At 55.1% G+C, this 57,671-nt stretch carries 54 protein-coding genes (1 of these 54 running past the window's edge); 28 read left to right on the top strand and 26 right to left on the bottom strand.

The features are described from left to right. The 13 genes from fliF to fliR all read left to right on the top strand — a co-directional run. On the top strand, window positions 1-291 hold the 3' end of the coding sequence (gene fliF / locus EDF78_RS21515) for a flagellar basal-body MS-ring/collar protein FliF (RefSeq protein ID WP_133823873.1). 1,428 nt of this gene lie to the left of the window's left edge; only the last 291 of its 1,719 coding nucleotides appear in the window; the start codon falls outside the window, past its left edge; its stop codon occupies window positions 289-291. After that, the gene (gene fliG / locus EDF78_RS21510; RefSeq protein WP_015697557.1) at window positions 288-1,280 is read left to right on the top strand and encodes a flagellar motor switch protein FliG; all 993 of its coding nucleotides are present in this window, start codon (window positions 288-290) and stop codon (window positions 1,278-1,280) included. Before fliF ends, fliG begins: the two co-directional genes overlap by 4 nt. Continuing rightward, entirely contained in the window at window positions 1,273-2,034 is a 762-nt protein-coding gene (fliH, locus tag EDF78_RS21505; RefSeq protein WP_133823872.1) for a flagellar assembly protein FliH, read from the top strand. Before fliG ends, fliH begins: the two co-directional genes overlap by 8 nt. Then, a complete protein-coding gene (fliI, locus tag EDF78_RS21500) occupies window positions 2,034-3,398 on the top strand; it encodes a flagellar protein export ATPase FliI (protein WP_095922237.1) in 1,365 nt (454 codons plus the stop codon). Before fliH ends, fliI begins: the two co-directional genes overlap by 1 nt. An 18-nt stretch (window positions 3,399-3,416) precedes the next feature. Continuing rightward, complete coding sequence (fliJ, locus tag EDF78_RS21495) at window positions 3,417-3,863, top strand: flagellar export protein FliJ (RefSeq protein WP_095922238.1); 447 nt, start codon at window positions 3,417-3,419, stop codon at window positions 3,861-3,863. Further along, complete coding sequence (locus EDF78_RS21490; protein ID WP_133823871.1) at window positions 3,860-5,263, top strand: flagellar hook-length control protein FliK; 1,404 nt, start codon at window positions 3,860-3,862, stop codon at window positions 5,261-5,263. Before fliJ ends, EDF78_RS21490 begins: the two co-directional genes overlap by 4 nt. Window positions 5,264-5,483: 220 nt before the next feature. After that, complete coding sequence (gene fliL / locus EDF78_RS21485; protein WP_095922240.1) at window positions 5,484-5,984, top strand: flagellar basal body-associated protein FliL; 501 nt, start codon at window positions 5,484-5,486, stop codon at window positions 5,982-5,984. Window positions 5,985-5,991: 7 nt separating this feature from the next. Beyond that, window positions 5,992-7,008, top strand: a complete 1,017-nt coding sequence (gene fliM, locus EDF78_RS21480) for a flagellar motor switch protein FliM (RefSeq protein WP_095922241.1) — start codon at window positions 5,992-5,994, stop codon at window positions 7,006-7,008. Beyond that, a complete protein-coding gene (gene fliN / locus EDF78_RS21475) occupies window positions 7,001-7,417 on the top strand; it encodes a flagellar motor switch protein FliN (protein ID WP_095922242.1) in 417 nt (138 codons plus the stop codon). Before fliM ends, fliN begins: the two co-directional genes overlap by 8 nt. A gap of 80 nt (window positions 7,418-7,497) precedes the next feature. Continuing rightward, window positions 7,498-7,854 carry a flagellar biosynthetic protein FliO gene (gene fliO / locus EDF78_RS21470; RefSeq protein ID WP_229921103.1) on the top strand — a complete coding sequence of 119 codons (357 nt, stop codon included), beginning with the start codon at window positions 7,498-7,500 and terminating at the stop codon, window positions 7,852-7,854. Then, window positions 7,851-8,615 carry a flagellar type III secretion system pore protein FliP gene (gene fliP, locus EDF78_RS21465; RefSeq protein WP_095922244.1) on the top strand — a complete coding sequence of 255 codons (765 nt, stop codon included), beginning with the start codon at window positions 7,851-7,853 and terminating at the stop codon, window positions 8,613-8,615. The genes fliO and fliP overlap by 4 nt, the downstream gene beginning before the upstream one ends. Before the next feature lie 166 nt (window positions 8,616-8,781). Next, window positions 8,782-9,051 (top strand): flagellar biosynthesis protein FliQ, encoded by a 270-nt coding sequence (fliQ, locus tag EDF78_RS21460; RefSeq protein ID WP_095925151.1) that lies wholly within the window; start codon window positions 8,782-8,784, stop codon window positions 9,049-9,051. A gap of 3 nt (window positions 9,052-9,054) precedes the next feature. Beyond that, window positions 9,055-9,837, top strand: a complete 783-nt coding sequence (gene fliR / locus EDF78_RS21455) for a flagellar biosynthetic protein FliR (protein ID WP_119825013.1) — start codon at window positions 9,055-9,057, stop codon at window positions 9,835-9,837. 9 nt (window positions 9,838-9,846) lie between these two features. Here the strand turns inward: fliR and rlmC are convergent, their stop codons facing one another. The 9 genes from rlmC to nfsA all read right to left on the bottom strand — a co-directional run bounded on the left by rlmC (window position 9,847) and on the right by nfsA (window position 18,595). Further along, the gene (gene rlmC, locus EDF78_RS21450; protein ID WP_133823870.1) at window positions 9,847-10,977 is read right to left on the bottom strand and encodes a 23S rRNA (uracil(747)-C(5))-methyltransferase RlmC; all 1,131 of its coding nucleotides are present in this window, start codon (window positions 10,975-10,977) and stop codon (window positions 9,847-9,849) included. 84 nt (window positions 10,978-11,061) lie between these two features. Next, window positions 11,062-11,508: a YbjO family protein gene (locus tag EDF78_RS21445; protein WP_095922247.1), complete on the bottom strand. Its 447-nt coding sequence runs from the start codon at window positions 11,506-11,508 to the stop codon at window positions 11,062-11,064. 65 nt (window positions 11,509-11,573) lie between these two features. Then, window positions 11,574-12,419, bottom strand: a complete 846-nt coding sequence (gene potI, locus EDF78_RS21440) for a putrescine ABC transporter permease PotI (RefSeq protein WP_095922248.1) — start codon at window positions 12,417-12,419, stop codon at window positions 11,574-11,576. Then, on the bottom strand, window positions 12,416-13,369 hold the full coding sequence (gene potH / locus EDF78_RS21435) for a putrescine ABC transporter permease PotH (RefSeq protein ID WP_095922249.1): 954 nt from the start codon (window positions 13,367-13,369) through the stop codon (window positions 12,416-12,418). The genes potI and potH overlap by 4 nt, the downstream gene beginning before the upstream one ends. A 12-nt stretch (window positions 13,370-13,381) precedes the next feature. After that, on the bottom strand, window positions 13,382-14,515 hold the full coding sequence (gene potG, locus EDF78_RS21430; RefSeq protein WP_095922250.1) for a putrescine ABC transporter ATP-binding subunit PotG: 1,134 nt from the start codon (window positions 14,513-14,515) through the stop codon (window positions 13,382-13,384). A gap of 268 nt (window positions 14,516-14,783) precedes the next feature. Continuing rightward, the gene (gene potF / locus EDF78_RS21425) at window positions 14,784-15,893 is read right to left on the bottom strand and encodes a spermidine/putrescine ABC transporter substrate-binding protein PotF (protein ID WP_133823869.1); all 1,110 of its coding nucleotides are present in this window, start codon (window positions 15,891-15,893) and stop codon (window positions 14,784-14,786) included. 428 nt (window positions 15,894-16,321) lie between these two features. Further along, window positions 16,322-16,804, bottom strand: a complete 483-nt coding sequence (locus EDF78_RS21420) for a YbjN domain-containing protein (RefSeq protein WP_095922252.1) — start codon at window positions 16,802-16,804, stop codon at window positions 16,322-16,324. 147 nt (window positions 16,805-16,951) lie between these two features. After that, window positions 16,952-17,854, bottom strand: a complete 903-nt coding sequence (gene rimK / locus EDF78_RS21415; protein ID WP_131694311.1) for a 30S ribosomal protein S6--L-glutamate ligase — start codon at window positions 17,852-17,854, stop codon at window positions 16,952-16,954. An 18-nt stretch (window positions 17,855-17,872) separates the two neighbouring features. After that, entirely contained in the window at window positions 17,873-18,595 is a 723-nt protein-coding gene (nfsA, locus tag EDF78_RS21410) for an oxygen-insensitive NADPH nitroreductase (protein ID WP_133823868.1), read from the bottom strand. Between the two features lie 285 nt (window positions 18,596-18,880). Here nfsA and EDF78_RS21405 point away from each other — a divergent pair, with 285 nt between their 5' ends. Continuing rightward, window positions 18,881-19,147 (top strand): GrxA family glutaredoxin, encoded by a 267-nt coding sequence (locus EDF78_RS21405; protein WP_013575818.1) that lies wholly within the window; start codon window positions 18,881-18,883, stop codon window positions 19,145-19,147. An 80-nt stretch (window positions 19,148-19,227) separates the two neighbouring features. Here the strand turns inward: EDF78_RS21405 and ybjM are convergent, their stop codons facing one another. Beyond that, entirely contained in the window at window positions 19,228-19,599 is a 372-nt protein-coding gene (gene ybjM / locus EDF78_RS21400; RefSeq protein WP_133823867.1) for an inner membrane protein YbjM, read from the bottom strand. A gap of 325 nt (window positions 19,600-19,924) precedes the next feature. On the opposite strand from ybjM, the gene EDF78_RS21395 reads away from it, so the two are divergent. Beyond that, window positions 19,925-21,607, top strand: a complete 1,683-nt coding sequence (locus tag EDF78_RS21395; RefSeq protein WP_095922256.1) for an aspartate:alanine antiporter — start codon at window positions 19,925-19,927, stop codon at window positions 21,605-21,607. A 215-nt stretch (window positions 21,608-21,822) separates the two neighbouring features. Here EDF78_RS21395 and EDF78_RS21390 read toward each other — a convergent pair whose 3' ends face one another. The 3 genes from EDF78_RS21390 to EDF78_RS21380 form a co-directional block, all read right to left on the bottom strand. Then, a complete protein-coding gene (locus EDF78_RS21390) occupies window positions 21,823-22,188 on the bottom strand; it encodes a bleomycin resistance protein (protein ID WP_133823895.1) in 366 nt (121 codons plus the stop codon). A gap of 173 nt (window positions 22,189-22,361) precedes the next feature. Then, complete coding sequence (gene ompC, locus EDF78_RS21385; protein ID WP_133823866.1) at window positions 22,362-23,471, bottom strand: porin OmpC; 1,110 nt, start codon at window positions 23,469-23,471, stop codon at window positions 22,362-22,364. Between the two features lie 520 nt (window positions 23,472-23,991). Then, entirely contained in the window at window positions 23,992-24,279 is a 288-nt protein-coding gene (locus tag EDF78_RS21380) for a hypothetical protein (RefSeq protein WP_095922262.1), read from the bottom strand. A gap of 493 nt (window positions 24,280-24,772) precedes the next feature. On the opposite strand from EDF78_RS21380, the gene ybjG reads away from it, so the two are divergent. Next, entirely contained in the window at window positions 24,773-25,378 is a 606-nt protein-coding gene (gene ybjG / locus EDF78_RS21370) for an undecaprenyl-diphosphate phosphatase (protein ID WP_095922263.1), read from the top strand. A 76-nt stretch (window positions 25,379-25,454) separates the two neighbouring features. Here ybjG and EDF78_RS21365 read toward each other — a convergent pair whose 3' ends face one another. Further along, complete coding sequence (locus EDF78_RS21365) at window positions 25,455-26,666, bottom strand: serine hydrolase (RefSeq protein ID WP_133823865.1); 1,212 nt, start codon at window positions 26,664-26,666, stop codon at window positions 25,455-25,457. Window positions 26,667-26,976: 310 nt separating this feature from the next. On the opposite strand from EDF78_RS21365, the gene EDF78_RS21360 reads away from it, so the two are divergent. Further along, entirely contained in the window at window positions 26,977-27,318 is a 342-nt protein-coding gene (locus tag EDF78_RS21360; protein ID WP_095922265.1) for a GlpM family protein, read from the top strand. Between the two features lie 92 nt (window positions 27,319-27,410). Then, window positions 27,411-28,124 carry an HAD-IB family hydrolase gene (locus EDF78_RS21355; RefSeq protein ID WP_133823864.1) on the top strand — a complete coding sequence of 238 codons (714 nt, stop codon included), beginning with the start codon at window positions 27,411-27,413 and terminating at the stop codon, window positions 28,122-28,124. Here EDF78_RS21355 and EDF78_RS21350 read toward each other — a convergent pair. Beyond that, on the bottom strand, window positions 28,104-29,051 hold the full coding sequence (locus tag EDF78_RS21350; protein ID WP_095922267.1) for a LysR family transcriptional regulator: 948 nt from the start codon (window positions 29,049-29,051) through the stop codon (window positions 28,104-28,106). The genes EDF78_RS21355 and EDF78_RS21350 overlap by 21 nt on opposite strands. Window positions 29,052-29,207: 156 nt before the next feature. Between EDF78_RS21350 and EDF78_RS21345 the strand changes: the two genes are divergently transcribed. Both EDF78_RS21345 and EDF78_RS21340 read left to right on the top strand, forming a co-directional pair. Further along, window positions 29,208-30,629: a M20 family metallopeptidase gene (locus EDF78_RS21345; protein ID WP_133823863.1), complete on the top strand. Its 1,422-nt coding sequence runs from the start codon at window positions 29,208-29,210 to the stop codon at window positions 30,627-30,629. Further along, a complete protein-coding gene (locus tag EDF78_RS21340; protein WP_133823862.1) occupies window positions 30,626-31,909 on the top strand; it encodes an MFS transporter in 1,284 nt (427 codons plus the stop codon). The genes EDF78_RS21345 and EDF78_RS21340 overlap by 4 nt, the downstream gene beginning before the upstream one ends. A 43-nt stretch (window positions 31,910-31,952) precedes the next feature. Here EDF78_RS21340 and EDF78_RS21335 read toward each other — a convergent pair whose 3' ends face one another. Beyond that, complete coding sequence (locus tag EDF78_RS21335; RefSeq protein ID WP_133823861.1) at window positions 31,953-33,104, bottom strand: PQQ-dependent sugar dehydrogenase; 1,152 nt, start codon at window positions 33,102-33,104, stop codon at window positions 31,953-31,955. A gap of 301 nt (window positions 33,105-33,405) precedes the next feature. Here EDF78_RS21335 and EDF78_RS21330 point away from each other — a divergent pair, with 301 nt between their 5' ends. From EDF78_RS21330 to EDF78_RS21315, 4 genes are all read left to right on the top strand, one after another. Next, window positions 33,406-34,479: a sugar ABC transporter substrate-binding protein gene (locus tag EDF78_RS21330; protein WP_095922271.1), complete on the top strand. Its 1,074-nt coding sequence runs from the start codon at window positions 33,406-33,408 to the stop codon at window positions 34,477-34,479. A 193-nt stretch (window positions 34,480-34,672) separates the two neighbouring features. After that, complete coding sequence (locus tag EDF78_RS21325) at window positions 34,673-36,040, top strand: glycoside-pentoside-hexuronide family transporter (protein WP_095922272.1); 1,368 nt, start codon at window positions 34,673-34,675, stop codon at window positions 36,038-36,040. A gap of 31 nt (window positions 36,041-36,071) precedes the next feature. Then, window positions 36,072-38,396 (top strand): alpha-xylosidase, encoded by a 2,325-nt coding sequence (yicI, locus tag EDF78_RS21320; protein ID WP_133823860.1) that lies wholly within the window; start codon window positions 36,072-36,074, stop codon window positions 38,394-38,396. A 252-nt stretch (window positions 38,397-38,648) separates the two neighbouring features. Beyond that, window positions 38,649-40,073 (top strand): DUF1996 domain-containing protein, encoded by a 1,425-nt coding sequence (locus EDF78_RS21315; protein ID WP_095922274.1) that lies wholly within the window; start codon window positions 38,649-38,651, stop codon window positions 40,071-40,073. A gap of 55 nt (window positions 40,074-40,128) precedes the next feature. On the opposite strand, the gene xylR is transcribed toward EDF78_RS21315, so the two are convergent. The 4 genes from xylR to xylF all read right to left on the bottom strand — a co-directional run bounded on the left by xylR (window position 40,129) and on the right by xylF (window position 45,287). After that, a complete protein-coding gene (xylR, locus tag EDF78_RS21310; protein ID WP_095922275.1) occupies window positions 40,129-41,316 on the bottom strand; it encodes a D-xylose utilization transcriptional activator XylR in 1,188 nt (395 codons plus the stop codon). Between the two features lie 180 nt (window positions 41,317-41,496). Then, window positions 41,497-42,624, bottom strand: a complete 1,128-nt coding sequence (gene xylH / locus EDF78_RS21305) for a xylose ABC transporter permease XylH (protein WP_229921105.1) — start codon at window positions 42,622-42,624, stop codon at window positions 41,497-41,499. A 64-nt stretch (window positions 42,625-42,688) separates the two neighbouring features. Further along, complete coding sequence (locus EDF78_RS21300) at window positions 42,689-44,230, bottom strand: xylose ABC transporter ATP-binding protein (protein WP_119825181.1); 1,542 nt, start codon at window positions 44,228-44,230, stop codon at window positions 42,689-42,691. A 64-nt stretch (window positions 44,231-44,294) separates the two neighbouring features. Continuing rightward, a complete protein-coding gene (gene xylF, locus EDF78_RS21295) occupies window positions 44,295-45,287 on the bottom strand; it encodes a D-xylose ABC transporter substrate-binding protein (RefSeq protein ID WP_095922278.1) in 993 nt (330 codons plus the stop codon). A 383-nt stretch (window positions 45,288-45,670) separates the two neighbouring features. On the opposite strand from xylF, the gene xylA reads away from it, so the two are divergent. Continuing rightward, entirely contained in the window at window positions 45,671-46,990 is a 1,320-nt protein-coding gene (gene xylA / locus EDF78_RS21290; RefSeq protein ID WP_095922279.1) for a xylose isomerase, read from the top strand. A 92-nt stretch (window positions 46,991-47,082) separates the two neighbouring features. Beyond that, on the top strand, window positions 47,083-48,534 hold the full coding sequence (xylB, locus tag EDF78_RS21285; RefSeq protein WP_133823859.1) for a xylulokinase: 1,452 nt from the start codon (window positions 47,083-47,085) through the stop codon (window positions 48,532-48,534). A 187-nt stretch (window positions 48,535-48,721) separates the two neighbouring features. Here xylB and lsrG read toward each other — a convergent pair whose 3' ends face one another. From lsrG to lsrA, 6 genes are read right to left on the bottom strand one after another with little or no spacing between them, the layout of a single operon-like run. Next, a complete protein-coding gene (gene lsrG / locus EDF78_RS21280; RefSeq protein ID WP_095922281.1) occupies window positions 48,722-49,012 on the bottom strand; it encodes a (4S)-4-hydroxy-5-phosphonooxypentane-2,3-dione isomerase in 291 nt (96 codons plus the stop codon). A gap of 3 nt (window positions 49,013-49,015) precedes the next feature. Next, window positions 49,016-49,891, bottom strand: coding sequence for a 3-hydroxy-5-phosphonooxypentane-2,4-dione thiolase (gene lsrF, locus EDF78_RS21275; protein ID WP_119825185.1), 876 nt, complete (start codon window positions 49,889-49,891; stop codon window positions 49,016-49,018). Window positions 49,892-49,910: 19 nt separating this feature from the next. Then, entirely contained in the window at window positions 49,911-50,927 is a 1,017-nt protein-coding gene (gene lsrB / locus EDF78_RS21270) for an autoinducer 2 ABC transporter substrate-binding protein LsrB (protein WP_133823858.1), read from the bottom strand. Window positions 50,928-50,940: 13 nt separating this feature from the next. Continuing rightward, window positions 50,941-51,966: an autoinducer 2 ABC transporter permease LsrD gene (lsrD, locus tag EDF78_RS21265; RefSeq protein WP_133823857.1), complete on the bottom strand. Its 1,026-nt coding sequence runs from the start codon at window positions 51,964-51,966 to the stop codon at window positions 50,941-50,943. Then, window positions 51,966-53,042 carry an autoinducer 2 ABC transporter permease LsrC gene (gene lsrC / locus EDF78_RS21260; protein ID WP_119825189.1) on the bottom strand — a complete coding sequence of 359 codons (1,077 nt, stop codon included), beginning with the start codon at window positions 53,040-53,042 and terminating at the stop codon, window positions 51,966-51,968. The genes lsrD and lsrC overlap by 1 nt, the downstream gene beginning before the upstream one ends. Then, window positions 53,036-54,598, bottom strand: coding sequence for an autoinducer 2 ABC transporter ATP-binding protein LsrA (gene lsrA, locus EDF78_RS21255; protein ID WP_095922286.1), 1,563 nt, complete (start codon window positions 54,596-54,598; stop codon window positions 53,036-53,038). The genes lsrC and lsrA overlap by 7 nt, the downstream gene beginning before the upstream one ends. A 231-nt stretch (window positions 54,599-54,829) precedes the next feature. Here lsrA and lsrR point away from each other — a divergent pair, with 231 nt between their 5' ends. After that, the gene (gene lsrR, locus EDF78_RS21250) at window positions 54,830-55,804 is read left to right on the top strand and encodes a transcriptional regulator LsrR (protein ID WP_095922287.1); all 975 of its coding nucleotides are present in this window, start codon (window positions 54,830-54,832) and stop codon (window positions 55,802-55,804) included. Window positions 55,805-55,874: 70 nt separating this feature from the next. Continuing rightward, entirely contained in the window at window positions 55,875-57,467 is a 1,593-nt protein-coding gene (lsrK, locus tag EDF78_RS21245; RefSeq protein WP_162928648.1) for an autoinducer-2 kinase, read from the top strand. Window positions 57,468-57,671 lie beyond the last annotated feature (204 nt).

Genomic DNA, 57,671 nt, shown 5'->3' with positions numbered 1-57,671 from the left:
CTGGTGCTGATTGTGGCCTGGCTGCTGTGGCGCAAGATGGTTCGTCCGATGCTGCGCAAACAGCAGGCGGAGAAAGATGCCGCCGCCGCTGCCGCCCTCGCTGCGTCCATGCCACAGCCTGAAGGCAGCAAGCCGGTCAAACTCAGCAATGACGAGCTGGAAAAACGTAAACGTTCACAACAGCGCGTCAGTGTTGAAGTTCAGACCCAACGTGTTCAGGAGCTGGCCGATAAGGATCCACGTATCGTCGCCCTGGTTATCCGCCAATGGATGAGTACCGAACAACCATGACTATGACCGGAACCGAAAAAAGCGCCATTTTGATGATCACGCTGGGTGAAGACCGCGCGGTGGAGGTGTTCAAGCACCTCTCCCCGCGCGAGGTACAGCAAATCAGTGGCGCGATGGCGAATATCCATCAGATTTCCAACAAGCAACTGGCCGAGGTGCTGAACGAGTTCGAAGACGAATCCGAGCAGTACGCCGCACTGAGCGTCAATACCAGCGAGTATCTGCGTGCGGTCCTGACCAAAGCCCTCGGCGAGGAGCGTGCGTCAAGCCTGCTGGAAGACATTCTGGAATCCCGCGAAACCACCAGCGGGATGGAAACGCTCAACTTTATGGAACCGCAGATGGCGGCCGATCTTATCCGCGACGAGCATCCGCAGATTATCGCCACCATCCTGGTGCACCTCAAACGCGGTCAGGCGGCAGATATTCTGGCGCTGTTCGACGAGCGTCTGCGCAACGATGTGATGCTGCGTATCGCCACCTTCGGCGGTGTCCAGCCAGCGGCGCTGGCGGAACTGACCGAAGTGCTGAACAACCTGCTCGACGGTCAGAACCTCAAGCGCGCGAAGATGGGCGGTGTTCGTACTGCGGCGGAAATCATCAACCTGATGAAAACCCAGCAGGAAGAAGCGGTTATCGAAGCGGTGCGTGGTTACGACGGCGAACTGGCCCAGAAAATTATCGACGAGATGTTCCTGTTCGAAAACCTGGTGGACGTGGACGACCGCAGTATCCAGCGCCTGTTGCAGGAAATCGAAGGCGAATCGTTACTGGTGGCATTGAAAGGGGCGGAACAACCGCTGCGCGACAAGTTCCTGCGCAACATGTCCCAGCGTGCGGCCGATATCCTGCGCGACGACCTGGCAAACCGCGGGCCGATGCGTATGTCTCTGGTCGAGAACGAACAGAAAGCAATCCTGCAGACGGTTCGCCGTCTGGCAGAGTCTGGCGAAATGATGGTTGGCGGCGGCGAGGATTCTTATGTCTGATTCTGAACACCCGGCACCGGAAAAGAAAACCGCTGAAGAACGCAATGCGGAGCGCATTAACGCCCTGCCGTGGCAACCCTGGAGACCGGGCGATCTGACGGTGCCGGTGTTCACCACGCCCGACGAACCTTTGCTGGCCGAAGGTGAGGAAGAGCAGGACGACGGGCAGCCCAAACTTCAGGTCGATCAGAATGAATTACTGAACCTGCAACGCCGTGCGGAACAGCAGGGTTTCCAGCAGGGTCAGGAAGCCGGTCAGAAACAAGGTTATGCCGCCGGTTTTCAGCAGGGGCTGGAAGCCGGTCAGCAACAGGGTTTGCAGGAAGGCCACCATCAGCAGGCTGTACTGACCGAACACTGGCAGAACATGGTGACCGATTTCCAGCAAACGCTGGACGCGCTGGACAGCGTGATCGCCTCACGTCTGATGCAGATGGCGCTGACGGCGGCCAAACAGATTATTGGTCAGGCGCCGATTTGTGACGGTTCAGCCCTGCTCAACCAGATCCAACAGCTGATCCAGCAGGAGCCGATGTTCAAAGGCAAACCGCAACTGCGCGTTAACCCGGCGGATTTCGAGCGTGTAGAACAACAACTCGGTGCCAGCCTGAGCATGAACGGCTGGCGTCTGCTGGCTGACAGCCAGATCCACAGCGGCGGTTGTAAAGTCAGCGCCGAAGACGGCGACATGGATGCGTCGCTGGCAACTCGCTGGCATGAGCTGTGCCGTCTCGCGGCACCGGGAGATCTCTGATGACCGCCCGCCTGAGCCGCCTGCTGAAAACGCTGGATGATGCGGAAAAGCGGATGTTGCGCACGCCGTCCGTCCGCCGTTACGGCCGTCTGACCCGTGCGACAGGTCTGGTGCTGGAAGCCACCGGTTTGCAGCTGCCGCTGGGCGCGACCTGTCTCATCGAGCGCCATGACGGGCCGGTAGTGCAGGAAGTCGAAAGTGAAGTGGTCGGTTTCAACGGCCAGAGCCTGTTCCTGATGCCACTGGAAGAAGTGGAAGGGATTTTGCCGGGCGCGCGGGTGTATGCCCGTATCGCCGCCGATGGCCAGACCGCCGGTAAACAATTGCCGCTCGGCCCGCAGTTGCTCGGTCGTGTGCTCGACGGCAGCGCCAAACCGCTCGATGGTTTACCGCCGCCGGATACCGGTTACCGCGCCGCGCTGATTACGCCACCGTTTAACCCGCTGCAACGGACCCCGATCACCGATGTGCTGGATGTCGGCGTGCGCGCCATTAACGCCCTGCTCACCGTCGGTCGCGGCCAGCGTATGGGCCTGTTCGCCGGTTCCGGCGTGGGTAAATCCGTCCTGCTCGGCATGATGGCGCGTTACACCAAAGCCGACGTGATCGTGGTCGGGCTGATTGGCGAACGTGGCCGTGAAGTGAAGGATTTTATCGAGAACATTTTAGGTGACGAAGGTCGCGCCCGTTCCGTGGTCATCGCGGCACCGGCTGACGTGTCGCCCCTTTTGCGTATGCAGGGTGCGGCTTACGCCACGCGTATCGCCGAAGATTTCCGCGATCGCGGTCAGCACGTGTTGCTGATCATGGATTCCCTGACCCGTTACGCCATGGCACAGCGTGAAATCGCCCTGGCGATCGGTGAGCCACCGGCCACCAAAGGCTACCCGCCTTCCGTCTTTGCCAAACTGCCTGCGCTGGTTGAACGCGCGGGTAACGGCATCAGCGGCGGCGGCTCGATCACCGCGTTTTATACCGTGCTGACCGAAGGCGATGACCAGCAGGATCCGATTGCTGACTCCGCCCGTGCCATCCTTGACGGTCACGTGGTGTTGTCCCGCCGGTTAGCCGAATCAGGGCATTATCCGGCCATCGATATTGAAGCGTCGATCAGCCGTGCCATGACCTCGCTTATCGACGACGCCCAGTACGGGCGCGTACGTCAATTTAAACAACTGTTGTCCAGCTACCAGCGCAACCGTGATCTGGTGAGCGTCGGCGCTTACGCCGCAGGCAGTGACCCGATGCTGGATCGCGCCATTAAGCTGTATCCGCAGATGGAGAACTTCCTGCAGCAGGACATCATGGAACGCAGCACTTACGAAGACGCCTGTCTGGAACTGAACATGTTGCTCCCGGGCTAATAACTGAAGGAAAGTCGAATGGAAAGCTCGTCACCATTGATCACCCTTTGTTCTCTGGCGCAAAAAGCGCTGGATCAGGCCACCAGTCATCTGGGCCAGATCAGGCAGTCGCACCATCAGGCGCAGGAACAGCTGACCATGCTGCTCAATTATCAGCGCGAGTACCGGGAGAAACTCAATTCCACCATGACTGACGGAATTGCAGCCAATACCTGGCAGAACTATCAGCAGTTTATCGGCACGCTGGAAGTGGCCATTGACCAGCACCGTAAACAGTTACAACAGTGGGATCAGCGGCTGAATGCGGCCGTCAACCAGTGGCAGGACAAGCAGCAGCGGCTGAATGCGTATCAGACGCTGCAAACCCGTGCCAGCGAGCAGCAACGTTCTCTGGAAAACAAGCTTGATCAAAAACAGAACGATGAGTTCGCCCAGCGCAGCGCACACAGGAAGAAACAACCATGAATCTGAACATTTTGCCTGCTGCCGTGACCACGGCAAAAACCACCGCCAGCGCGGCGACGGGCACGACGTCTTCTGCCACGTCAGCCACCGACCTGTCGACAATCGGTGAATCAACGACGGCATCGGCCACCACTCCCGCGACCTCAGATTTCGCCAGCCAGTTAGAAGCCCAGCTCGGCGCAAAACTGGATCCGAAACTGACCAGCACATTAGCCAAACTCGGCCAGCAGATCACCGCCAAAGGCGAAACCGTGGATAAAGCCACGCTGACGCAGGCGGTGGAAGTCGGTGAAAAAGACGGCAGTCTGATGCTCGATGACTCAGACCTGAGCAAAATGATCGCCGCCATTCAGATCCTACCCAACGGCAGCCTGAAAGGCGCTGACGCGGCGGCGGTAAAAAATACCGCGCTGAGTGATAAAGACAAAGACAGCAAAACTGACGATACCAGTGCCCTGCCGATCCAGGCGTTGTTCGCGCAACTGGCCGCTCAGCAGCAACCGGCACAGCAGATCCAGACTGCCTCTGCCGTGGCGACACAAACGGCATCTGACGGCGCGACCGGCAGTGATAAGAAAAGCACACTGCTGGCCGGACTGACGGCCTCCTCGTTGCTGACCGGTGATGATAAAACGGCAGCGGTGACGGATACCGATCCGAAAGCCGCTGCTGCGGCCTCCGGCAATGCCGCCGCGAATTCCGCGCAGCACGCCGCCAGTAAAGCCGCCGCCACCGACACCCCTGATTTCAGCAGTGCGCTGGCATCAATGAGTGCGGCGACAGGGAATGCCGCCGCGTTGCAGCAAACCGACAGCCGCACGCTGGATAACAGCACACAGGCACTCAGTCAGCTGAATACCGCAGCGGTCGCCGTGTCTTCTGCGCCGGTGTCTACCACACCGACCACCACCAGCGCCGTGACGGCGCCATCGACGCCGTTACTGAATGCGCAGCTGGGCACGCCGGAATGGCAGCAACAGCTCGGTCAGCAGGTATTAATGTTCAACCGTCAGGGACAACAGACCGCTCAGCTGCGTCTGCACCCTGAAGATCTGGGTTCCATCCAGATCAGCATGAAAATCGAAAACAACCAGGCGCAGCTGCACTTTGTGTCCGGTCACAGCGGCGTGCGTTCCGCGATTGAAGCCGCCATGCCGGAGCTTAAAACCGCACTGGCCGATAACGGCATTAGTCTGGGTCAGAGCAGCGTCGGCAGCGACAGTTCGCAGTGGCAACAGGCGCAGCAGCAAAGCGGACAGTCCGGCTCACAGCAAGGCAGCGCAGCAAGCTGGGCAGCCTTTAATTCCGGTAACAACGTCTCCGCCAGTGACGCCCTGCCGGTACCGGCCTCTCTCGCTTCACGGGTCAGCGGCAACAACAGCGTGGATATTTTCGCCTGACCACGGGTGAACAAATGTGCATCAACGCTGGCTAAATTGTTTCAGAAAATTGCAGACGGTCAGTTCTCCCTTAATTCAAACGGCAGAGCTGACCTTATTTACCCCGCCTATTCTGACTATTGAACAACGGGATAAGCGGGATAATCATTCTCAGAATTGACTCAGCAGAAGGGTGCTCCTCACGCCACTCTGCGCATACTTACAGGAAATCGCCTCATCCATGTCTGACTCTGCTCTCTCGGCGTCGCGTAAGAAAAAGCGGCCGTTAATGATGATTCTGCTGTTACTCATTGCCATCGGAGCCTGTGGTGCGGCCGGTTACGCCTGGTGGATGTTGCACAAGCAACAATCCGGAAATGGAACACAAACAGCAGAAGTGAAAAAGAATGAACCGCCTGCCGCGCCGATTTTCCTGGCGCTGGATACCTTCACCGTTAACCTGCAAACGCCGGATAACGATCCGGACCGCGTGCTGTATATCGGCCTGACCCTGCGCCTGCCGGATGAAACAAACCGGGCTACGCTGACAGAATACCTGCCAGAAGTTCGCAGCCGTCTGCTGTTGCTGCTGTCCCGTCAGAAAACGACGGACCTCGCCAGCGAAGCCGGTAAACAACAACTGGTGCAGGACATCAAACAGGTTCTGGACGCGCCACTGGTCAAAGGTCAGCCCCCACAGGTGATCAACGACGTGCTTTTCACTGCTTTCATACTGCGATAAACAAATTATGGGCGACAGCATACTTTCACAGGCCGAGATCGACGCGCTGCTCAATGGCGACAGTGACAGTGCAAGCGACACTGACGCTGCTGCAAAGACCGCCGCGTCTGATGACGGTGTAAAACCTTTTGACCCCACGACGCAACGTCGCGTTGTTCGTGAGCGGTTGCAGGCGCTGGAAATCATTAACGAGCGTTTCGCCCGTCATTTCCGCATGGGGCTGTTCAACCTGTTGCGCCGCAGCCCGGACATCACCGTAGGGCCGATTAAAATCCAGCCTTACCATGAGTTTGCCCGTAACCTGCCGGTGCCAACCAACCTGAACCTGATCCACCTGAAGCCTTTGCGCGGTACGGCGCTGTTTGTGTTCGCACCGAGCCTGGTCTTTATCGCCGTGGATAACCTGTTCGGCGGCGACGGCCGTTTCCCGACCAAAGTCGAAGGACGCGAATTTACCCATACCGAACAGCGGGTGATTAAACGCATGCTCACGCTGGCACTCGATGCCTACGAAGATGCCTGGAGCGGCGTTTACAAGCTGAGCGTGGAATATGTGCGTGCGGAATTACAGATCAAGTTCACCAACATCACCTCTTCGCCGAACGATATCGTGGTCACCACGCCGTTCCACGTGGAAATCGGTGCGCTGAGCGGTGACTTCAACATCTGTATTCCGTTCAGCATGATTGAACCGTTACGCGAGTTACTGACCAATCCGCCGGTCGAGAACTCCCGTCATGAAGAAAGTCAGTGGCGCGAAAACCTGGTCAGTCAGGTTCAGCAGTCAGAACTGGAACTGGTGGCGAATTTTGTCGAAATCCCGCTGCGTTTGTCTCAGATCCTGAAACTGCAACCGGGCGATGTCCTGCCGATTGAAAAGCCGGATCGTCTGATTGCCCACGTCGATGGCGTTCCGGTACTGACCAGTCAGTACGGCACCCTAAACGAACAATACGCCCTGCGCGTTGAACATTTGATCAACCCAATTTTAAATTCTCTAGATGAGGAACAGCCCCATGAGTGACACTAATAAACCGTCTGACGCCGGATCGGATAACGTTGACGATTTATGGGCTGATGCGTTTAACGAACAACAATCTGCGGGCGGCGCCAAGACGTCCACCGACGGTGTGTTCGCCGCGCTGGGTGCCCAGGACGGAACCGGCAGTTTGCAGGATATCGACATGATCCTCGATATTCCGGTGAAACTGACCGTGGAATTAGGCCGCACGAAAATGACCATCAAAGAACTGCTGCGTCTTTCGCAGGGTTCCGTGGTGGCGCTGGACGGTCTGGCCGGTGAGCCGCTGGATATCCTGATCAACGGTTACCTGATTGCTCAGGGTGAAGTGGTGGTGGTCGCCGATAAATACGGCGTGCGTATCACTGACATCATCACGCCGTCCGAACGTATGCGTCGTCTGAGCCGCTGATGAGCCAGAATGCCGCGACGGATTCTCCGTACATTTCCGGCCCGGCAAACCATGCCACCACGCAGGCTGCGCCTCAGGCCATGCCTGCCGGTTCCGTGCTGACGCAAGTCAGTACCGTGCTGGGCGGCATTCTGCTGCTGATCCTGTTTATCGGCTGGATCGTGAAGCGCGCCGGTTTCGCACCGCAATCGAAACATAACAAACTGCTGAAAGTGTCCGCCAGTGTTCAGGTCGGTCGCAGCGAAAAAGTGGTGATTGTCGAAGTCGAAAATACCTGGCTGGTGCTGGGCGTGACGGCACACAACATCACCCCGCTGCACACCCTGAGCGCACCTCCGGCTGAACAACCGCCTGAATCAGGCCATCCGAATCACGCGCCCGCTGATTTCCGTCAGCTGATGCAGAAAATGTTGAAACGTCCGGGAAAGCAGGCATGACTCAGTCCGTCGTGAAGAAAGTAATCAACTCCGCCCTTACCGTTTGCCTGCCGCTGCTGCTGTTCATCAGCCCTTCGGCGTTCGCACAACTGCCGGGGATCATCAGCCAGCAGATGTCTAACGGGGCACAAAACTGGTCACTGCCGATCCAGACGCTGGTGTTTATCACCACGCTGACGCTGTTACCGGCGATGCTGCTGATGTGTACCAGTTTTACCCGCATCATTATCGTACTGGGTTTGCTGCGAAACGCGCTGGGAACGCCTTCCGCGCCGCCAAACCAGGTGCTGCTCGGCCTGGGGCTGTTTCTGACCTTCTTCGTGATGGCTCCGGTTTTCGACAAGATTTACAGCGATGCCTACCAGCCGTTTTCTGAAAACAAAATTACCATGCAGGAAGCGATGGACAAAGGCGCGCAGCCGTTACGCCAGTTTATGCTGCGCCAGACCCGTGAAAGCGACCTTGCACTGTATGCGCGACTGGCCAACATCCCGCCACTGGCCGGGCCGGAAGCCGTACCGATGCGTATTTTGCTGCCCGCTTACGTCACCAGCGAGCTGAAAACCGCATTCCAGATTGGCTTCACCGTATTCATCCCGTTCATGATTATCGACCTGGTGGTCGCCAGCGTCCTGATGGCACTGGGGATGATGATGGTGCCACCGGCGACCATCTCACTGCCGTTCAAGCTGATGCTGTTCGTGCTGGTCGATGGCTGGCAACTGCTGCTCGGATCACTGGCGCAGAGTTTTTACAGTTAATTCAAAACGCAAAACTTAATGGGCGTTTTTGCTCCTCCCCCTGCGAAGGGGGAGGCCGGGAGGGGGTTTTACAGGCAACTTAAAATTCTGAGCTGCTATTCATACCCCACCCCAACCCTCCCCTTCGCAGCGGAGGGAGTTGACCGTCTTCTTTTACGAGAATCTTATGACTCCTGAATCGGTAATGGCACTGGGTAACGAGGCGATGAAAGTGGCATTAGCCGTTGCTGCGCCTTTATTGCTGGCCGCGCTGGTGACCGGGCTTATCGTCAGCCTGTTGCAGGCGGCGACACAGATCAACGAACAAACGCTGTCCTTCATCCCGAAAATTCTGGCCGTTGTCGCCACTATCGTGATTGCAGGCCCGTGGATGCTGAATCTGCTGCTCGATTACATCCGCACGTTGTTCTCCAACCTGCCCTACATCATCGGGTAATCTATGGTTTCCTTCGACAGCACCCAGTTAGCCGGCTGGCTGAGCATGTATTTCTGGCCCCTGCTGCGAATTCTGGCGCTGATCAGCACCGCCCCTATCACCAGCGAGAAATCGGTGCCTAACCGGGTCAAACTCGGGCTTGGCATGATGATTACTTTTCTGATCGCACCGTCCCTGCCGCCGGTGGAAACGCCGATTTTCTCCACGCCCGCGCTGTGGCTGGCGATGCAGCAAATCATGATCGGTACCGCGTTAGGCATCACCATGCAACTGGCGTTTGCCGCCATCCGTATGGCCGGTGAGATCATGGGATTGCAGATGGGGATTTCCTTCGCGACGTTCTATGACCCGAGCAACCGTCTCAACACCCCGCTGCTGGCGCAGTTTTTAAACCTGCTGGCGGTGTTGCTGTTCCTGAGTTTTAACGCCCATTTGTGGCTGATTTCCCTGCTGGCAGACAGTTTCCATACCCTGCCCATCAGTCTGAATCCGGTGAACGCGGAAGGATTTATGGCGGTCGCCAAAGCCGGCAGCATTGTGTTCAGCGGCGGCATGATGCTGGCGTTACCGATTGTGACGTTGCTGCTGACCCTCAACATGGCGCTGGGCTTGTTAAACCGCATGACGCCTCAGCTTTCCGTTTTCGTGATCGGTTTCCCGCTGACGCTCAGCATCGGCATTCTGGCCATCAGTCTGATGATGCCGATGCTCGCGCCATTCAGCGAGCATCTGTTCAGTGAAATTCTGGATAAGATTGTGCTGATCGTGAATCAGCTGGCGGGCTGACGGACAGGCTTAACACCGGACCAGCAGTGCCATCACTTCGTAATGCGCGGTATGCGGGAACATGTCGAAAAGCTGGACACGCAGGATGTGATAATCCGGCAGTAACGCCAGATCCTGCGCCATGGTTTTAGCGTTACAGCTTGAATAAAGAATGGTGTCGGGCGCCATGTGGCTCAGGTACTCACACAACGCTTTGCCGATGCCGCGACGTGGCGGATTCACCAGCACCAGATCCGGCACCTCGCCTTTGCCGGTGGCAAAACCGGTGGAATCCAGCGCCTGAAACTCTACGTTTTGCAGCCCCAGACGCGCCGCCGATTCCTTCGCGCAGGCAATGGCTTCGGCGCTGATTTCGATACCGGTCAGTTTCATCTGCGGCGTTGTGCAGTGCAGACCAAAACCGCCGACGCCGCAGAACAAATCCCACATACTGTGAATATCACCCCGCGCCCTCACCCAGTCCCGCGCCGTAGCGTAGAGTTTTTCAGCCACCACAGGATTGGTCTGGAAGAAACTCTGCGGGCGGATAAACAGCGGCACATGGTTAAAGTCTTCTTCCAGCCGCTGAACCTCTGTCAGAGGGATTTCGGTGTCGCCTTCGAGGATCGCCATATGCACCGGCTGGATATTGGCGGAAATCACGGTCAACTGCGGCAACTGCTGTTGCAGCCATGGCAGCGCGGCACGCAGTTGCGCCAGTTTGGTGTCTGAGCGCAGCACAAAGCGCAGCATCATGCCGCCGTCTTTCTGGCTTTCTGTCAGCAGAAGGAATTTCAGTTCGCCGCGTTTACGCGCCACGTGATAAGGCGTCAGACCGGCGCGGGCGATGAAGGTTTTGAGCACGGAAAACACCGCAGGGAAGCTGGCCGGATACAGCGGGCAATCACACAAATCTACCGGCGTACCGTCACGATGCAACATGCCCAGCAACGGACGCTCCACGCTGCCGCTGACCACCATTTTGGCTTTATTGCGAAACGCACTTTCCGGGCCGGTGACCGGTTCACACCACTCACCCACAGGCAAATCGGACAGCAGATCACTGAGATCTTGCTGCTTGTCGGCTAACTGTTGTGAATAAGGTTTGTCGAGCCACTGGCAGGAACGGCAGGTTCCTGCGGTGTAAAGTGCGCAATGCATGAAAATGTTCCGGTCATCGAATGCTGGGAAAAACTGGCGCGCAGTTTATCACTGCGCGGCGGGAAAGGCTCATGTACGTCGTGGCTATTTGTTACGGGAGAAGTATCTGCGGCTGCTGGCGGGCAGATATAACAACAGCAACACCACGATATCAGGGATTTTTTGCATCAGCAGCGAAGAGAGAAACTCGCCCTGTGTTTCAACGTTAAAGCGAAAGATACGCGGCCCGAACCAGTCGAATGACGCCAGCATCATGTAGCCGACCACAATCACCTGACAGCCGATAAATGCCCGACGTCCCCAGCGGCGGGCGCGCATCATCGCATACGCGGCACGGCATTCGATCAGAACAATCAGCAGGCTCGCCAGCATGATGAAGCAGTTCAGCCAGGATTCTGCACTGACCTCGATAAAACTCATCAGCCCTGAAAAGCCCATCGCATCGAACAATAAAATGAATTCCAGACAGCGTGTGGCGACAATCGCCGACGCGCCGATCATGACGGGAACAGGGATAAATGCCAGTTTCATAAATCCGTTTGGGCTCTCCATTTACCTTCAGGGCGGAAAAATCCGCCCTGACATTATCTTTAAATTTAAGCGCGTTGTGCGCGCTGAATTTCCTTTCTTCTCTGCTTTTCCGCCCGCGCCATAAACCACCAGGCAATCATACCAATGATGCCCACTACCAGCAGGATCAGTGTCGCCAGTGCGTTGATTTCAGGGTTGACGCCCATACGCACGCTGGCAAACACCAGCATCGGTAAGGTCGTCGAGCCGGGTCCGGCGACGAAACTGGCAATAACCAGATCGTCGAGCGACAAGGTAAACGCCAGCAGCCAGCCGGAAATCAGCGCCGGTAAAATCATCGGCAACGTGATAATGAAGAACACTTTCAGCGGCGCGGCACCTAAATCCATCGCGGCTTCTTCAATCGAGCGGTCCAGTTCACGCAGGCGCGCCGACACCACCACGGCAACGTACGCACTACAAAACGTCACGTGCGCCAGCCAGATGGTGAACATGCCGCGTTCCGCAGGCCAGCCGAAGGTGTGCCCCATCGCCACAAACAACAACAACAACGCCAGACCGGTAATGACATCGGGCATGACCAGCGGCGCGGTCAGCATGAACGCAAACCCGGTTGAACCGCGGAAACGCCGGAAACGCACCATCACCACCGCAGCGAGCGTGCCGACAATCACCGCCATGGTCGCCGCTGCCGTCGCAATCGAAAGACTCATGCCGACGGCACTGATCATCGCTGAATCATGGAAAAGCTGAGTATACCAGCGGGTAGACCAGCCCGCCCAGACCGTTACCAGCTTCGAGCTGTTGAATGAGTAAATAACCAGCATCAGCATCGGGGCGTACAAAAACGTAAAGCCGAGCACCAGAATAAGAATTCGCCACGGCGAACGGACAACCGGTAACTGATTCATTCTTTCTCTCCCAGCTCTTTGTTTTGGTATTTCTGGAACCACAGAATGGGCATGATCAGCAGCAACAGCATGACCACCGCCACCGCTGAAGCCACCGGCCAGTCGCGGTTGTTAAAGAATTCCTGCCACAGCACACGGCCAATCATATTGCTGTCCGGCCCGCCGAGCAGCTCCGGGATCACGTATTCCCCGACCGCCGGAATAAAGACCAGCATCGAACCGGCGATAATGCCGCCTTTGGTCAGCGGCATTATCACTTTGAAGAAGGTTTTCATCGGACGCGCACCGAGATCCTGCGCCGCTTCCACCAGCGAGTAATCCATACGGGTCAGCGCGGTATAAATCGGCAGCACCATAAACGGCAGATAGGAGTACACAATGCCGATATACACGGCCAGATTGGTATGCAGGATCACCAGCGGCTGGTCGATCACATGCAGCCAGAGCAGAACGTTATTCAGCACGCCGTTGTCTTTGAGAATGCCAATCCAGGCATAGACGCGGATCAGGAACGATGTCCACGACGGTAAAATCACCAGCAACAGCAGGATATTGCGCGTCGAGGTGCGGCTGTGCGCCACCGCCCATGCCAGCGGATAACCGATCAGCAGGCAAAGCACTGTGGAAATCGCCGCCACTTGCAGCGATTGCAGATAGGCATCGATATACAGCGGATCCTGCGTCAGCCCGATGTAGTTGGCAATGTTGAGCGCGATATCCAGCATACCGTCTGACCAGGTGACCAGATCGGTATACGGCGGGATCGCGCGCGCCATTTCGGCGAAACTGATTTTAAAGACAATCAGGAACGGCAGTAAAAACAGCAGCAGGAACCACACCAGCGGCAGCAGGATCACCAGCTTGCGGCCATGACGCTGTTGCAGACGCCCGGTGAAGGCTTTGAATCCGCCCGGAGGTTTGCTGGCCGGTTGTTCGGAGATCACAGACATTTTCATCCCCCCTTAAACAGTCAGCACGACACAGCTGTCGGCTTCCCAGCACAGGCGCACTTCGTCGCCCCAGGTTGGCATGCCTTTGCGGAAACGGTGACCGTTCTGCAATTGCGCGGTAATCATCTGACCGCTGTGCAGCCGGACGTGATAAATCGACAGGTCGCCGAGATACGCAATGTTGACCACTTCGCCGACCGCGAAGTTACAGCCGTCCTGCGGCACCTCTTCGCACAGCATGATTTTTTCCGGACGCAGCGCAACGAACACCGGCACGCCGTCCACCACCGACACGTCCGGATCGACTTTCAGGGGATGCTTCAGCCCCGGCGAAGTCAGTACCAGTGCATCGTCCAGACGTTCTTTCAGCACGCCTTCAAATACGTTCACCGAGCCGATAAATTCGGCACTGAAACGGCTGGTCGGATGCTCATAGATTTCTTCCGGCTCGCCGATTTGCACGAATTTGCCGCGGTTCATGATGGCAATGCGCCCGGCCATGGTCATCGCTTCTTCCTGATCGTGCGTGACCATTACGCAGGTCGCGCCAACACGCTCAAGAATATCCACCACTTCCAGTTGCATACGGTCACGCAGCTTTTTATCCAGCGCGCCCATCGGTTCGTCGAGGAGTAATAACTTTGGCCGTTTCGCCAGACTGCGCGCTAATGCCACGCGCTGACGCTGACCGCCGGAAAGCTGATGCGGCTTACGTTTGGCGTATTCCTGCATATGCACCAGCGTCAGCATTTCGGCCACGCGGCTTTTGATTTCCGCCGATGGCAGTTTGTCCTGCTTGAGGCCGAAGGCGATGTTCTGCTCCACGGTCATGTGCGGGAACAGCGCGTAGGACTGGAACATCATATTGATCGGCCGCTGATACGGCGGCACCTGCGACAGGTCAACCCCATCCAGGACGATTTGTCCCTGCGTCGGCGGCTCAAAACCGGCCAGCATACGCAACAGCGTGGATTTCCCACAGCCGGACGCGCCGAGCAGTGCGAAAATCTCGCCCTTATAAATGGTCAGGCTCACATCATCGACGGCGGCCTGACCATCAAAAGATTTGGTCAGATTGCGGATCTCCAGTAAAGGCGTGAAACCCTTCTGGGACTTAGGCTGCGGGCGGGGGATAGCGTCGTTCACTCAGAGAAATCTCCGGTATCAGAAAAAAAGCAGTTCAAATAAGCATAACAGTCAGGGGGAAAAGTGCCTGATCTCTATGCCCAAAATACAGCCGGAAGCAAAACGTCAGCGGCCCCGCCATCAATAAGCGGAGCCGCGTTAACGATACTCAAAATCATTCTGGTTGCATCAAGGCGGCAAGTGAGCAAGTCCCCGGGAGCTGACACAAGTCAGTGACCGGGGCGCGTTCACGCAGCCAACGCAGAAGCAGCCTGAAGGATGAAGAGTATTACTTGCCGGTTTTGACCTTGGTCCACGAACGGGTGATAACCCGGTCGATCTTCGGATCCTGCACTTTCAGGGTGAAGAGTTTCGCCTGCACATCCGCCGGTGGATAAATGCCCGGGTTGTTGCGCACCTCTTCGTTCACCAGTGGCGTCGCGGCTTTGTTGCCGCTGGCGTAGTAAACGGTGTTACTGATTTGCGCGATCACTTTCGGTTCCATCAGGTAGTTGAGGAACTGATAGGCTTCATCGAGGTTTTTCGCATCCGCCGGAATAGCAAACACGTCGAAGAAGGCCAGCGCCCCTTCTTTCGGAATGCTGTACGCCACGTTCACGCCATTTTTCGCTTCTTTCGCGCGGTTTGACGCCTGCATGACATCGCCTGCCCAGCCGATCGCCACACAGATATCGCCGTTCGCCAGATCGTTAATGTACTGGGAAGAGTGGAAATAACGGATGTTCGGACGCAATTTCAGCAGCAGATCGTTGGCCGCACCGGTGTAATCGGACGCTTTGGTGCTGTTCGGATCCAGATGCAGGTAATTGAGCACCGTGGCATAGATTTCCGCCGGTGCATCAAGGAATGACACGCCGCAGCTTTTCAGTTTCTCAAGGTTTTCAGGCTTGAGCACCAGATCCCAGCTGTCTACCGGCGCATCTTTACCGAGAATGGCTTTCACTTTATCGACGTTATAGCCGATACCGGTGGTCGCCCACAGATAAGGGATAGCGTATTTGTTGCCCGGATCATGTTGCGCCACCATCTTCAGCAGATCAGGATCCATATTTTTGTAATTAGGCAGTTTGCTCTTGTCGAGTGGCTGGAAGACGCCTGCCGCCAGCTGACGCTCAAGGAAACTGGCCGATGGCACCACCAGGTCGAAACCGGTGCTGCCTGCCATCAGTTTGCCTTCCAGCACTTCGTTGGAGTCAAAGACGTCGTAAACCACTTTAATGCCGGTTTCCTTCTGGAAATCAGGCACGGTATTTGGCGCGATATAATCGGACCAGTTATAGATATGCAGCGTTTTTTCTTCCGCAGACGCTGTGACGGACGCAGCCATGACCAGGCCGGCGACAACACCCGATAACCACTTTTTACGCAGGGTGAACATCCGTTACTACCTCCAAGACAGGGAATATAAAATTGAATTTGTATCACTGAGACTGATACAAAACCTTTCACACAAAGCCAACTGTCCTCCACGACATGTGCATAGACATTCAATGTTGGCGCATACGCTGCCTGCGAATTAACCGTTTGGTTTTACGACGTAATCACGCGTGATGCAGAGTCAGAAGAATAGCGCCTGCAACCCCTGCGTACCAGCCTCCTGAGACAAAACCGGCGTTTATCGATTAATTATGCAGATTTGGTCTATACCGTCTGGCATTTTGCCTTTTAACAAAGTGAAATATCTGGCAACACGGGCGTCAAGGCAGCATAACTTATGGCGAAAGCGAATAAAGGCAGCGGAGCCGCAATAAACACGGCTCGCAGGAAAGGATCTTCAGAGGGGAATAACGAACAGCCGGGTCAGGCTTAATGCAACAGCGGCAGGTTCACGGATGTCACCGGAACCCCTTCTTCTTCATCGCCGAGAAACAGCAGGTCATTGGCATGTGCTTCGAGAATAATCATCGACATCTGCTCTTCTGCTTGTTGCAGGAAGAAGGCAAACTGCTCTTCGGTCACGCCCACGGCGATGGTCAGCGACTGGCAGACAATCAGTTTTGGCAGATTATCATCCTGAATATCCACGAACGCTTTGATGGTCAGCGAGCTGGCATTAATCGAGCTTAAATCCGCCACCAGCGGGATCAGCGCCGTCGGTTTTACTTCGGCCAGCGCAGAGAACAAAATCACGTTGTCGACGATATCGAGTTTGGCATCAAAAATGCCATCAAAATTCTGCATATGCGGCAAATGGAGAGCCTGACAGGAATCACACTCGAAAAAAGAGATGCCCAGCTGATCCAGCCAGCGCCGCAGCAGCGCCAAATCAGGGACGATGAGCGAATCCATAAAATGCCTCACGAGTTCAACACAACGAAAAAAACAAACCCTTCGCAACGCCGTCAGCATTACGAAGGGGTTATAGCTTACGGAATATTACTGCCCGGCGCTACGATCAATAGCGGATTGATGGTGATTAACGCGGTGAAATAAGATTTAGCCGCCGGATTTCAGACGAAATCCCGGCCGCGCTCTATGCTCAATATAGTCGATCATCATCCCGGCGATATCGAGGCCGGTGGTGGTTTCAATCCCTTCCAGCCCCGGCGACGCATTGACCTCCATCACCAGCGGCCCGCGATGCGCGCGCAGGATATCGACACCTGCGACATCCAGCCCGAGGGTCAGCGCCGCTTTGATGGCAATATCTTTCTCTTCCGGGGTAATTTTAACGTTGCTGGCCGTGCCGCCACGATGCAGGTTGGAGCGGAAATCACCCGGCTTGGCCTGCCGTTCAATGGCCGCCACCACTTTTTTACCCACCACCAGACAACGGATGTCGCGCCCTTCGGCTTCGCGGATATATTCCTGCACCAGAATATGCGCATTCAGCCCGCGAAAGGCATCAATCACGCTTTCCGCCGCCTGACGGGTTTCCGCCAGCACCACGCCGATACCCTGCGTGCCTTCCACCAGTTTCACCACCAGCGGCGCACCACCGACCAGCGCAATCAAATCGGACGTGTCATCAGGGGCATTGGCAAATCCGGTGATCGGTAAATCAATACCTTCGCGCGCCAGAATCTGCATTGAGCGCAATTTATCGCGCGCGCGGGTGATCGCCACCGATTCGTTCAGCGGAAAACTGCCCAGCATCTCGAACTGGCGCAACACGGCGGTGCCATAAAAGGTAATCGCAGAGCCGATTCGCGGGATCACGGCATGGTATTTATCCAGTTGCCGCCCGCGATAATGCACGCTTGGCGCGGCGGGATTGATATTCATATAGCAGGACAAAGGATCGATGATGTCGATCTCATGGCCGCGGGACTCCGCCGCTTCTTTCAGGCGCTTACACGAATACAAAGACCCGTCACGGGAAAGAATTGCAATTTTCATCCGACACTCCGTCGCCGATTAGCGTGTTGCCCAGCCTTGCTTGTGCAGTGCGTCCAGCATAAACGGACGCTGTTCCTTTTTCAGTGTACGCATGATCAGATCACTCCAGGTATCGCGACGGGCATTGCTGTCGCGCTGAAGATAATACTGACTTAATTGTTCGTCATAGTCCGCCAGCACCGCTTTATCGACCGGTTGATAGGCGTTTTCATGCACCAGCAATGACTGCGGCATACGCGGTTTAACCTGATGATCCTGCGCCGGTGTGCCGATGCAAAAACCGAACAGCGGCATGACAAATTTCGGCAATTTCAGCAGATTCACCACATCGTCGACCTGATTACGTATCCCGCCGATAAACACACCGCCCAGACCGAGCGATTCTGCGGCGGTCATGGCATTTTGCGCCATCAGCGCGGTATCCACACTGCCGAGCAGCAGTTGTTCCGCCAGCCCCAGTTCCGCTTCCGGGTTAATCTGCCAGTTACGGTTGAAATCGGCGCAAAAGACCCAAAATTCTGCAGCACTGGCGACATATTTTTGTCCGCCGGTGTACTGCACCAGCGTTTCACGCAGCGCAGGATCGGTGATCCGGATAATAGAAGAACATTGCAGGAAGCTGGACGTGGAAGCGGCCTGAGCGGCGGCGATAATGGCTTCGCGCTGCTCATCGGATACCGGCTGGTCGGTAAAGGCACGAATGGAGCGGTGTGAGCGCAGAAGATCGATAGTCGGCGTCATTTAAAAATTCCTGAACGGTAGCGGTAAATAAAAACAGTCGTCCCAATCATTCATGCTGTGAGCACTGTTTGCAAGGATTGTGGCATCAATAGCTGTAACAATGTGCGGCGGCTAAAAATGACTGCCGGTTCATTTAGATAGGTCAAAGGTATCGGACTGACAGGTAATTCCTGCTTTTTTTTATGGTTTGCAACAGGCATAGTAGCGACATCAAAAAGGTGATGTGGATAACAAAAACGACACTCCCCTTTCATTTATCTCGTTGGCATTAACAAAGGAGTCTCCATGTTTGCAGTAATTTTCGGGCGTCCTGGCTGTCCTTATTGTGTACGCGCTAAAGAGTTGGCTGAAAAACTGACTGAAGAACGTGATGATTTCAACTTCCGTTACATCGACATCCATGCGGAAGGCATCACTAAAGCCGACCTGGAAAAAACCGTGGGCAAACCGGTAGAAACGGTTCCACAGATTTTCCTCGATCAGAAACACATCGGCGGTTGCACTGATTTTGAAGCCTATGCCAAAGAGCATCTGGCGTTGTTCAGCAACTGATCCGCAAAAAAATAAAGACTGACACACAGCAAAAAGGCGCTCACTGAGCGCCTTTTTTATTGCCCCGACCTCATCATCTGTCAGTGTTGCCTGAACTGCCGGTAAGCGATGACCAGCAGTTGCACCAGTATGGCTCCCAGAACACACCAAAATATCGCGCTGGTGGCATAAGCCAGCTCCTGAACCAGCGGACGAACGCGCGGGTAAAACGCCATGCGCAATAAAAAACAAACAGGAATGGACACCAGCCCGCCGACAAAAGACGAGAATATCGCCGAATCACGGGAAATCAGCGACGCAATCACCCCCGGGATCATAAATAATAACAGGCCGTATTCTGGCCCCGGCGCGACATCTCTAACAATAATCCAACCATTTTTTAATAAAAGAAATATAATTAAGAATATTATGCAACAAATTAACGGGGCTACCACTTTTCGCCAAATTGCCATTTTACTTCCTCCTTAAAGTTGGCGAGATTTACAGGTTATCTGCAGCACAAATGTGTTCTTTCTTACCTGTCGGAGCCTTCTGGCTCACTTCCCTGAGGTGTCACGCACTCCCGCGAAACACAAAAAAAGCTTTCAGAAGATTTATACGGGGTTTTCTCTGGCTGAACCGGCGTTCTGTGACTAAAATGACGCCCGAAACCCGCTTTTCCACTCCACCTGATTCAGTGACCGAAAGTGTCAGCAAGAGTAGGAATATTCCGGTTCTGAATTTATCCTTTACATTCTCCTATATCAAGAATTTGTTGGTAAACAATAAGTTATCCTTGTGAATATAAACGTCGCTAGTTTGTTAAACGGGAATTACATCCTGTTATTATTTGTGGTTTTGGCACTGGGTTTATGCCTGGGGAAAATTCGCCTGGGTTCCGTCCAGCTCGGAAATTCTATTGGCGTATTAGTGGTTTCCCTTCTGCTGGGTCAGCAGCATTTCAGTATTAATACGGAAGCGCTCAACCTCGGCTTTATGCTGTTTATTTTTTGTGTCGGCGTCGAAGCCGGACCCAACTTTTTTTCCATTTTCTTCCGGGACGGCAAAAATTACTTCATGCTGGCACTGGTGATGGTCGGCAGCGCCATGTTGCTGGCGCTCGGATTGGGCAAAGCGTTCGGCTGGGATATCGGTCTTACCGCCGGTATGCTCGCGGGTTCGATGACCTCGACGCCGGTTCTGGTCGGTGCCGGAGACACGCTGCGTAACACCATGGGCGGCAATAAGCTGCTCGGCCCTGAACTGGACAACCTGAGTCTGGGCTACGCCCTGACCTATCTCATCGGTCTGGTCAGCCTGATTTTCGGCGCACGCTATCTGCCGAAGCTGCAACATCAGGATTTACCGACCAGCGCCCAGCAAATCGCCCGCGAACGGGGTCTGGATACCGACAGCAAACGCAAAGTCTATCTGCCTGTGATCCGCGCCTACCGCGTCGGACAGGAACTGGTGGCATGGGCCGACGGCAAAAACCTGCGCGAACTGGGCATTTACCGCCAGACCGGTTGTTACATCGAACGTATCCGCCGTAACGGCATTCTGGCGACGCCGGACGGTGACGCAGTCTTGCAGGTCGGTGACGAAATCTCGCTGGTCGGTTATCCGGACGCGCATTCACGTCTCGACCCGAGTTTCAGAAACGGTAAGGAAGTTTTCGACCGCGACCTGCTGGACATGCGTATCGTGACCGAAGAAGTGGTGGTCAAGAATAACCACGCGGTCGGCAAACGTCTGAGTCAGCTGAACCTGACCGATCAGGGTTGTTTCCTTAACCGCGTGATCCGCAGCCAGATTGAAATGCCGATTGACGACAGCATCGTCCTCAATAAAGGGGATGTGTTGCAGGTCAGCGGCGACGCCAAACGCGTGAAAAGCGTGGCAGAGCGCATCGGGTTTATCTCGGTTCACAGTCAGCTCACCGATTTGCTGGCCTTCTGCGCCTTCTTTATTGTCGGCCTGATGATTGGGCTTATCACCTTCCAGTTTAAAAACTTCAGCTTTGGCATTGGGAACGCGGCGGGTCTGCTGTTCGCCGGTATCATGCTTGGCTTCCTGCGGGCCAACCACCCTACTTTCGGTTATATCCCGCAGGGCGCGCTGAACATGGTGAAAGAGTTTGGCCTGATGGTGTTTATGGCCGGTGTCGGTCTGAGTGCTGGCGCGGGCATCAATAACGGGCTTGGCGCGGTCGGCGGCCAGATGCTGGTTTCCGGTCTGATAGTCAGCCTGGTGCCGGTGGTGATTTGCTTTATCTTCGGTGCCTACGTGCTGCGCATGAACCGCGCATTATTGTTCGGCGCGATCATGGGCGCACGAACCTGTGCTCCGGCGATGGAAATCATCAGTGACACCGCGCGCAGTAACATTCCGGCACTCGGTTATGCAGGAACCTACGCGATTGCTAACGTATTGCTGACGCTCGCCGGTACGCTGATCGTCATCATCTGGCCCGGCGCGTAACGTAACTCATTGAACTGTAATGTGGCAAAAAAAAATCAATAATTTTTTTAATTTTTTGCCACATCGCGCGAACTTTTAAAGTTAGCCAGAGTCTTAATTAGTGCCACTGCTTTTCTTTGAAGTCCCCAAATTTGGAGAGCCCGTCAATCCCGCCTCGTTAGGTTCAAGATTGCCGGGTTTTTTCTTTTCTGCTTTTGAAACTCCCCCCGACTGACCTATTTCTCATTCTCAATCACCCGCACCAGCGTGCCGTCGATATCGATCATTGCGCCCATTCTCAATCCGAAAGGCTGCATTTTTGGCAGATGAATGCACGGATGAGATTTCTTATCCTGCCCTATTCCGGCGGCAATAAACGCATCGAAAAATTCATCGGCATTATCAACACGCAGACAGCAGCTGAACCAGCTTGTGAGCGGATCAAGATCTGTGTGCAGGAAGAATTCCAGCGTGAGGGTGCCGCGGGTCATGATCAGCCAGCCGTCATCGACATAGGTGGTGGAGAAACCAAAACTGCTATAAAAACATTGGGTTTCTTCGAAATTACGGGAAGGAAGATTGGGTGTGGCGTAATCGGTCATGGCGGCTCCGTGCGTCAGATGCGAATGATACGTATACGCCATGATGCCTGAGCGGAGATGAGGGGGAAAGCGACCAATGAGATTCTGTGAGAATGGTCATCCCCCGCCTTGCGACGGGAGAATCAGACACAGCAGACGCAGATGCCCTGAGGGTTCAGGGCATTGCCGGATTATCAGAACTGATAAACCAGACCGGTAGCGATCACGTTATCAGTGTTAATACCGGAGTTGCGGGTGAAGCGGCTGTCATCCATCAGATTAATTTTGTAATCGACGTAAGTCAGCATGTTCTTGTTGAAGAAATAAGACGCGCCAACATCAACATATTTGGTCAGATTCTGGTTGCCGTAGCCCTGAATGTCTTTACCTTTTGACTGCACATAGGCAACGGAAGGACGCAGGCCGAAATCGAACTGGTACTGTGCAACCAGTTCATAGTTTTGAGCTTTATCCGCGTAGCCGTACGCTGCGCTGCCTGCCTTGCCGAAACGGTTGGCGTTGTAGCTTTGCGTATACATGGCAGCCAGATAGACATTGTTTGCGTCGTATTTCAGACCGCCGCTGTAGGCGGTGGCTTTGTCGCCGTCACCCAGAATCGCCGGGTTGTTGCGGCCATTTTGTTCATTTGTACGGTCTGAGGCCATCATCGCGGCACCGGCGCTGAAGCCGTCGCCCAGATCATAGGTCAGCGCCATGCCGTAACCGTCGCCATTCTGCGCCAGCACGTCACGTCCGTTGTTGGATTCGGTCGCGCTGCCGTTCTTGCCCTGATACTGCACAGCAACGTTCAGGCCATCCACCAGACCGAAGAAGTTCTGGTTACGGTAAGTCAGCACACCGTTAGCACGCTGGAACAGGAAGTTGTCCGCGCCATAAGTGTCGCCGCCGAATTCCGGCAGCACGTCGGTCCATGCCGCGACGTCGTACATCACGCCGTAGTTACGGCCATAATCCAGTGAACCCCAGTCGCCGAATTTCAGACCGGCAAAACCGATACGGGTGAAGTTGTTCGCATCATCGCTTTCAGCCTGATTCAGCGAAGCCTGATATTCCCACTGGCCGTAACCGGTCAGTTCGCTGTTGATTTGGGTTTCACCGCGCAGACCGAAACGCATATAAGACTGATCGCCGTCCGTGCCGTTATCCTTAGAGAAATAATGCAGGCCGTCGATTTTACCGAACAGATCCAGCTTGTTGCCGTCTTTGTTATAAATTTCAGCAGCGCCCGCAGTGCCTGCCATCATGAGAGCCGGAACCACCAGAGAAAGTACGCGTAATTTCATTATCAATATCCTTGATTATTTATAAACTATCGATGCCGTCATGCGACAAAATTATTTTCTCTCCACCGTGAAGTTATATTTCCTCATCAGACCCGGAGCAGATGAGCGTCAAATTAAACGAGGATAAGTTCCGTTGCAACCGGAAAACATTTGAAATAATTTTCGTTTAGGAAGCATTTAGAATAATAACCAGGGCCGCCACAAACATTAACATGCTTGGTAAAACAGTTGCTGCGACGGGAGGATATCAGAGGCCAAGGGAACAAGACATAACCTTACTAATCATTAAGATAGAGTAAAAACCCATCGCGAAAAATGACAATCACATCTGCACAACAATATGTTATGAACAGAATTTATCGGCGGGATAATTATATCCACAATACTCTTTACCGTCAGGAAAATGCTATTAAATGTAAAGTTAAGTATAATGCCTTCAGATTATTCCAGTATTATCCCTGAAAATAAAAAAACCACCCGCAGGTGGTCGTTTATATTTTCATCATGTCAGAAAGGTTATTTACATAATTCGCTCAAGGCGCTGATCTTTCCCGCCTAAACGGCCGTCGGTCTGATTCCACTCTTTTTCATAAGACTGATAGGCAAACACGAACGCCTGATGACCGTCTTCAAATAACTGATCGGGACGTTTATGCCAGCCGGAATAAGCATCGTAGCGCAGGATTTCATAGCCGCCGTCCACCGGATGAAAAAGGTAGGTGTAATGTTCACAAAATTCCGGCGCGTAGGGGATATCTTCCCCGGCTTCCAGTGTGATAAACAGACCGCCCAGACGTATTTTAATCATTGATATCCTTTTTCATGATCCACAAATTGGTGGTTTGCGTCACGGTAACACAGGCTGTCCCGGCGGCCTGATGCATCCCCTGACGTTGATAAAAACCGATCGCCGGTCATTCGTTTTGCCACAAACTACCAAAATAATGGCGACAGGTCTCTTTTCCCAGGCGCTGTGACACGCCGGAATCCGCCATGACCGCATCGCGAATCGCCATTCTGCCCCCTTCTGTGACATCACTCGTTACAGTATACAGGCTCCTCGGGGCACCCGGCATCCCTCTTCAGGCCGTCTGCTTAAGGCTTCCTTAAGTTCTGATCTTTAGACTCATTTTCATCGTGAAACTATACCGTTATTCAATGAATCACGGATATTCAGACGATCCCCCCTTTACCTTGCAGATAGCACAAACTAACGTAGAACTTATTTTTCTGCGCGATGTCAGCAGGTTATCGGAAATTTTTGAAGGCTAATTTGGCCTGTACATATGAGGGTATGTTTAATGGAGCAACTGAATCATTTAGTGTTTCTATGGATTAACGCCACACCGGCGTCGCCGAAGGCGCTGATCCAACTGGCCACTTTTCTGGCGAATGATCTGATCATGATTGTTCCGCTGCTGATTATCGGCCTCTGGCTGTGGGGTCATCAGGAACGTATCGGTCAGCAACGCGAAATGATCAGCAAGACCGCCATCGCCCTGCTTTTCGCCATGTCTACCGCAAAAGCCATCTCCGCCCTGTTCCCGCATGCCCGTCCTTTTGTCGAAGGCTTTGGCTATAACTTCCTGCACCATTCGCCGGATGATTCCTTCCCGAGCGATCACGGTACCGTCAGCTTCACCTTTGCACTGGCCTTTATGTTCTGGCACCGCGCCTGGTCGGGCGCATTACTGATGGTGACCGCCCTGTCGATCGCCTGGTCGCGCGTTTACCTTGGCGTTCACTGGCCGCTGGATATGCTGGGAGGATTCCTGGTAGGAATGTTGGGGTGCCTGTTCGCACAGCTGGTATGGAACCTGTTTGGCGAGCCGATTAACGCGCTGATGTGTAAGGTTTACCGCTTCGGATTTGCCTTCCCGATTAAGAAGGGCTGGGTGCGTAACTGATTACGCTCTGAATTTCTCCGAATGAACGCATAAAAAACGAGGCCACCTGAGCCTCGTTTTTGTTTATCAGCCTGCCTTATTTGCCAAAAACACTGGTCCACAAGCTGCTGATTTTCATCATCACGAAGTCCCAGATGCGGCCGATAAAGCCGGTTTCTTTCACTTCCTGCAAGGCCACCAGCGGACGCTGCTCAATCACTTTGCCATCCAGGCTGAAATCCACCGTGCCCACCACCTGATTTTTCGCCAGCGGTGCTTCCAGCTGTGGCGTGGTCAGGTTGAAGCTGGCTTTGAGGTTTTTCAGCTGGCCTTTCGGCATGGTCAGCGAGGCATTTTCGGCCACGCCCAGCGGCACCATTTTCTCGTCGCCAAACCACACGCGCTGGCTGGTGAAGGCATCACCGGCTTTAATCGGTGTCAGGGTTTCATAAAAACGGAATCCCCAGGTCAGCAGGCTTTCACTTTCACTGAAACGGATACGGTCGCTCGGCGCGCCCATCACCACGGCGATCAGACGCATACTGTTGGGATCACTGGCCGACGACACCAGATTGTAGCCCGCGCCGGAGGTGTAGCCGGTTTTGATGCCGTCGACATTCAGGTTTGAACTCCACAACAGGCGGTTGCGGTTAATCTGTTTGATGTGGTTGAAGGTAAATTCTTTCTCTTTATGCAGCGCATATTCATCCGGCGTATCGCGGATCAGCGCCTGCGACAGCAACGCCATGTCGGTTGCCGAGGTGTACTGACCGTCCGCATCCAGCCCGTGAACGGTTTTGAAATGGGTATTTTGCAGTTTCAGTTGTTCGGCATAGCGGTTCATCAGGTTAACGAAAGAATCCTGACTGCCTGCCACGTAATCCGCCAGTGCGATACTGGCGTCGTTACCTGACTGGATCACGATACCTTTATTCAGCTCAGACACCGGCACACGGTCGCCCGGCTTGAGGAACATCAGCGAGGAGCCGCGCAGCACCGGATTGCCGGTGGCCCAGGCATCGTTACCGACGGAAACCAGATCGTCGGATTTGATTTTGCCGGATTTGATCGCCTGCCCGACCACATAGCTGACCATGATTTTACTCAGGCTGGCCGGGTCGAGACGCGCGTCAGGATTCGATTCCGTCAGGATCTTACCGCTGTTGTAATCCATCAATACCCAGGATTTGGCATTAATCTGTGGGGCGACGGGGCCGTTATCCGCCTGAGCGGCAGGAAGCGCCAGCAGCAAAACTCCACCGCCCAGCGCGTAAATGAAAGTCCGTTTGAATTGGGAAGAAATAGTCATAGGTATCAGCGCTTTTGTCCGGGTAACTGAAATTTATCTTATCTTTCAATCAGATTGTGCAACTCTGTCAGGTGTAAAACCTACTGCTTTCCGGCTCGGGAATAAACCTAAATAGTGTAAAGATCTAAAGAATAGTAGAGATTTCCGCTGCTTGTGCACATCTCACTGGCGGGAAAATAAGCAGTCAGCACTTGACCCTTCCATAGATGTGCGGCAGTTTAGTCTGCAAATACATATAAAATATCTATAACAATAAAGGGGTTAATCTCCGCGTGAGGTCTGCGTGGGAGAATCGCTTTCAGGGGCATCGATGACAGGTCTGGTGATAAAAGCGCTGATTGGCGCACTGGTGGTTATTCTGATCGGCATCCTGTCGAAAACCCGCAACTATTACATCGCCGGGCTGGTGCCGTTGTTTCCGACGTTTGCCCTGATTGCCCATTATATTGTCGGCACCGAGCGAAATATTGAGGCTCTGCGCACCACCATCATTTTCGGATTGTGGGCAGTGATCCCTTATATGGTGTATCTGATTTCGCTGTATTTTTTCATCGGTTCGATGAAACTGCCTTATGCCTTGTTTTGCGCCGTGGTCTGCTGGTCGCTGGCCGCCTGGCTGCTGATCACGCTGTGGACCCGCTTTCACGCCTGATGAAGATCGCGTGACAAGATTGTACATAAAACACCCGAACTCAAAAATTGCGCTACGCTGAATGAAGACTTTCAGATGAGGGAATCCGCGCCATGGATCTCGCAATATTTGAACTCGACCACACGCTGATTTGTGACGACAGCCATAACCTGTGGCTGCACTGGCTGATTTCGCAGGGTTACGCCTCCCGCGAAGAACTCAGCCATTATCGTCTTCATGCCGTTCATCAGCACAATGCGCCCGCCAGTGGCGTGTTTTGCCCGCACTATGCCGCCCGTTACAGTCAGTATCTTTCTCAGACTTTATTGCCGATGAGTGGCATGAGCTGCGCGACGGTGGCGAACTGGGTTCAGCGGTTTATCCACCGGGATATCCTGCCGCGAGTCTACCCGCAGGCGCGCGAAAAGCTGGAATGGCATCGCGCACGCGGCGACGAGATCCTGATTATGTCGGATTCCGGCGAACATCTGGTGATACCGGTGGCCAGAAGGCTGGGCGCAGACGCCGGTCTGGGGTTGCAAACCGGCATCCTCAATCAGCGTTTCAGCGGTACGGTGGAAGGCGAACTCACCTTTCATCAGGGGCGCGTCGACCGGCTGAAAGTGTGGCTGGACGCCCGCAGGCCACAAACTTATCAGCAGATTTTCGCCTACAGCCACACCCTTTACGATCAGCCCCTGCTGGAATTTGCCGATGTGGCAACGGTCATCAATGCCAGCGAACCGCTGCAAAAAATCGCTGCCGCACAGGGCTGGAACAGCCAGCACTGGTCGCGCTATCCCCGGCTACAAAAAACCGCCTGCTGACGGTTGCAGCCCAAAATCACGAATAAAGGCGTCGTTTTCGCGGGTCAGTTCATCACGGATAAACTCGATAAACTGACTCAGCGAGGCCGACCGCCGCTTCCCTGCCGGTGACTGCAACTGCAACGTGCGCTGACTCAGCTGTTCGATGTTCACCGGTTTCACCCGCAGGTTATCGCGCCGCGCTTTGTACATAATCGAAAAATGACTGCATGCCGCAATCGCCCCCGGCGTCTGTACCATAAAATCGTACAGTGTCGAAAAACGGTTACAGCTGACCGCCGGTTCAAGGAAGATCCCGCTCATCCGGCAGGACAAATCAAACAACTGGCGGATGGTGCTGCCCTGCTCGTTCATCGCCAGCGGATACGGATGCAAATCCGTCAGCTGAACATCCGCGTCAGCCAGCGGATGATCCGGCCGCATCACCATGCGTACCGGCGCGGGGAAAGACGCCATGATGTCCACGCCGCGCTCCGCCACCAGACTGAACTGCAAGGCCAGATCCACCTCGCCGTTATGGATCATCTCCGACACCTCCGCCGCCGTGCCAACATTGAGATAAAACATCACGCCGGGATTGATCAGCCGGAATTGTGAAAACATCTGCGGCAGCAGATCAAACGCCAGCCCGTCGGTGCACGCCATGCGGATCACCGTGCGGCGCACCGCGTTTAACCCCTGAATTTCTGCGATGGCGTGTTCCATGTCCATCATGCTTTTCCGCACATGGTTTTCCAGAATTTGCCCGGCGTCGTTCAGCACCATGCCGCGTGCGTGACGCTCAAACAGCGGCGCGCCAATGCGTTCTTCCAGCCTCTGGATCTGGCGACTGATGGCAGATACCGCCACAAACAACTGTTTACTGGCGGCACTCAGCGAGCCGGTATTTGCCACCGCCAGAAAATAACGAATCTCGGTACTTTGCATGACCGTATTGCCTCATCATTGTGCAGACAAGCATTACAATAAAAGCAACGCTGACTTGCAATTATTATTATTGTGGCAACGCTGACACGGGACGTAGAGTGAAACTGCTAAAAAAACCAACAATAAATCCTCAAAACATTGAAAAGCAGGTTCCTCATGACAGCGGAAAATATCGTAAAACAGGCATTAGCCTGGTTCGATCAGGGTGAATACCAGCGAATTCTGGCACGCAGGGTGGCGATCGCCACTGAAAGCCAGAGCAATCAGCGCGATGCCGAACTGGCGCGTTATCTTGATGAAGAGATAAAACCGGCACTTTCAGCGATGGGTTTCAGCCTGCTCAGCGTGGAAAATCCGCATGCCGCCAACCGTCCTTTTCTGATTGCCACGCGCATTGAAGACAGCGCATTGCCCACCGTGCTGAGTTACGGTCACGGCGACGTCGTGTTCGGTGACGACGAAAACTGGCGCAGCGATTTGTCTCCCTGGGTGCTGAAAGAAGAAGGCGACCGCTGGTACGGACGCGGCAGCGCCGACAACAAGGGCCAGCACAGCATCAATATCGCGGCGCTGGAACAGATCTTCAACGCCCGCGGCGGGCATCTGGGCTTCAACTGCAAACTGCTGTTTGAGATGGGCGAAGAGATCAGTTCACCGGGGCTGGCTGAACTGTGCCGCGATTACCGCGACCAGCTCAGCGCCGATATTTTTCTCGCCTCCGACGGCCCGCGCCTGAGCGCCGTGCGCCCGACGCTGTTCCTCGGTTCACGCGGCGCGGTGAATTTCCGTCTGACGATTAACGCGCGCGACAACGCCTACCACTCCGGTAACTGGGGCGGTCTGCTGACCAATCCTGGCACCCAGCTTGCCAATGCGCTGGCCTGTCTGGTGGATCAGCACGGTCAGTTGCAGGTGGCAGCGCTGAAACCGCCTGCGGTCAGCGACGCCATCCGCGAGATCCTCAGTGATGTTGAGGTTGGAGGCGGCGAAAGCGATCCGCAAATTGATCCGCACTGGGGCGAAGCCGGTCTGACGCCCACGGAACGGCTGTACGCATGGAATACGCTGGAGGTGCTCTCCTTCCTGACCGGCAACCCTGAGCGCCCGATGAATGCTATTCCCGGCAGTGCCACGGCAGTATGTCAGCTGCGTTTTGTGGTTGGCACTGACTGGCAGCATCTGGCAGAACATGTCCACGCGCACCTCGATGCGCAGGGTTTCCCGCAGGTAGAGGTGGAATTTATGCGCGGCTCACCGGCCACCCGTTTTGATCCGACCGACCCGCTGGTCGGCTGGGCGCTGGACATCATGCAGCACACCACCGGCAAGAAACCGGCCTTGTTACCGAATCTCGGCGGGTCGCTGCCTAATGACGTCTTTGCCGACATTCTCGGCCTGCCGACGCTGTGGGTGCCGCATTCCTATCCGGCCTGCGGCCAGCACGGCGTCAACGAACATATGCTGATTTCCGTCGCCCGCGAGGGGCTGGCGATCATGACCCATCTGCTCTGGGATCTCGGCGAACGGGGTGCCACCCTGCTCGCGCAACATGCCGCACACGCCGGAGGTGACCAATGAGCCAGTTAACGGCATCTTCAGGCAGCGCAGGTGCGGTGACCGAAAAGCCACATCTGATGAAGACCCTGTTCGCGACCTGTATCGGTAACGCGCTGGAGTGGTTTGATATCGCGATTTATGGCTTTTTCGCCAGCTACATTGCCCATGCGTATTTCCCGACTTCCGACCCGACAGTTTCCCTGTTACTGACATTCGGCAGTTTCGGCGTGTCGTTCCTGATCCGTCCGCTCGGTGCCATTGTGCTGGGTGCGTATGCGGATAAACATGGCCGCAAAGCCTCATTGCTGCTCTCCATCAGCCTGATGATGGTGGGCGGACTGATCATCGTGGTCACGCCGGCCTACGGCACCATCGGGATGGCTGCGCCGCTGCTGATCCTCGCCGCACGTCTGATCCAGGGCTTTTCGGCGGGCGGTGAATTCGGCAGCTCGACGGCCTTTCTGGTGGAACACTTCCCGGAGCGCAAGGCATTTATCGCCAGCTGGCAGTTCGCGACGCAGGGCGCAAGCACATTGCTGGCCTCGGCATTCGGTCTGGGGTTGTCGGCGATTCTGAGTGAAACACAGTTGCAGGACTGGGGATGGCGTATTCCGTTTATCTTCGGGTTGCTGATTGGTCCTGTCGGTTTGTATATCCGCCGCCATATCAAAGAATCGGAAAGTTTCAGCAAGGCCGAGAAAACCGCGTCACCGCTGAAGGAAATCGTGCGGGCGCAAAAAGGTCTGTTCTTTACGGCGATCGGCCTGATGGTGGTCTCTACCGCAATTAACTACATGCTGAACTACGTGCCGACGTATGCCACCAAAACGCTGCATCTGCCTGCGTCCGCAGGGTTCAGCGCCACGCTGGCAGCCGGGATTATCCTGACCGTGGTGACGCCAATTATGGGGCTGTGGGCAGAGAAAATTGGTCGCCTGCCGCTGATGTGGGGGTCACTGATCCTGCTGTTGCTGACGGTGTATCCGGCCTTCTGGCTGATGCTGCAACACACGTCGGCGATGTCGTTGCTGTTGCTGATCAGCTGGCTGGCCCTGCTGAAATCGGTGTATTTCTCCACCGTGCCGTCGATGATGGCGGATCTGTTCCCGATCACCACCCGCGCCAGCGGGATGGCGATCAGCTATAACGTCGCCGTGACGGTATTTGGTGGCTTTGCCCCGTTCATTTGTACATTGCTGATTTCCGCCACCGGCAGCAGTCTGGCACCGGGCTACTACCTGATGATGGTCGGATTGCTCAGTGTCTGGGCGCTGTTCAAGGCACAACGAACCCAGCGCTGAGGTGCTCTCTGAGGCGGGCGATGGCAGCCCGCCTTTTTCAGGGTTAATGCTTGGGTGCCACTTTCAGCAGTTTGCCGTCACTTTCATCCGTCAGCACATACACAAAGCCGTCATCGCCCACCTGCACCTCGCGGATACGCTCGTTCCGTTCACTGAGCAGCCGTTCCTCATGAGTGACTTTTTCGCCGTCCAGTGTCAGGCGGATCAGTGATTTTCCCGCCAGCGCCCCGACAAACAGCGAGTTTTTCCATTGCGGGAAAGTCTGCGCGTGATAGAACGCCATGCCGCTCAGCGCGGGCGATACTTTCCAGTAATAAATCGGGTCTTCCGCCCCGGCCAGCGTCGTGCCTTTGGCTTCCGGGATCGGCTGGCCGGAATAGTTGATACCAAAAGTCGCCAGCGGCCAGCCGTAGTTTTTACCGGCTTTTGGCAGGTTCACTTCATCGCCCCCGCGCGGGCCGTGCTCCGTTTCCCACAACGCGCCGCTCCACGGATTGATCGCCAGCCCCTGCGCGTTACGGTTGCCGTAGGTCCAGATCTCCGGTTTCGCACTTTGATCATTCACGAACGGATTGTCTTGCGGCACGCCACCTTCCGGGGTCAGGCGCAGGATTTTGCCCTGCAACTGATTGCGATGCTGCGCCCTGATGCGCTGGTTGTTATCGCCGGTGGACAGGAAAATGTTGCCCTTCTGATCAAAGGCGATGCGTCCGCCCAGATTGATGCCGCTCTGCAACGCCGGTTGCTGCACGAAAATGGCTTTAAAACCGGTCAGGGATTTATTGTCGGCAGACAATGTGCCATAGCCAAGCGCCGCGTGGGGTTCACCCACTTCTCCCGGTTGCGCATAGGTCAGATATACCCGCCGGTTACTGGCGAAATCTGGCGACAAACGCACATCCCATAAACCCGCCTGCCCGGCGACCCACACCCGTGGCACCCCTTTCAGCGGTGCGGATAATCCGTTGTCCTGCGTCCACAACCGTAACTGCCCGCTGCGCTCGGTGATCAGCGCGCCCTGATTATCAGGCAGAAAAGCCAGTGACCAAGGATGTGCCAGCCCTTTCGCCAGTTCGGTGACGTCGGTGGCGGCAGAAGGCGGCGACTCAGGGGCTTGCGGGGCGGCGGTGGCATAACCGCTAAACAATGCCAGCGCAAACACCGGCAACAGGGGGACGCGGAAAGGAAATGGCATAGGGCTTCTCCCGGAGGTGTATTGAGAAAAGAAGGATCACGGTGAAGTTAAAGTTTAGGCCATGCCTCTGATTTTGCTCGCCCCCTGCGCGTTCACTATAACTAACAGGAATAACAGCGCGGCGAAATATAATAACAACAAGCCATTCCCTCTTTCTTAACATACCGGTAAACTGCCCCGACAGAATAGACGTCTGGACAGACAGACTTCTGTACATCCTCAATCGGGTAAGGCGTGTTGCTTTCCCCGATTTACAAAAAAACACCAGAAAAAACATCGCGTCCGACGGAGCAGTTTCATAATGAAAAAAATATCCGCATCCCTGCTGGCTTTAAGCCTGTTTTCTGCCGTACCGGCATTCGCTGCCGGTGAAACGCCAGCGCCTGTTCCGGCGGCCATTGCCCAGCACAGCGGCCCGGTGCGTATCGCCGTGGTGCGTAATCTGGGTTCTGACGACAACACCACCCAGTTTCTGGCCGGTGCTATCAAACAAGGCCGCGCACTGGGTTTTAAAGTCGATACCTTCCTGAGTAATGGCGACGACGCCAAATTTCAGGATTTCGTCAATCAGGCCATCAGCCAGAAATATGACGGCATTATCCTTTCTCAGGGCCGTGGGCCGTATTCCGAAGCGCTGGTAAAACGTATCGCCGCTGCCGGTATCGCCGTTTCCGCGTTCGATACCGAAGTGCCGGAAAACATTCCGGGCGTCACCGTGACCCGTCAGGACGACGCCTCGCTGGCGAAAGCCTCTGTCGGTCAGTTAGTGAAAGATTTCAACGGCAAAGCCAATATCGTCAAACTGTGGGTGGCCGGTTTCCCGCCAATGGAACGCCGCCAGAAAACCTACGAAGCGATCCTGAAAGAGAACCCGGGCATTCATCAGCTGGAATCCATCGGCGCAGTTTCGTCTGATGTGCAGGGCGATACCGCCAACAAAGTGGGCGCGATCCTGGCGAAATACCCGAAAGGTCAGATTGATGCCATCTGGGGCGCGTGGGATGCGTTCAGTCAGGGCGCGTACAAGGCGCTGAAAGAGAATGGCCGTACCGAGATCAAACTCTACAGCATCGACGTGTCGAATCAGGATCTGCAACTGATGCGCGAAAAAGGCAGCCCGTGGCAGATGACCGCCGCCGTGGATACCCAGCTGATCGGTGCCGTTAACCTGCGTATTGTGGCGCTGAAAATTGCCGGTGAGAAAACGCCTGCCACTTATGAATTCCCGGCACAAACCATCCCGCAATCCCTGCTGCTGAGCCAGCCGGATGGCATTAACGTGACCGGTCTGAGCAAAATTATCCCTGGCTGGGGTAAATCCGAAGATTTCACCGCGCCGTGGTTTGCGACGCTGGAAGCCAAATACAAAAAGTAATCGTCTGCGACCTCCCGGAAACGGGAGGTTTTTTCAGCACTTCCCCCGCGCTTCTCCGCTCAACTTTCCCCCGTTTGCCCCCTGTGATCACAGAAATAAAGAAACATAATTTCAGAAGTAAAAATCTCAATAGCCGCCGCCCCCGCCAACCGTTAAAACCTGTACTCTCCCTTTTCATATGGACATTGAAGCAATGAGTACAGAAATCCTTTCGGTGAAGGAAAAGATTGGTTATGGATTAGGCGATGCCGCCAGCCATATCATTTTCGACAACGTCATGCTCTACATGATGTTTTTCTATACCGATATTTTCGGCATCCCCGCAGGTTATGTCGGTACGATGTTCCTGCTGGCCCGCGCACTGGACGCGATCTCTGACCCATGCATGGGATTACTGGCTGACCGTACCCGCACCCGCTGGGGTAAATTCCGCCCTTACGTGCTGTTTGGCGCCATTCCCTTCGGGATCGTCTGCGTCTTCACTTACACCACGCCAGAGCTGAGCATGACCGGCAAAATGATTTATGCCGCCATCACTTATACGCTGCTGACGCTGATGTACACCGTGGTGAACATCCCGTACTGCGCCCTCGGCGGCGTGATCACCTCGAACCCGACGCAACGTATTTCCCTGCAATCCTACCGCTTCGTGCTGGCCACGGCGGGCGGCATGTTAAGTACCGTGCTGATGATGCCGCTGGTGAACTTCATCGGAGGTGAAGATAAAGCCCTCGGCTATCAGGGCGGGATTGCGGTACTGGCGATTGTCGCCGCCGTGATGCTGGCGATTTGCTTTGCCACCACCAAAGAACGTATCGATCCGGGCAAACCGACCGGCACCATGCGCGAAGATTTGCGTGACATCTGGCACAACGACCAGTGGCGCATCGTCGGCCTGCTGACCATCCTCAACATCATGGCGGTCGCCGTGCGCGGCGGTGCCATGATGTATTACGTCACCTATATTCTCGGCAATCCGGTGCTGTTCGCCTGGTTCCTGGGGGTTTATTCCGTCGGCAACCTGTTCGGCAGTGCGCTGGCAAAACCGCTGACCGACTGGAAATGCAAAGTCAGCGTGTTCTGGTGGACCAACGCCATTCTCGCCGTACTCAGCATCGGCATGTTCTTCCTGCCGGTGAACGGCAGTGTACTGATGTTTATCTTCATCTTCGTTATCGGCGTTCTGCACCAGTTAGTGACGCCAATCCAGTGGGTCATGATGTCCGACACCGTGGATTACGGCGAATGGAATGACGGTAAACGTCTGACCGGTATCAGCTTCGCGGGCACCCTGTTCGTCCTGAAACTCGGTCTGGCCCTGGCAGGCGCCATGATTGGCTGGATGCTGGCCGGTGCAGGTTATCAGTCCGGTGCAGCGACACAGAATGCCGCCACCATGACCAGCATCATCGCGCTGTTCACCGTGGTTCCTGCGGTCTGCTACCTGCTGAGCGCCATCATCTGCAAACGTTATTACATTCTGCGCACCCCGCTGCTGCGCCGCATTCTGGATGAAGTCTCACAAGGCATCCGCCGCAATCAGCAAGAATTTATGAAATGAATGGGATCACATTTAAAAGGAGGGTTTTATTTTGAAAATTAGTGACGGTAACTGGTTGATCCAGGACGGTCTCACACTCACACACCCGCTACAGGTGTTTGAAGTACAGCGCGCGGGTAACGACATGGTCATTTATGCTGCGCCGAAAGATGCGTCGGAACGCGCCAGCCAGCTGGATTCTCCGCTGTTCACCCTGCGATTTTTCTCGCCGCAGACCGGCGTGATTGGTGTGCGCATTACCCATTTTGATGGCGAAACGGATAAAGGCCCGCATTACCCGTTAATGCAAAACGATACCCCCGAACTGCGCTTTGAGGACAACGACGAATTCGCCGCCTTGCACAGCGGTGACCTGAGTGTTCGCGTCACCAAAGGCAATAACTGGACGCTGGATTTCCTGCGCAACGGCCGCCGGATCACCGGCAGCGTCGCGAAATCGAACGGTTATGTTCAGGACGCCAAAACGCAGAAAACCTTCATGATGGAACGCCTGGATTTGGGCGTCGGCGAAACCGTTTACGGACTGGGCGAACGCTTCACCGCGCTGGTCAAAAACGGCCAGACCGTGGAAACCTGGAACCGCGATGGCGGCACCAGCACCGAACAGTCTTACAAAAACATTCCGTTCTACCTGACCAACCGCGGCTACGGCGTGCTGGTGAATCATCCTGAATGTGTGTCTTTTGAAGTCGGCTCCGAAAAAGTCTCTAAAGTGCAGTTCAGCGTGGAAGGCGAATATCTTGAGTATTTCGTCATTGATGGTCCGACGCCGAAAAAAGTGCTCGACCGCTATACGCGTCTGACCGGCCGCCCTGCGCTGCCGCCTGCCTGGTCGTTTGGCCTGTGGCTGACCACTTCGTTCACCACCAATTATGATGAAGCGACGGTTAACAGCTTTATTGACGGTATGGCTGAACGCGAGCTGCCCTTGCACGTCTTCCACTTCGACTGCTTCTGGATGAAAGCTTTCCAGTGGTGCGATTTTGAATGGGATCCACAGACCTTCCCGGATCCGCAGGGCATGTTGCAACGTCTGAAAGCGCGCGGCCTGAAAATCTGCGTATGGATAAACCCGTACATCGGCCAGAAATCGCCGCTGTTCCACGAAGGCAAAGAGAAAGGCTATCTGCTGAAACGCCCTGACGGCCGTGTCTGGCAGTGGGACAAATGGCAGGCAGGCATGGGGATTGTCGATTTCACCAATCCAGAGGCGTGCGACTGGTATGCCGGTCACCTGAAACGCCTGGTTGATATGGGCGTGGATTGCTTTAAAACCGACTTTGGCGAACGCATCCCGACCGACGTGGTCTGGCACGATGGCAGCGATCCGCAGAAAATGCACAACCATTACGCGTTCGTGTACAACAAACTGGTGTACGAAACCTTGCAGGATAAACTCGGCGCAGACGAAGCGGTGCTGTTCGCCCGTTCCGCTTCGGTGGGCGCCCAGCAATTCCCGGTTCACTGGGGCGGAGACTGTTACGCGACCTATGAATCCATGGCTGAAAGCCTGCGCGGCGGATTATCCATCGGTCTGTCCGGCTTCGGATTCTGGAGCCACGACATCGGCGGTTTCGAAAATACCGCACCGGCGCATATCTACAAACGCTGGTGCGCATTCGGTCTGCTCTCAAGCCACAGCCGCCTGCACGGCAGCAAATCCTATCGTGTGCCGTGGGTGTATGACGATGAAGCCTGCGATGTGGTACGCGAATTCACACAGCTGAAATGCCGTCTGATGCCGTATCTCTATCCGGCCTCGGCGCAGGCCGCCAGCCACGGTACGCCGGTGATGCGCGCCATGATGCTGGAGTTCCCGGACGATCCGGCATGCGACTATCTCGACCGTCAGTATATGCTCGGCGATAACCTGCTGGTGGCACCGGTGTTCAGTGAAGAAGGGGATGTCGATTTCTATCTGCCGCAAGGCCGCTGGACGCACCTTCTTAACAACGACGTTGCGGAAGGTTCACGCTGGCATCGTCAGCAGCATGGCTTCAACAGCCTGCCGCTGTATGTCCGTCCGAACACCTTGCTGGCGCTGGGCAGCAATAATCAGAAGCCGGATTACGATTACAGCCAGAAGCCTGAATTCCATCTGTTTGAACTGGAAGACGGCGCGGTCGCGGAAAGCCAGATTACCGACCTGAGCGGAAAAACCGTCTTCACTCTCCGTGCGGTACGCAACGGCAACACCATTACTCTGACCCGTAAAGGTGAAGCGCCAGGCTGGACGCTCTGTCTGCGCAATATTCAGCGCATAGCGGGGATCTCGCAGGGGACATCCGCGACGCATCCGCAGGGGCTGCTCCTGACGCCAGGGGCTGACGCTGAGGAGTTCGTGATTACGTTATAAAATTTATCACTGTCCCGCCCCGCTTCCGTCATCGGTAGCGGGGCTTTTTATTTCCGTCAATTCCCCGCGCCACTCTTATCTGCTCATTATTATAAAACACATCATGCTTTTATTATTTAAGCAGATTTTACGTGCAGGATTTTCCGACAATAAAAATAATAAGCTCACCCCTTTCACCCGACCGGAAATCACTCCCGATTCATTGACGACGTTAATTTCAGATACACTTCCGCGCCCTTAAAGGATGCCAATATGAAATCTGTTTTCTGTTTTTCTTTACTGCTGGCCTGTAGCGCAGGAATATCCATAACCTCCGCGCAGGCTGCCGACGGGCAGGCTAACGTCGTGTGTAATTTCAGCCATATGAAACCGGACGACGCGATAATGATGCCGGATATGCCAGGTATGGCGATGTCACATGATTTTATGGGTAACCGTTCTACCGATGCTTTTTCCACCGCCGAAACGCTTTTGCAACGCTCAGGCACCACCTGCAATAACGGGGCTGACAGCACCGGTTATTGGATACCTACCATGAAGTTACCGGATGGCGAAATTGTTCATCCCACTTACATCAAAACGTATTATCAGGCATATAACGTCGGACAATATCCGGTGACCGGATACCCTCACGGGCTGCAACTTCTGGCAGGCGACCACCGGGGAAACAGCCCGAACCCCCATATTTCTTTCCTGTGTGCCAACGGCAACGGTTACACCAATAAGGCCAATCAAATCTGCGGATTACGATCAAAAGGAGATGCTGTTCAGTTTAATATCGGCATCATGTTCCCTGATTGCTGGGATGGTAAAAACCTGAAAGCCAGAGGCACGAAGAATGCCGTCTACAGTGACAATGAGGGTCAGTGCCCTGCGGATCATCCGGTGAAACTGCCGAAAGTGAACATGAACGTCGCCTACGTTTTACCGCAGATTACCTCCCTGGATGTCAGCAAAGTTGAGCTGTCTCTCGATCCGCAACTGGTAGACGGTGAACTGACCCCGCTTTGGGGCAGTATTTATACGGCGCACGGTGATTTTATGAATGGCTGGACGGAAGATGCCACCCGATTCATGGCCGATCATTGTATGAATTTTGCTATGGAATGTAGCACCAATATTCCTTACAGCTTTACGGAAGCGGTTGCCGATACTTATGTCAGTAATCAGACTGAGGCGGACACAAATTTCGGTCATGCCGCCACATTACTCGTGCAGGATGACTGGCGAAATTCGGGCCGGAATATCAACAAACAAATACTGACGTTAATTAAATTTAAAATCCCGCCACAACCCACAAATATTGAAGATTACACCGGCGTGAGTTTTAAATACAAAATACGCCTTTATGAAGGAAATATTACTGACGCCAAAGCATTTACTATATTTTTCTACCCTACGACACCGGACGGCTGGGATGAAAACACAGTCACCTGGAATAATAAACCGTCATTTAAATACAGCTCTGATGCCAGCTTATATATGAATAATACGCAGCAGTTCCGTTATGTCGATGTGGACAGTGCCGTACGTGCCGCACTGGCCGCCGGTAAAACGGAAGTGGCTTATTATATTGGCGGAGAACGTAATGGCAGAACCATTAGCGTGAACTCGAGAGAAAGTGGGAAGACGCCGACCATGATGCTGGTGGGATATCAAAAGGTCGTAGAACCTTAAGAAGTGCCTGCCCGCCTTGCCCCGCAACCCTCATTGCGGGGCTTTTTTGCGTTTACTAAACGTCCTGATACACGCTGTCACCGTGAATACTGCGGTATTCTTTTGGCGTCATTTCATAGCCTTTTTTGAATACCGAATAGAAATATTGCAGCGACGGATAGCCACACATCTGCGAGATTTCGTTGATGGAAATCGACGTCGCAGCCAGCAGATTGCGTGCGCGGTCGAGTTTTTCTTCGTGGATCACGCCATGAATCGTCTGTCCGGTTTCATCCTTAAAACGCTTCTCAAGATTAGAACGCGACATGCCGATGGCATCCAGTACCTGTTCAACCTTGATGCCTTTGCAGGCGTGATAACGGATGTAATGCATGGCCTGAATGACGGCCGGATCACGCAGTGAACGGAAATCCGTTGAGCGCCTTTCCACCACTTTTACCGGCGGCACCAGAATACGTTGCAGCGGCAAATCGCGCTGATCCAGCAACTGATGCAGAAGTTTCGCGGCACGATACCCCATCTGGCGCGTACCCTGCACCACCGATGACAAGGCGACCCGCGACAAATAGCGCGTCAGTTCCTCGTTATCAATACCAATCACGCTGAGTTTTTCCGGCACAGGGATATTCAGATGCTCGCATACCTGTAGCAGATGGCGCGCGCGGGCATCGGTGACGGCAATAATGCCGGTTTGTTGCGGCAAGGTCTGGATCCAGTCCGCCAGCCGGTTCTGCGCGTGCTGCCAGTTTTCCGGTGCGGTTTCCATCCCCTGATACACCACGCCCTGATACTGTTCGGCAGACACCAGTTTTCTGAACGCGTGCTCACGTTCCTGCGCCCAGCGTTTTCCGCCCGCATCAGGCAAGCCGTAAAACGCGAAACGGTTTATACCCTTTTCTTTCAGGTGCATAAATGCCGCTTCAACCAGTGCGTAGTTGTCCGTGGCGATATAGTGAACCGGCGGATAATCTTCTTCGCGATGGTAAGAGCCGCCAACGCCGACAATCGGCACATTCAGACCTTCGAGCAGGGTTTCAATTTCGCGATCGTCAAAATCGGCGATCACGCCATCCCCCAGCCAGTCCTTGATATTGTCTATGCGACAGCGGAAATCTTCCTCAATGAAGATATCCCAGTCACTCTGCGAAGCCTGCAGATATTCGCCCACGCCTTCTACCACCTGACGGTCGTAGACTTTATTCGCGTTAAATAACAGCGTGATCCGATAACGTTTTTCAAACATGCCTGTTTCTCACCGGTGATCAAATAGACTAAAGCCTCATCCTTAAGTACAAACGAATGAGGCTGATTGCGTGGTCAATAGCACAACGCAATGGCTCGCGTAGATTTAGCATAGCGAAACTGTGAGGTACCTCAGATTTTCCTGAGAAACTGTCTGTAAACGCCGCCACTTCTGCTGACTTTATGCACGTCTCTTCGTCGCAGAATCCATCCATACGGCCAGCAGTAAAATCGCCCCTTTGACGATGTACTGCCAGAACGTCGGCACATCCAGCATACTCATGCCGTTATCCAGCGAGGCCATAATAAACGCGCCCATCACCGCACCGGCCACGCTACCGACGCCGCCCGCCAGACTGGTTCCGCCGATAACACAGGCGGCAATGGCATCCAGTTCTGCAATGTTCCCTGCCGAGGGCGACCCCGCCCCCAGCCGCGAGCTGAGGATTAAACCGGCAATCGCCACCATCAGGCCGTTAATCGCAAACACCGCCAGCTTGCTGCGCTCGACGTTGACACCCGATAACCGCGCCGCCTCGATATTGCCGCCAATCGCATAAATACGGCGACCGAAAGCCGTTCTTGAGGCCATAAACATGCCGCCCAGCATCAGCGCTACCAAAATCAGTACCGGCGTGGGGACGCCACGGTAATCATTGAGCAGATAAATAGCGCCCAATGCGATAATGGCCGTCAGCGCCTGACGAGTGACGTCGCCTTTGGCAGCGGTCAGGGGCAGCCCCAGCGCCGCGCGTTGTTTGCGTCTGCGCCACTGCCAGCCGATGAACAGCGCCAGGGCAATCGCACCAATACCAAAGCCTAAAGAATCAGGCAGATAGCTCTGACCGATTAACGACATCGCAGGCGTCGTCGGTGAAACCGTGGTGCCGCTGGTGATACCGATCAGAATCCCGCGAAACGCCAGCATCCCGGCCAGTGTCACGATAAATGACGGAACCTTGCGGTATGCCACCCACCAGCCATTCCATGCCCCCAGCAACAACCCCAGCGCCAGCGTGACCACAATGGTGAGCGGCAACGGCCAGCCGAGCCAGACGTCGAATATCGCCGCCGCACCGCCGAGTAATCCCATCATGGAACCGACGGACAAGTCGATTTCCGCCGAGATAATCACAAAGACCATCCCGACAGCCAGAATGCCGGTAATGGCGGTCTGGCGCAGCAGGTTAGAGACGTTACGCGCGCTGATATAAGCGCCGTCCGTGGTGACACTGAAAAAGACAATAATCACCGCAATCGCCGCCAGCATCACGAAAACCTGCAGATTAATGTTCTTCAGTTTCTGCATTGAAAACAGCGTCTCCGCTTCGCCATTGCCGGCAGACGCGGGCGTCGCCCCTGGTTGGGAAAATTTAGACATAAGCTTCACTCCTCAATGCGGCTTCCATGACCTGTTCCTGACTTAAATTATTGTTATCCAGACAGGCTTTAACCTGCCCGAGATGCATCACTACCACGCGGTCACTCAGCCCCAGCACTTCGGGTAACTCTGATGAGATGACGATGATCGCCATTCCCTGCGCCGCCAGCTGGCCGATCAGTTTGTAGATTTCATGTTTTGCCCCGACGTCAATCCCGCGCGTCGGCTCATCAAGAATTAAGATTTTGGGATTCAGTAGCAGGCACCGGGCCAGAATGGCCTTTTGCTGATTACCGCCACTTAGCCGCCCGATCGCCAGCTCCGGTGATGAGGTTTTAATTTTGAGTTGCTTCACCGATTCGCTGATGGTGTGCTGTTCCTGCGCTTCCCGCAGTACGCCGCCGCCACTGAACTGGCTTAACGCCGCCAATGTGATGTTGCTGCCCACCGCCATGACCGGCACGATGCCATCACGTTTACGGTCTTCCGGCACCATTGCCAGCCCCCGGCGCATGGCATCGCGGCAACCGGCGATCTGCACTTTTTCGCCCTGCAGCCAGATATCACCCGACCAGCGCCCGGGATAGACACCGAACAGACATTCCATCATTTCGGTTCTTCCCGCGCCCACCAGCCCGGCAACCCCCAACACTTCGCCCTGCCGCAGGTCAAAACCGGCGTTATCCACCCGTTTGATATGGCGGTTCACCGGATGCCAGGCGTTAAGATTTTCTACCCGCAAGATCTGGTCACCGATCTGCCGTTCGCGTGACGGGAACAGTTCCGTCAGTTCACGCCCCACCATCATGGCGATGATCTCTTTCTCGGATGTCCCTGCGGCATTGCAGGTGGCGATATGGCGGCCATCGCGGATCACGCACAGTTTGTCGGATATCGCTTTGACTTCGTTGAGTTTGTGGGAGATGTAAATACAGGCGATATCGTGATGGCGCAGATCGCGAATGATATCGAGCAAAATCGCGGTTTCACTTTCGGTCAGCGACGCGGTGGGTTCATCCAGCACCAGTAGCCGGACCTGTTTGTTCAGGGCCTTGGCAATTTCGACCAGTTGTCGCTGCCCGAGTCCCAGTTCACCGACCAGCGTATGCGGATCGATATTGAGTTTTACCTGCGCCAGCATTCGCTGGCAGCGCAGATACATTTTGTCGGTATCGAGCATGCCATAGCGGCCCCACTCGTTACCCAGAAACATGTTTTCCAGCACGCTCAGTTGTTTTACCAGCGCGAGTTCCTGATGAATAATGGCGATGCCTTTTTGTTCGGTATCCCGGATACCTTTTGCAGTAAGACGTTCTCCTGAAAAATAAATTTCGCCTTCAAATGACCCGTCCGGATAAATACCGCACAGCACTTTCATTAAGGTGGATTTCCCCGATCCGTTCTCACCACACAGCGACAACACCTCTCCGGCAGACAATGTCAGGCTGATATTATCCACCGCTTTGACTGCGCCGAATTTCTTGGTGATATTGCGCATATCCAGCAAAGGTAATTTTTCATATTGTTCTGGCATTTACACCTCCAGCAGAAACAACACTTCGACAGGAAGTGTTGTTTCTACAGAAAATATTGAAAAATTAAAGGTCTGATTTTTTATGGAATCCGTCAGCCACCACGGTGCTTTCGATATTATTTTTATCCACCGGGATCGGAGTTAATAAATAAGAAGGCACTTCTTTTTTACCGTTATTTAATGTGGCATTGGATTTAGGGGTTTCACCTTTGCCTAACTGCACGGCAATTTCTGCGGCATCGTTGGCCAGTTTGGTGATCGGCTTATACACGGTCATGGTTTGTGTACCGGCTTCGATACGCTTAATCGCCGCCAGATCGGCATCCTGCCCCGAAATAGCCACTTTGCCTGCCAGCCCTTGCGCAGACAGCGCCTGCACTGCGCCACCGGCCGTGGCATCGTTAGAGGCCACAACAGCATCAATTTTGTTGTTATTGGCGGTCAGGGCGTTTTCCATAATTTTCAGCGCATTCTCCGGCAGCCAGCCGTCAGCCCATTGATCGCCCACGACTTTAATCTTGCCGTCTTTAATCAGCGGGTTGAGAACTTTCATTTGTCCGGCGCGGAACAACTTGGCATTGTTATCCACCGGCGAACCGCCCATCAGGAAGTAATTGCCCTGCGGCACGCGCTCCACCAGGCTTTTCGCCTGCAGTTCGCCAACCTTTTCATTGTCAAAAGAGATATAGAAATCAATGTCCGCGTTGTTGATCATGCGGTCATAGGCCAGCACCTTAATGCCTTCCTGTTTCGCTTCAGCAATCACGTTACTGAGCACTTCGCCGTTATACGGGATGATGACCAGCACATCGACGCCACGGTTGATCATATTTTCGATCTGCGCCATTTGTGTTTCTTCATTGCCGTTCGCTGACTGAACGAAAACATCGGCACCCAGCGTTTTGGCTTTAGCCACAAAAATATCGCGGTCTTTTTGCCAGCGTTCTAAACGTAAGTCATCAATAGCCATACCAATTTTAATTTCTTTCGCAAACCCTGTCTGGCTAAAAAGAACCAACGCGGCACAGGCGGAAAGAATGAGTTTATTCATTTTCATCATGTCAGACCTTTTATAAGAATAAGTAGAGGCAGATACAGAGAAACCCGAATAGCAATGACACAGGGATTGTTGTCGCTGGGTAATTAATCGGCAATTGCAGATTTTAATCACTGCATTACGATTTTTTGTTTATTTCCGGAATTATGATGGGGATCATGGTTTGATTGTAATACATCCATAACGACACCTTTTATTACCGAGGCTTCATGGAAAATGAATAAAAAAGAGGCGTAAAAAGGCCTATTTATGCGATCTACCGCACACTTAATAATTCTATTAAATTGAGTGTGAAATAACGTAATTGTGAGATTAAACCTCAACTCCGAAGATAGAGCCTCAGCCTCCCAGTCCCGCTGGGCCCGTTTTCAAGGAGTTTTTCAATGCACGCATATTTCGACAAGCTCGACGCAGTTCGCTACGAAGGTGCTAACAGCACTAACCCGCTGGCATTCCGTCACTACAACCCTGAAGAAGTGATCCTCGGCAAAACGATGGCTGAGCATCTGCGTTTCGCGGCTTGTTACTGGCATACCTTCTGCTGGAACGGTAATGACATGTTCGGCATCGGCGCGTTTGACCGTCCGTGGCAGCAACCGGGCGACGCACTGGCGTTGGCCAAAAGTAAAGCGGATGTCGCTTTCGAATTCTTCCAGAAACTGAATGTGCCTTATTACTGCTTCCATGATGTGGATGTCTCGCCGGAAGGCGCATCGCTGAAAGAATATGTGAACAACTTTGCCGTCATGACTGACGTGCTGGCACAAAAACAAGAAGCAAGCGGCGTGAAACTGCTGTGGGGCACGGCAAACTGCTTCACCAATCCACGTTACGGCGCAGGTGCAGCGACCAACCCGAACCCTGAAATCTATACCTGGGCGGCAACTCAGGTGGTTCACGCCATGAATGCCACCAAACAACTGGGGGGCGAAAACTATGTGCTGTGGGGTGGCCGTGAAGGCTACGAAACCCTGCTGAATACCGACCTGCGTCAGGAGCGTGAACAACTGGGTCGTTTCATGCAGATGGTGGTTGAGCACAAACACAAAATTGGCTTCCAGGGTACCCTGCTGATCGAACCAAAACCGCAGGAACCGACCAAACACCAGTACGATTACGATGTGGCCTCTGTATACGGTTTCCTGAAACAATTTGGTCTGGAAAAAGAGATCAAAGTGAACATCGAGGCCAACCACGCAACGCTGGCGGGTCACTCCTTCCATCACGAAATTGCCAACGCCATCGCCCTGGGGATCTTCGGCTCTGTGGATGCCAACCGCGGCGACCCGCAATGTGGCTGGGATACTGACCAGTTCCCGAACAGTGTGGAAGAAAACGCGCTGGTGATGTATGAAATCATCAAAGCGGGCGGGTTCACCACCGGCGGCCTGAACTTTGACTCTAAAGTGCGCCGTCAGAGCACCGACAAATACGATCTGTTCTACGGCCATATCGGCGGAATGGACACCATGGCGCTGGCGCTGAAAGTGGCAGCACGGATGATTGAAAGCCGCGAGCTGGATAAACACGTGGCCCAACGTTACGCAGGCTGGAATACCGAGCTGGGTCAGCAAATCCTGCAAGGTAAAATGTCACTGGAATCCCTGAGCAACTATGCGCAGCAAAATGCGCTGGCACCTCAGCACCAGAGCGGTCAACAGGAACGTCTGGAAAATCTGGTTAACCGCTATCTGTTTGGTTAATTGGCTAAAATACGTTTACGCCCTGCCCGCTTGTGCGGCGTCAGGGCGTAACTCGTTCTGGATACGGATTAAAAGATAAGGGAAAAACCACCATGTATCTCGGTATCGATCTCGGCACCTCCGGCGTCAAAGCCATTTTACTCAGCGAAGAAGGTCGCGTTGTTGCCAGTCACAACGAGGCGTTAACCCTGTCCCGTCCGCATCCGCTGTGGTCTGAACAACTTCCCGCTGACTGGTGGAAAGCCACGGACAAGGCGGTCACGGCGCTTTCGCATCAGCGTTCACTCAAAGACGTCAAAGCCATCGGTCTGACCGGTCAGATGCATGGCGCGACGGTACTGGATGCACAACAGAACGTGTTACGTCCGGCCATTTTATGGAACGATGGCCGCAGCTTCAGTCAGTGTCAGCAACTGGAAGCGGAAGTCCCTGATTCGCGCCAGATCACCGGTAATCTGATGATGCCCGGTTTTACCGCGCCCAAATTACTCTGGTTACGTCAAAACGAGCCGGACCTGTTTGCCAAAATCGACAAAGTCCTGCTGCCTAAAGATTATCTTCGCTGGCTGATGACCGGCGTGTTCGCCAGCGATATGTCCGACGCCGCAGGCACGATGTGGCTGGATGTGGCTAAACGCGACTGGAATGATGAATTACTGAATGCGACCGGCCTGACGCGCAGCCAGATGCCTGCCCTTTTTGAAGGCAATCAGATCACCGGCCACCTGCTTCCTGAGATCGCATCGCGCTGGAATATGGATTCCGTTCCGGTTATCGCCGGTGGCGGTGATAACGCAGCTGGCGCGGTGGGCGTCGGATTATACAAAACCGGACAGGCGATGCTGTCACTTGGCACCTCAGGCGTGTATTTCGCCGTCAGTGACGGTTTCCTCAGCAATCCGCAGCAGGCGGTACACAGTTTCTGTCACGCGCTGCCGGATACCTGGCACCTGATGTCTGTGATGCTCAGCGCCGCGTCCTGTCTGGACTGGGCCGCCAAACTGACCGGCACCGCGTCGGTAGGTGAGTTGATCGCGCTGGCCGAAAAAACGCAACCGGCCGGTTCACCGGTGTGGTTCCTGCCGTATCTTTCCGGCGAACGCACACCCCATAACAATCCGAATGCCAAAGGCACATTATTTGGTCTGACCCATCAGCATGGCCCCGCCGATATCGCCCGCGCCGTACTCGAAGGCGTCGGTTTCGCACTGGCGGATGGCATGGATGTGCTGCATGCCACGGGTTTGAAACCTCATAGCATCACCCTGATCGGCGGCGGCGCCCGCAGCCCTTACTGGCGTCAGATGCTGGCGGATATCAGCGGTGAAACACTGGAATACCGCACCGGCGGAGACGTCGGCCCCGCCCTGGGCGCAGCGCGTCTGGCGCAGATCGCGATGAATCCCGGTCAGCCGCTGGAGCATTTCCTGCCGGAGCTGGCACTTGAGCAGGTGCATCAGCCCGATGCGGATAAGCACACTGCGTATGCGGAGCGGCGCAAAGTGTTCAGGGAGTTATATGTGAGACTTGAGGGATTGATGTAACACAGATCGGCTCCCTCCCCTGCGAAGGGGAGGGCTGGGGTGGGGTATTAAAGAAAAATCAAAAAGTTAGCTTTGACGATTTGTTCGCCCTTAAAACCCCCTCCCAACCTCCCCCTTCGCAGGGGGAGGAGCCAAAAAACCATACTGCCCTGCTCCTTTCTAAAGGTGGAGCAAACCGGTTTTACTCTTACGGATATATCCCCTTAAACACTGTCTTCTTCCTCGGCTCCGACATGATCCCCTCCAGCGCTTCGACGCATTTCAGGTAATGCGGCGTTTTCTTGTGCGCCAGTACGGCATCGTTATCCTGATAGGCTTCGTATATAAAGAATCGCGTCGGTATCGCTTCATCCTGCAACACATCAAACCGGAGATTTCCCGGCTCCTTTACCGCCCCTGAATGGTTGGCGTGAAACACTTCCAGAAACTCATCCACTTTTTCGGGCTGAACATTAATCTCGACCAGTGTCACTTCCATGATTCACCTCTTTTCGCTCAGGAACAGTTCATAAGCATGCGCCACGCTGGCGTTTTCGTGGACGACGGCTTTTACCGCTTTCAGCATGGCAACCGGTGATTCGGACTGGAAGATATTACGTCCCATATCCACACCGGAAGCGCCCTGATCAATCGCCTTATAACACATTTCCAGCGCCTCACGTTCCGGCAGTTTTTTGCCACCGGCAATAACGATCGGCACCGGACAACCCGCCGCCACGCGCTCAAACCCTTCATCGACGTAATAGGTTTTGATAATGTTTGCGCCCATTTCTGCCGCGATACGTGTCGCCAGTGAGAAGTAACGCTGATCCCGCGCCATGTCTTTGCCGACGCCGGTCACCGCCATGGTCGGCATGCCGTAGCGCATGCCCTGATCGACCAGCTGGATAATGTTTTTAATCGACTGATGTTCGTATTCGCTGCCGATATACACCTGCGCAGCCATCGCGGCGACGTTCAGACGCAGCGCATCTTCCATTGCGACGGCGACGGTTTCGTTAGAGAGTTCAGTCAGGATCGAGTTAGCGCCCGAAGCCCGCATCACCACCGGTTTATTGACCGCCGCAGGCACCACGCTGCGCAGCACGCCACGGGTACACATCAGCACATCGGTGTGGGCAAACAGCGGCGCAATGTTGATGTCGATGCGTTCGAGACCCGTCGTCGGCCCCTGAAAATAACCATGGTCAAACGCCAGCATCACCGTCCGGCCGGACGCCGGATTGAAAATCCGCGCCAGCCGCGACTGCATTCCCCAGTCAAGCTGACCGCTGCCTTTCAGGAAGAACGCGTGATTATCCTGCGGCGTGCCGATGCCGAAGTTCTTACCGTCTCTGATATCGTCCAGATCTGCCATGTTGCTTTCTCCTTACCTGTCAGAAGTCGTATTTACCGATGTTGTCTTTGGTGAAGACCACGCGTTCCGGCAGTAACACAATGCCGTTGCCTTTGGCCTCATACTGGTAGCCCTGCACGCTGTTCGGCACCACTTCCACCGGGCCGACGTCCGGCACGTCCAGCTTGTCACCCACATTAAGTTCGCCTTTTTTCAGTAACTGATCGGCGACGTAAACCGAGATTTTGCCCTGACTGACCACGTCCCACAGGCCGAACTGTTTCACCGTGCCGCGTTCGACATACGGGCGCATCACGTTTGGCGTGCTGAAGCCGACGATGGTCACGTTGGTGCGTTTGAGGTTCTCCGCCGCCTGCGCAGCAGCCGGTAAGGCGTTGGCATCCGGCGCTATAATGGCGTCCAGATCGCCATAGGATTTCAGGATCCCTTCGGCGGTTTGCAGTGATTTGGTGGCGTCGTTATAGCCGTACTGCGTGGTCACGATTTCCCAGCCCGGATGCTCTTTGGCGATTTTGGCTTTCGCCTCTTTCACCCACTGGTTCTGGTCCGTCACCGTCGGGCTGGAATAGAAGAACGCCACTTTGGCTTTTTCTTTCGTCACCTGGCTGGAGGTCATGTCCACCAGCATCGAGCCAAGCTGTTGCGGGGTGCCCTGATTGATGTAAATCGAGCGGCATTCCGGTTTGGTGTCAGAATCCCAGGTCAGCACTTTGACGCCACGCTGCATGGCGCGCTTGAGCGCCGGACACAGGCCGTCAGGTGATACCGCCGCGACCACAATCGCGTTGTATCCCTGATTGACGAAGTTATTGATCATCTGTACCTGACCGGACACGCTCGGCTCCGTCGGCCCGTCATAGGTCACGTCCGCGCCCAGCGCTTTACCCGCCGCCATGGCACCATTGCCGCCGCTGGTGAAATAGCCGACGCCCACCAGTTTTGGGATAAACGCGATGCGTTCAGCCGCCTGCGCACTCAGACAGGCGAGGCTCATGGCACTGGCAATTAATAAGGTTTTCATCGTTTTGGCTTTCATCATTTACCCCGGCTTATTGTGAAGACGTCAAGGAAGGAGAAGACGCAGACCCGCGCTGGCGATAACGCTGGAAAACACTGCGGATAAGACCACGGTTGAGGCTGGCGGAACGGCCAATCACCACCAGGATCAGCAGCGCACCCGAAAGCGCACTCGAGACCTGACTGGAGACTCCCACCATTTGCAACCCCTGCTGGAGATACCCGATCAGCAGCGTCGCCAGCGCCGTGCCGAGAATAGAACCTGAACCGCCGTAGATATTGGCGCCGCCCAGCACCACCGCTGTGATGGCAGGCATCAGCAGCGCGTTACCGAGATCAGAACGCGCCGAGCCGAAATAAGAGGTCATCAGAATGGCGGCCACCGCCGAGGCCAGGCCGGTCATGCCGTAGAGCGCAAATACCGTGCGGCTGACCGGCAAGGCACCGTAGCGCGCCACGCGGGCATTCTGACCGATGAGAAACACGTTGCGTCCGGTGCGACTGCGGTGCATCAGCAGCCAGAAAAACAGGGTGGCGGCGAGGAAAATCAGCAGCGGCACCGGCAGCCCCAACACCACCAGATTGGCGAAACTGGTGAAGGCATCCGGGAAATTCCCGATCCCCTCAAAGCCAGTGGCGCCCGCCAGCCCGGAAAGCAGCAAGGCGCTGCCACCGAACAGATAAAGCGTGCCGAGCGTGATAACCAGCGGATTGACGCCGGTATACAGGATCAGCGCCGCATTGAGTAAACCGCAGGCTGCCCCGAGCGCCAGCGTCAGGATAATCGCCAGTGCCAGCGGCACGCCCGCCTGACACAACACGCCGAGCGCGATAGCACACAGGCCGATGGTCGAACCAAAGGAAATATCGATGCCGCCGCTGACAATCACCAGCGTCAGCGGTAACGCCACAATGCCGATAGTGATGAAATCACTGGTACTGAACAGCAGCGTATTGGAATCCAGCATGCGCGGGTTGGCGACGCCGAACAGTAAGATTTCCAGGATCAGCAGCGCCAGCAGTGCCGCTTCCCAGCCATATTGTTGGAGTTTATTCATCACATCACCCCGCCCTTTTTGCCGGTACTCAACCGGCGTGTGAGATTTTTTTGCTGCCGTGAATGGCGTTCAGCCGGTTTCTTTTGTACCGGCGGGCTGGCCGTCAGGAAGCGTGAATACTTCTGGCGGCGCAGGTTTTTCTGCAATGCCTGACGCAATCTGCCGTCGAACACCAGCACCGCCAGCAGCACCAGTCCGGCGATAAAATCGTTCCACCAGGCAGGAAGACGTAACAACACCAGCACGCTGTCGATTTGGGTCAGGAAATACGCGCCAAGCACCGCGCCGAGGATTGACCCTGTACCGCCGAGCAGGCTGATGCCGCCCAGCACGCAGGCGGCAATGGCTTTCATTTCCAGCCCGCTGCCGGTCTGATTGGGTACGAAACCGATTTGTGAGGCGAACACGATCCCGGCGATCGCCGCCATCATGCCGTTGATGCCAAACGCCAGGATCCGCACGCGGTTGACGGCCACGCCGAGTTGCCGTGCGCCCTGTAAGTTGTCACCCACGGCGTAGAAGCTGCGGCCAAACACCGTGCGGCTCAGCATCCAGAACATCGCGCCAAGCAGGACAATCACCAGCCAGCCCAGTGATGAAACGTTGAGAAACACCGGTTCCGACAGGGATTTCAGCCCGGCCGGTAAGCCTTCAATCCATTTGCCGCCGGTCATCAGCAGCATCAGGCCACGGTATAAACCGAGCGTACCGAGCGTGGCGACGATCGCCGGAATGCGCAGCCAGGCGACCAGCACACCGTTAAACAAACCGGCCAGCAAACCGGTGCCGAGGGTCAGCAGACAGGCCAGCAGCAGGTTCATGCCGCCGTTAAGCAGCACGCCCAGCGTCACCGCGCACAGGCCGGTGATGGACCCCACCGACACGTCTATGTTGCGGGTCAGCATCACTACCGTGGCGCCCATCGCCAGCAGCATCAGGATCTGCGCGCTGCCAAAAATCATGCTCAGCGTCTGGAAGCTGAACGACTGGCTGTCCATCGCGCCGAGCAGGGCAAACAGCGCAATGATCGCCATCAGCGCGGTGAGTTCCCGGTTGTTTTGTATCCGCTTCAGCATGAGGTTCCTCCGGTGGCAGGGGTTTGGGCATGATTACCAAACGCGATGTGCATGATGTTGCTGACGTTAATGTCGCTGCCCTGCAACTCGCCGCTCATTTCCCCCTGATGCATGACGAATACCCGATCCGCCAGCCCTTCGATTTCATCCAGATCGGAAGAAATCAGGATCACCGCCACGTTCTGTTCCACCACATTGCGCAGCAACTGGTAGATATCAGCCCGCGCGGACACGTCCACGCCGCGTGTCGGTTCATCGACAATCAGCACCGCAGGCTGTGCTTCCAGACATTTGGCGATCAGCAGCTTTTGCTGGTTTCCGCCGGAAAGCGTGCGGGCGGTTTGCGATCCGTCGCGGTATTTAATTCCCAGCGCACGGTGATAACGTTCGAGCACCGCCGCTTCGCGTTTGATGTTCAGCCACCAGCTTTGACGGTTAAAGGTCAGCGAAGTGGTGTTCCAGCTCAGCGGCGCATCGAGATACAAACCGGAGGCCTGCCGGTCTTCCGGCAGATACACCAGCCCTTTTTTCAGGCGCTGTAAGGTGGTCAGCCCGCTGATGTCTTGCTGCATCAGAAGAACCTGACCGCTCTGAGCATCGCGCAGGCCATACAGGGTTTCCGCCAGTTCGGTTCGCCCTGCCCCCACGACACCCGCCAGCCCGACAATTTCCCCGGCGCGGGCGCTGAATGAAATATTGATAAAGCCTTCACCGGTCAGGTTTTGCACCTGCAATACCGGCTCGCTGCCTGCGCTGTTGCGGCGCGTGCCGGGGAGATCCAGCCACAGTTTTTGTTCTGCGGGCAGCGCGGTGTCCTGAGTCTGCGGCGTGATGGCGCGGATCAGCGCATCGTTATCCAGTCCGGCAAGTGTGCCGCTGAGGGCGATTTTGCCGTCGCGCATCACGCTGACGCGGTCAGCAATGGCACGGATTTCCGGCAGTTTGTGCGAGATAAACACCACGCCGACACCCTGTCCGGTGAGATGGCGCACCTGGGTAAATAAGCGGGCAGATTCCGCCGGGGTCAGCGAGGCGGTCGGTTCATCGAGGATCAGCAACCGTGCATCGCGCATCAGACCGCGCAGGATCTCCACCAGTTGCTGATCGGCGACTTCAAGGGTGCCGGCCAGCGCGCCGAGCGGCAAATTGCACCCCAGTTCCGTCAGCGTCTGTTGCAATTTCTTCTCACTGGCCTGACGGGCAGGCAGACGAAACAGAATGTTTTCACGCACCGTCAGACTCGGAAACAGCATCGGTTCCTGCGGCACCAGATAAATACCCGCCTGATGCGCTTTCGCCGGTGACAGCGCCAGCAGAGGCTCGCCGCCGAGCAGCAGCGTACCGCGATCCGCTATTTCGACACCGGCAATGATTTTCATTAGCGTCGATTTACCGGCACCGTTGCCGCCAAGCAAGGCGTGCACTTCACCGCGTTGCAGGCTGAAATCGATATCTTTCAGCACCGCCACACCGGAAAAGCTTTTACTGACGCCGCTGACCTGCAACAACAGGTCGGGCTTCGGGAGGTCTGCTGCTGACTGTTCGCTGAACTGCATGTGCTGGCCCCTGACTGAATACATTTAATGAACAAATGTATTTATTATTTAACATTGTTCATAAAACTAGTCCGAGGTGGCGGGGAAAACTTTTGCACTGATCACAGTTTGTTCAACTCATATACTCTGCGTTATGATTCAGGCGGTAATCATTTGAATTTTGCAAAACACATCACAGTTAACAACATTTTGTTAACGAACAATTGATCTACATTTTGATAAGTGTTCACTATGAATGACAAGACAACGCTTTCCGATTTGACTAACCATCCGGAATTCAGCATGGGTGAAGAGGAACTGCTGGCACGCACCGCGTGGTTCTACTACCACGACGGCCTGACCCAGAATGAGATTGGTGAACGGCTTGGGCTGACGCGGCTTAAAGTGTCGCGCCTGCTGGAAAAAGGCCGGCAGTCCGGGGTGATCCGCGTACAAATCAACTCGCGTTTTGAGGGCTGTTTGTCGCTGGAAAACACCCTGCTTGAACGTTTTGGTTTGCAGCAGATCCGCGTATTGCCACAGCTTGCTGATGGCTCGCTGAGCGCCCGGCTGGGTGTCGGTGCCGCGCATATGCTGATGACATTACTCAAACCGGAGCAACTGCTGGCGGTGGGATTTGGCGAAACGGCAATGAGTACGCTGCAACATCTGAGCGGATTCATTTCGTCGCAGCAAATCCGCATGGTCACGCTTTCCGGCGGTGTCGGGCCGTATATGACCGGCATCGGACAGCTCGACGCCGCCTGCGGGGTCAGCATTATTCCCGCGCCGCTGCGGGCGTCATCGGCCAGCGTGGCGGCCATTTTCCGCCAGGAACGTAACGTTCACGATGTGATGCTGGCGGCCTGCGCGGCCGATATCGCGGTCGTCGGCATTGGTTCGCTGAACCAGAAACAGGAAGCGACCATTTTGCGCTCCGGCTATATCAGCGAAGGCGAACAGCTGCTGTTTGGCCGCAAAGGCGCGGTCGGCGACATTCTGGGCTTCTTTATGCAACGTAACGGTCAGCTGGCGGAAAACATGGCGATCCACGACGAACTGATTGCCGTCGCGCCGGACGAACTGGCCAGCATTCCGACGGTGTTAGGTGTGGCGGGTGGCGTTGAGAAAGCCGAAGCCATTGTGGCGGCACTGAAAGGTAAACGAATTAACGCACTGGTAACCGAAGAGAGCACAGCAAGAGCCATGCTGGCGCTGCTCGACTGACCCGCAGGGAGTGAGGGGCGTGGCGGTCAGGTAAACGGTGCCCGATAAACTGGCACGAGAGAACATCGCGATGACCTCTACCCTGAACTCTGAGCACGAACGTAGCTATCTGATGGCGCTGGATGCCGGAACCGGCAGTATCCGGGCGGTGATTTTCAATCTCGAAGGTGAGCAGATAGCCGCCGGGCAGGCCGAATGGATCCATCTGGCGGTACCGGATGTCCCCGGTTCGATGGAGTTTGATCTGCACAAAAACTGGCAACTGGCGTGTCAGTGCATCCGTCAGGCGCTGCAGGAAGCGCACCTCCCCGCTTCCGCGATCCGCGCCGTCGCTGCCTGTTCCATGCGCGAAGGCATCGTGCTGTACGATAAATCCGGCGCGCCCATCTGGGCCTGCGCCAACGTCGATGCCCGCGCCAGCCGGGAAGTGAGCGAATTAAAAGAAATCCACGATTTCGAGTTTGAACGCGAAGTCTATGAATGTTCCGGCCAGACGCTGGCACTCAGCGCCATGCCGCGTTTGCTGTGGCTGGCCCATCATCGCCCGGACATTTACCGTCAGGCGGCGACCATCACCATGATCAGCGACTGGCTGGCGTATATGCTCAGCGGCGAACTGGCGGTGGATCCGTCAAACGCCGGGACCACCGGCATGCTGGATTTAACCACCCGCAACTGGCGGCCCGAACTGCTGGATATGGCCGGTCTGCGCGCCGATATGCTGTCACCGGTAGCGGAAACCGGCACCCGGCTGGGTTATGTCACCGCCAGCGCCGCCGACGCCTGCGGGCTGAAAGCCGGTACGCCGGTCGGCATGGGCGGCGGCGATGCCCAGCTCGGCACGCTGGGGCTGGGACTGGTACGTCCCGGTCAGACAGCGGTACTCGGCGGCACCTTCTGGCAGCAGATCGTCAACTTACCGCGACCGGTCACCGATCCGGAGATGAACATCCGCGTCAATCCGCATGTTATCCCCGGTATGGCGCAGGCCGAATCCATCAGTTTTTTCACCGGCCTGACCATGCGCTGGTTCCGCGACGCGTTTTGCACTGAAGAAAAAACCATGGCGCAGCGTCTGGGTGTCGATGCTTACAGTCTTCTGGAGGATATGGCCGCCCGTGTACCCGCCGGCGCCTGGGGCGTCACCCCGGTGTTCTCCGACGCCATGCATTTCAAGAACTGGTATCACGCCGCGCCGTCGTTCATCAATTTGTCCATCGATCCTGAAAAGTGCAACAAACCGGTGCTGTTCCGCGCGCTGGAAGAAAACGCCGCCATCGTCTCGGCCTGCAATCTGGATATGATCGCCCGCTTCTCCGGTGTCCGCGCCAAATCGCTGGTGTTCTCCGGCGGCGGCTCAAAAGGAAAATTGTGGTGTCAGATTTTAAGTGATGTCACCGGGGTGCCGGTGAATGTGCCGGTGGTGAAAGAAGCCACCGCACTGGGCTGTGCGATTGCGGCCGGTGTCGCGGCGGGTGTGTACGCGTCACTTGCCGACACCGGCGAAGCGCTGGTGCGCTGGGAGCGGGAATACCAGCCGGTGGCCGCGCATCATGCGAATTATCTGGTACAGAAAGCCAACTGGCAGGAAGTGTACGCCGACCAGCTCGGGCTGGTGGACCGGCAACTGACGACGTCGATGTGGAAAGCACCGGGGTTATGATCTAACCGGCAACGCCTGCGTGCGATGAAGAAATGGGTGGCTCTCCCCCTGCAAAAAGAAAGGCTGTTGTGGGGCATTAATGACAATTCTGGATCTGGTGTTGCCTGCTAAACCCCCTCCCAACCTTGTATGTTCATTTCAATGATTGATTTACGTCGTTGATCATTGAAATCTCTTTCAAGCATCTATTATTTTAACGAGTTC

This window comes from Rahnella sp. BIGb0236, assembly GCF_004364755.1.
Classification (GTDB): Bacteria; Pseudomonadota; Gammaproteobacteria; order Enterobacterales; family Enterobacteriaceae; genus Rahnella; species Rahnella victoriana.
Note: the sequence above shows the minus strand (reverse complement) of the source record. Positions and strands in the feature narration are given on the sequence as shown.

Excerpts from the sequence above, each read along its gene's own strand:
- fliG (WP_015697557.1), top strand. The coding sequence starts at position 288 with ATGACTATGACCGGAACCGAAAAAAGCGCCATTTTGATGATCACGCTG.
- fliH (WP_133823872.1), top strand. The coding sequence starts at position 1,273 with ATGTCTGATTCTGAACACCCGGCACCGGAAAAGAAAACCGCTGAAGAA.
- fliI (WP_095922237.1), top strand. The coding sequence starts at position 2,034 with ATGACCGCCCGCCTGAGCCGCCTGCTGAAAACGCTGGATGATGCGGAA.
- fliJ (WP_095922238.1), top strand. The coding sequence starts at position 3,417 with ATGGAAAGCTCGTCACCATTGATCACCCTTTGTTCTCTGGCGCAAAAA.
- EDF78_RS21490 (WP_133823871.1), top strand. The coding sequence starts at position 3,860 with ATGAATCTGAACATTTTGCCTGCTGCCGTGACCACGGCAAAAACCACC.
- fliL (WP_095922240.1), top strand. The coding sequence starts at position 5,484 with ATGTCTGACTCTGCTCTCTCGGCGTCGCGTAAGAAAAAGCGGCCGTTA.
- fliM (WP_095922241.1), top strand. The coding sequence starts at position 5,992 with ATGGGCGACAGCATACTTTCACAGGCCGAGATCGACGCGCTGCTCAAT.
- fliN (WP_095922242.1), top strand. The coding sequence starts at position 7,001 with ATGAGTGACACTAATAAACCGTCTGACGCCGGATCGGATAACGTTGAC.
- fliO (WP_229921103.1), top strand. The coding sequence starts at position 7,498 with ATGCCTGCCGGTTCCGTGCTGACGCAAGTCAGTACCGTGCTGGGCGGC.
- fliP (WP_095922244.1), top strand. The coding sequence starts at position 7,851 with ATGACTCAGTCCGTCGTGAAGAAAGTAATCAACTCCGCCCTTACCGTT.
- fliQ (WP_095925151.1), top strand. The coding sequence starts at position 8,782 with ATGACTCCTGAATCGGTAATGGCACTGGGTAACGAGGCGATGAAAGTG.
- fliR (WP_119825013.1), top strand. The coding sequence starts at position 9,055 with ATGGTTTCCTTCGACAGCACCCAGTTAGCCGGCTGGCTGAGCATGTAT.
- rlmC (WP_133823870.1), bottom strand. The coding sequence starts at position 10,977 with ATGCATTGCGCACTTTACACCGCAGGAACCTGCCGTTCCTGCCAGTGG.
- EDF78_RS21445 (WP_095922247.1), bottom strand. The coding sequence starts at position 11,508 with ATGAAACTGGCATTTATCCCTGTTCCCGTCATGATCGGCGCGTCGGCG.
- potI (WP_095922248.1), bottom strand. The coding sequence starts at position 12,419 with ATGAATCAGTTACCGGTTGTCCGTTCGCCGTGGCGAATTCTTATTCTG.
- potH (WP_095922249.1), bottom strand. The coding sequence starts at position 13,369 with ATGTCTGTGATCTCCGAACAACCGGCCAGCAAACCTCCGGGCGGATTC.
- potF (WP_133823869.1), bottom strand. The coding sequence starts at position 15,893 with ATGTTCACCCTGCGTAAAAAGTGGTTATCGGGTGTTGTCGCCGGCCTG.
- EDF78_RS21420 (WP_095922252.1), bottom strand. The coding sequence starts at position 16,804 with ATGGATTCGCTCATCGTCCCTGATTTGGCGCTGCTGCGGCGCTGGCTG.
- rimK (WP_131694311.1), bottom strand. The coding sequence starts at position 17,854 with ATGAAAATTGCAATTCTTTCCCGTGACGGGTCTTTGTATTCGTGTAAG.
- nfsA (WP_133823868.1), bottom strand. The coding sequence starts at position 18,595 with ATGACGCCGACTATCGATCTTCTGCGCTCACACCGCTCCATTCGTGCC.
- EDF78_RS21405 (WP_013575818.1), top strand. The coding sequence starts at position 18,881 with ATGTTTGCAGTAATTTTCGGGCGTCCTGGCTGTCCTTATTGTGTACGC.
- ybjM (WP_133823867.1), bottom strand. The coding sequence starts at position 19,599 with ATGGCAATTTGGCGAAAAGTGGTAGCCCCGTTAATTTGTTGCATAATA.
- EDF78_RS21390 (WP_133823895.1), bottom strand. The coding sequence starts at position 22,188 with ATGACCGATTACGCCACACCCAATCTTCCTTCCCGTAATTTCGAAGAA.
- ompC (WP_133823866.1), bottom strand. The coding sequence starts at position 23,471 with ATGAAATTACGCGTACTTTCTCTGGTGGTTCCGGCTCTCATGATGGCA.
- EDF78_RS21380 (WP_095922262.1), bottom strand. The coding sequence starts at position 24,279 with ATGATTAAAATACGTCTGGGCGGTCTGTTTATCACACTGGAAGCCGGG.
- ybjG (WP_095922263.1), top strand. The coding sequence starts at position 24,773 with ATGGAGCAACTGAATCATTTAGTGTTTCTATGGATTAACGCCACACCG.
- EDF78_RS21365 (WP_133823865.1), bottom strand. The coding sequence starts at position 26,666 with ATGACTATTTCTTCCCAATTCAAACGGACTTTCATTTACGCGCTGGGC.
- EDF78_RS21360 (WP_095922265.1), top strand. The coding sequence starts at position 26,977 with ATGACAGGTCTGGTGATAAAAGCGCTGATTGGCGCACTGGTGGTTATT.
- EDF78_RS21355 (WP_133823864.1), top strand. The coding sequence starts at position 27,411 with ATGGATCTCGCAATATTTGAACTCGACCACACGCTGATTTGTGACGAC.
- EDF78_RS21350 (WP_095922267.1), bottom strand. The coding sequence starts at position 29,051 with ATGCAAAGTACCGAGATTCGTTATTTTCTGGCGGTGGCAAATACCGGC.
- EDF78_RS21345 (WP_133823863.1), top strand. The coding sequence starts at position 29,208 with ATGACAGCGGAAAATATCGTAAAACAGGCATTAGCCTGGTTCGATCAG.
- EDF78_RS21340 (WP_133823862.1), top strand. The coding sequence starts at position 30,626 with ATGAGCCAGTTAACGGCATCTTCAGGCAGCGCAGGTGCGGTGACCGAA.
- EDF78_RS21335 (WP_133823861.1), bottom strand. The coding sequence starts at position 33,104 with ATGCCATTTCCTTTCCGCGTCCCCCTGTTGCCGGTGTTTGCGCTGGCA.
- EDF78_RS21330 (WP_095922271.1), top strand. The coding sequence starts at position 33,406 with ATGAAAAAAATATCCGCATCCCTGCTGGCTTTAAGCCTGTTTTCTGCC.
- EDF78_RS21325 (WP_095922272.1), top strand. The coding sequence starts at position 34,673 with ATGAGTACAGAAATCCTTTCGGTGAAGGAAAAGATTGGTTATGGATTA.
- EDF78_RS21315 (WP_095922274.1), top strand. The coding sequence starts at position 38,649 with ATGAAATCTGTTTTCTGTTTTTCTTTACTGCTGGCCTGTAGCGCAGGA.
- xylR (WP_095922275.1), bottom strand. The coding sequence starts at position 41,316 with ATGTTTGAAAAACGTTATCGGATCACGCTGTTATTTAACGCGAATAAA.
- xylH (WP_229921105.1), bottom strand. The coding sequence starts at position 42,624 with ATGCAGAAACTGAAGAACATTAATCTGCAGGTTTTCGTGATGCTGGCG.
- EDF78_RS21300 (WP_119825181.1), bottom strand. The coding sequence starts at position 44,230 with ATGCCAGAACAATATGAAAAATTACCTTTGCTGGATATGCGCAATATC.
- xylF (WP_095922278.1), bottom strand. The coding sequence starts at position 45,287 with ATGAAAATGAATAAACTCATTCTTTCCGCCTGTGCCGCGTTGGTTCTT.
- xylA (WP_095922279.1), top strand. The coding sequence starts at position 45,671 with ATGCACGCATATTTCGACAAGCTCGACGCAGTTCGCTACGAAGGTGCT.
- xylB (WP_133823859.1), top strand. The coding sequence starts at position 47,083 with ATGTATCTCGGTATCGATCTCGGCACCTCCGGCGTCAAAGCCATTTTA.
- lsrG (WP_095922281.1), bottom strand. The coding sequence starts at position 49,012 with ATGGAAGTGACACTGGTCGAGATTAATGTTCAGCCCGAAAAAGTGGAT.
- lsrF (WP_119825185.1), bottom strand. The coding sequence starts at position 49,891 with ATGGCAGATCTGGACGATATCAGAGACGGTAAGAACTTCGGCATCGGC.
- lsrB (WP_133823858.1), bottom strand. The coding sequence starts at position 50,927 with ATGAAAGCCAAAACGATGAAAACCTTATTAATTGCCAGTGCCATGAGC.
- lsrD (WP_133823857.1), bottom strand. The coding sequence starts at position 51,966 with ATGAATAAACTCCAACAATATGGCTGGGAAGCGGCACTGCTGGCGCTG.
- lsrC (WP_119825189.1), bottom strand. The coding sequence starts at position 53,042 with ATGCTGAAGCGGATACAAAACAACCGGGAACTCACCGCGCTGATGGCG.
- lsrA (WP_095922286.1), bottom strand. The coding sequence starts at position 54,598 with ATGCAGTTCAGCGAACAGTCAGCAGCAGACCTCCCGAAGCCCGACCTG.
- lsrR (WP_095922287.1), top strand. The coding sequence starts at position 54,830 with ATGAATGACAAGACAACGCTTTCCGATTTGACTAACCATCCGGAATTC.
- lsrK (WP_162928648.1), top strand. The coding sequence starts at position 55,875 with ATGACCTCTACCCTGAACTCTGAGCACGAACGTAGCTATCTGATGGCG.